The 55,728-nt window shown below is 61.9% G+C and carries 55 protein-coding genes, 3 tRNA genes and 1 pseudogene (1 of these 59 cut by a window edge); 28 read left to right on the top strand and 31 right to left on the bottom strand.

The features are described 5' to 3' along the window. A protein-coding gene (gene dnaE, locus A3AY_RS0112205) for a DNA polymerase III subunit alpha (RefSeq protein WP_018325950.1) crosses the window boundary here: on the top strand, window positions 1-3,147 show its 3' portion. 345 nt of this gene lie to the left of the window's left edge; 3,147 of the gene's 3,492 nt are visible here — the last part of the coding sequence; its start codon lies beyond the left edge, outside the window; its stop codon occupies window positions 3,145-3,147. Between the two features lie 19 nt (window positions 3,148-3,166). On the opposite strand, the gene A3AY_RS0112200 is transcribed toward dnaE, so the two are convergent. Both A3AY_RS0112200 and A3AY_RS0112195 read right to left on the bottom strand, forming a co-directional pair. Next, entirely contained in the window at window positions 3,167-4,390 is a 1,224-nt protein-coding gene (locus tag A3AY_RS0112200; RefSeq protein ID WP_026203371.1) for a L,D-transpeptidase family protein, read from the bottom strand. 98 nt (window positions 4,391-4,488) lie between these two features. Continuing rightward, window positions 4,489-5,778, bottom strand: a complete 1,290-nt coding sequence (locus A3AY_RS0112195; protein ID WP_018325948.1) for a DNA polymerase IV — start codon at window positions 5,776-5,778, stop codon at window positions 4,489-4,491. A 134-nt stretch (window positions 5,779-5,912) separates the two neighbouring features. Here A3AY_RS0112195 and A3AY_RS0112190 point away from each other — a divergent pair, with 134 nt between their 5' ends. Then, window positions 5,913-6,440: a GNAT family N-acetyltransferase gene (locus A3AY_RS0112190; protein WP_051108346.1), complete on the top strand. Its 528-nt coding sequence runs from the start codon at window positions 5,913-5,915 to the stop codon at window positions 6,438-6,440. Window positions 6,441-6,457: 17 nt separating this feature from the next. Here the strand turns inward: A3AY_RS0112190 and A3AY_RS0112185 are convergent, their stop codons facing one another. Both A3AY_RS0112185 and A3AY_RS0112180 read right to left on the bottom strand, forming a co-directional pair. Continuing rightward, window positions 6,458-7,099 (bottom strand): hypothetical protein, encoded by a 642-nt coding sequence (locus A3AY_RS0112185; RefSeq protein WP_018325946.1) that lies wholly within the window; start codon window positions 7,097-7,099, stop codon window positions 6,458-6,460. Window positions 7,100-7,101: 2 nt separating this feature from the next. After that, the gene (locus A3AY_RS0112180) at window positions 7,102-7,368 is read right to left on the bottom strand and encodes a DUF3572 domain-containing protein (protein WP_018325945.1); all 267 of its coding nucleotides are present in this window, start codon (window positions 7,366-7,368) and stop codon (window positions 7,102-7,104) included. A 167-nt stretch (window positions 7,369-7,535) separates the two neighbouring features. On the opposite strand from A3AY_RS0112180, the gene A3AY_RS0112175 reads away from it, so the two are divergent. The 3 genes from A3AY_RS0112175 to A3AY_RS40120 all read left to right on the top strand — a co-directional run bounded on the left by A3AY_RS0112175 (window position 7,536) and on the right by A3AY_RS40120 (window position 9,549). Continuing rightward, the gene (locus A3AY_RS0112175) at window positions 7,536-7,907 is read left to right on the top strand and encodes a response regulator (protein WP_003547430.1); all 372 of its coding nucleotides are present in this window, start codon (window positions 7,536-7,538) and stop codon (window positions 7,905-7,907) included. Between the two features lie 84 nt (window positions 7,908-7,991). Further along, entirely contained in the window at window positions 7,992-9,359 is a 1,368-nt protein-coding gene (locus A3AY_RS0112170) for a PleD family two-component system response regulator (RefSeq protein ID WP_018325944.1), read from the top strand. Further along, on the top strand, window positions 9,343-9,549 hold the full coding sequence (locus A3AY_RS40120) for a hypothetical protein (RefSeq protein WP_154663285.1): 207 nt from the start codon (window positions 9,343-9,345) through the stop codon (window positions 9,547-9,549). The genes A3AY_RS0112170 and A3AY_RS40120 overlap by 17 nt, the downstream gene beginning before the upstream one ends. Window positions 9,550-10,071: 522 nt before the next feature. Here A3AY_RS40120 and rpmG read toward each other — a convergent pair. The 6 genes from rpmG to topA all read right to left on the bottom strand — a co-directional run bounded on the left by rpmG (window position 10,072) and on the right by topA (window position 17,801). After that, window positions 10,072-10,239, bottom strand: coding sequence for a 50S ribosomal protein L33 (gene rpmG, locus A3AY_RS0112165; RefSeq protein ID WP_018325943.1), 168 nt, complete (start codon window positions 10,237-10,239; stop codon window positions 10,072-10,074). A 91-nt stretch (window positions 10,240-10,330) separates the two neighbouring features. Then, complete coding sequence (locus A3AY_RS0112160; RefSeq protein WP_026203370.1) at window positions 10,331-11,515, bottom strand: MFS transporter; 1,185 nt, start codon at window positions 11,513-11,515, stop codon at window positions 10,331-10,333. A 13-nt stretch (window positions 11,516-11,528) separates the two neighbouring features. Next, entirely contained in the window at window positions 11,529-12,239 is a 711-nt protein-coding gene (locus A3AY_RS0112155; protein WP_018325941.1) for an NUDIX hydrolase, read from the bottom strand. Further along, window positions 12,236-12,697 carry a DUF983 domain-containing protein gene (locus A3AY_RS0112150; RefSeq protein ID WP_018325940.1) on the bottom strand — a complete coding sequence of 154 codons (462 nt, stop codon included), beginning with the start codon at window positions 12,695-12,697 and terminating at the stop codon, window positions 12,236-12,238. Before A3AY_RS0112150 ends, A3AY_RS0112155 begins: the two co-directional genes overlap by 4 nt. Window positions 12,698-12,741: 44 nt before the next feature. Beyond that, on the bottom strand, window positions 12,742-15,117 hold the full coding sequence (rnr, locus tag A3AY_RS0112145) for a ribonuclease R (RefSeq protein WP_026203369.1): 2,376 nt from the start codon (window positions 15,115-15,117) through the stop codon (window positions 12,742-12,744). 2 nt (window positions 15,118-15,119) lie between these two features. Further along, complete coding sequence (gene topA, locus A3AY_RS0112140; protein WP_018325938.1) at window positions 15,120-17,801, bottom strand: type I DNA topoisomerase; 2,682 nt, start codon at window positions 17,799-17,801, stop codon at window positions 15,120-15,122. Window positions 17,802-18,147: 346 nt separating this feature from the next. On the opposite strand from topA, the gene A3AY_RS0112130 reads away from it, so the two are divergent. Beyond that, window positions 18,148-18,405, top strand: coding sequence for a hypothetical protein (locus tag A3AY_RS0112130; protein ID WP_018325936.1), 258 nt, complete (start codon window positions 18,148-18,150; stop codon window positions 18,403-18,405). Here the strand turns inward: A3AY_RS0112130 and dprA are convergent. From dprA to A3AY_RS0112110, 4 genes are all read right to left on the bottom strand, one after another. Then, window positions 18,334-19,485 (bottom strand): DNA-processing protein DprA, encoded by a 1,152-nt coding sequence (gene dprA, locus A3AY_RS0112125; RefSeq protein ID WP_018325935.1) that lies wholly within the window; start codon window positions 19,483-19,485, stop codon window positions 18,334-18,336. The genes A3AY_RS0112130 and dprA overlap by 72 nt on opposite strands. A 6-nt stretch (window positions 19,486-19,491) precedes the next feature. Beyond that, window positions 19,492-20,106 carry a glycerol-3-phosphate 1-O-acyltransferase PlsY gene (gene plsY, locus A3AY_RS0112120; protein ID WP_018325934.1) on the bottom strand — a complete coding sequence of 205 codons (615 nt, stop codon included), beginning with the start codon at window positions 20,104-20,106 and terminating at the stop codon, window positions 19,492-19,494. Window positions 20,107-20,271: 165 nt separating this feature from the next. After that, window positions 20,272-21,561 carry a dihydroorotase gene (locus A3AY_RS0112115; protein WP_018325933.1) on the bottom strand — a complete coding sequence of 430 codons (1,290 nt, stop codon included), beginning with the start codon at window positions 21,559-21,561 and terminating at the stop codon, window positions 20,272-20,274. Further along, entirely contained in the window at window positions 21,558-22,499 is a 942-nt protein-coding gene (locus tag A3AY_RS0112110; RefSeq protein WP_018325932.1) for an aspartate carbamoyltransferase catalytic subunit, read from the bottom strand. The genes A3AY_RS0112115 and A3AY_RS0112110 overlap by 4 nt, the downstream gene beginning before the upstream one ends. Window positions 22,500-22,699: 200 nt before the next feature. On the opposite strand from A3AY_RS0112110, the gene A3AY_RS0112105 reads away from it, so the two are divergent. Continuing rightward, the gene (locus tag A3AY_RS0112105; protein ID WP_018325931.1) at window positions 22,700-24,349 is read left to right on the top strand and encodes an acyl-CoA dehydrogenase family protein; all 1,650 of its coding nucleotides are present in this window, start codon (window positions 22,700-22,702) and stop codon (window positions 24,347-24,349) included. On the opposite strand, the gene A3AY_RS0112100 is transcribed toward A3AY_RS0112105, so the two are convergent. Continuing rightward, on the bottom strand, window positions 24,331-25,266 hold the full coding sequence (locus A3AY_RS0112100) for an AEC family transporter (protein ID WP_018325930.1): 936 nt from the start codon (window positions 25,264-25,266) through the stop codon (window positions 24,331-24,333). The two genes, A3AY_RS0112105 and A3AY_RS0112100, sit on opposite strands and share 19 nt — an antisense overlap. Window positions 25,267-25,432: 166 nt before the next feature. Here A3AY_RS0112100 and A3AY_RS39130 point away from each other — a divergent pair, with 166 nt between their 5' ends. Next, a complete protein-coding gene (locus A3AY_RS39130; RefSeq protein WP_154663284.1) occupies window positions 25,433-25,588 on the top strand; it encodes a hypothetical protein in 156 nt (51 codons plus the stop codon). Beyond that, entirely contained in the window at window positions 25,585-25,929 is a 345-nt protein-coding gene (locus A3AY_RS0112090; protein ID WP_018325928.1) for a DUF6105 family protein, read from the top strand. The genes A3AY_RS39130 and A3AY_RS0112090 overlap by 4 nt, the downstream gene beginning before the upstream one ends. Here the strand turns inward: A3AY_RS0112090 and ruvX are convergent. Continuing rightward, window positions 25,866-26,360: a Holliday junction resolvase RuvX gene (gene ruvX / locus A3AY_RS0112085; protein WP_018325927.1), complete on the bottom strand. Its 495-nt coding sequence runs from the start codon at window positions 26,358-26,360 to the stop codon at window positions 25,866-25,868. The genes A3AY_RS0112090 and ruvX overlap by 64 nt on opposite strands. Before the next feature lie 82 nt (window positions 26,361-26,442). Here ruvX and A3AY_RS0112080 point away from each other — a divergent pair, with 82 nt between their 5' ends. The 5 genes from A3AY_RS0112080 (at window position 26,443) to A3AY_RS0112060 (ending at window position 30,129) form a co-directional block, all read left to right on the top strand. After that, on the top strand, window positions 26,443-27,147 hold the full coding sequence (locus tag A3AY_RS0112080; protein ID WP_018325926.1) for a metal-dependent hydrolase: 705 nt from the start codon (window positions 26,443-26,445) through the stop codon (window positions 27,145-27,147). A gap of 115 nt (window positions 27,148-27,262) precedes the next feature. Beyond that, window positions 27,263-27,550, top strand: a complete 288-nt coding sequence (gene gatC / locus A3AY_RS0112075) for an Asp-tRNA(Asn)/Glu-tRNA(Gln) amidotransferase subunit GatC (protein ID WP_018325925.1) — start codon at window positions 27,263-27,265, stop codon at window positions 27,548-27,550. 44 nt (window positions 27,551-27,594) lie between these two features. After that, a complete protein-coding gene (gene gatA / locus A3AY_RS0112070; protein ID WP_018325924.1) occupies window positions 27,595-29,076 on the top strand; it encodes an Asp-tRNA(Asn)/Glu-tRNA(Gln) amidotransferase subunit GatA in 1,482 nt (493 codons plus the stop codon). Between the two features lie 23 nt (window positions 29,077-29,099). Then, window positions 29,100-29,588 carry a GNAT family N-acetyltransferase gene (locus tag A3AY_RS0112065; protein WP_018325923.1) on the top strand — a complete coding sequence of 163 codons (489 nt, stop codon included), beginning with the start codon at window positions 29,100-29,102 and terminating at the stop codon, window positions 29,586-29,588. Between the two features lie 31 nt (window positions 29,589-29,619). Continuing rightward, a complete protein-coding gene (locus tag A3AY_RS0112060; protein WP_018325922.1) occupies window positions 29,620-30,129 on the top strand; it encodes a GNAT family N-acetyltransferase in 510 nt (169 codons plus the stop codon). Window positions 30,130-30,204: 75 nt separating this feature from the next. Here A3AY_RS0112060 and A3AY_RS35155 read toward each other — a convergent pair. Both A3AY_RS35155 and A3AY_RS0112050 read right to left on the bottom strand, forming a co-directional pair. After that, a pseudogene (locus A3AY_RS35155) lies at window positions 30,205-30,461 on the bottom strand (YjhX family toxin). A gap of 248 nt (window positions 30,462-30,709) precedes the next feature. Continuing rightward, window positions 30,710-31,027 (bottom strand): DUF1294 domain-containing protein, encoded by a 318-nt coding sequence (locus A3AY_RS0112050; protein ID WP_018325921.1) that lies wholly within the window; start codon window positions 31,025-31,027, stop codon window positions 30,710-30,712. Window positions 31,028-31,174: 147 nt separating this feature from the next. Between A3AY_RS0112050 and gatB the strand changes: the two genes are divergently transcribed. From gatB to A3AY_RS0112030, 4 genes are all read left to right on the top strand, one after another. Further along, entirely contained in the window at window positions 31,175-32,677 is a 1,503-nt protein-coding gene (gatB, locus tag A3AY_RS0112045; protein WP_018325920.1) for an Asp-tRNA(Asn)/Glu-tRNA(Gln) amidotransferase subunit GatB, read from the top strand. Between the two features lie 3 nt (window positions 32,678-32,680). Next, window positions 32,681-33,178, top strand: a complete 498-nt coding sequence (locus A3AY_RS0112040) for a GNAT family N-acetyltransferase (protein WP_018325919.1) — start codon at window positions 32,681-32,683, stop codon at window positions 33,176-33,178. A gap of 152 nt (window positions 33,179-33,330) precedes the next feature. Beyond that, window positions 33,331-33,726, top strand: coding sequence for an NADH:ubiquinone oxidoreductase subunit NDUFA12 (locus A3AY_RS0112035; RefSeq protein WP_026203367.1), 396 nt, complete (start codon window positions 33,331-33,333; stop codon window positions 33,724-33,726). A 126-nt stretch (window positions 33,727-33,852) separates the two neighbouring features. Then, a complete protein-coding gene (locus A3AY_RS0112030) occupies window positions 33,853-34,305 on the top strand; it encodes a DUF2155 domain-containing protein (RefSeq protein WP_018325917.1) in 453 nt (150 codons plus the stop codon). 15 nt (window positions 34,306-34,320) lie between these two features. Here the strand turns inward: A3AY_RS0112030 and aat are convergent, their stop codons facing one another. The 5 genes from aat to A3AY_RS0112005 all read right to left on the bottom strand — a co-directional run bounded on the left by aat (window position 34,321) and on the right by A3AY_RS0112005 (window position 38,126). Continuing rightward, entirely contained in the window at window positions 34,321-34,935 is a 615-nt protein-coding gene (aat, locus tag A3AY_RS0112025; protein WP_018325916.1) for a leucyl/phenylalanyl-tRNA--protein transferase, read from the bottom strand. 8 nt (window positions 34,936-34,943) lie between these two features. Next, window positions 34,944-36,287, bottom strand: a complete 1,344-nt coding sequence (gene accC / locus A3AY_RS0112020; RefSeq protein WP_018325915.1) for an acetyl-CoA carboxylase biotin carboxylase subunit — start codon at window positions 36,285-36,287, stop codon at window positions 34,944-34,946. A 10-nt stretch (window positions 36,288-36,297) separates the two neighbouring features. Beyond that, window positions 36,298-36,765: an acetyl-CoA carboxylase biotin carboxyl carrier protein gene (accB, locus tag A3AY_RS0112015; protein ID WP_018325914.1), complete on the bottom strand. Its 468-nt coding sequence runs from the start codon at window positions 36,763-36,765 to the stop codon at window positions 36,298-36,300. Between the two features lie 22 nt (window positions 36,766-36,787). Then, window positions 36,788-37,234, bottom strand: coding sequence for a type II 3-dehydroquinate dehydratase (aroQ, locus tag A3AY_RS0112010; protein WP_018325913.1), 447 nt, complete (start codon window positions 37,232-37,234; stop codon window positions 36,788-36,790). Between the two features lie 124 nt (window positions 37,235-37,358). After that, the gene (locus tag A3AY_RS0112005) at window positions 37,359-38,126 is read right to left on the bottom strand and encodes a DsbA family protein (protein WP_018325912.1); all 768 of its coding nucleotides are present in this window, start codon (window positions 38,124-38,126) and stop codon (window positions 37,359-37,361) included. Window positions 38,127-38,396: 270 nt separating this feature from the next. On the opposite strand from A3AY_RS0112005, the gene A3AY_RS0112000 reads away from it, so the two are divergent. Then, window positions 38,397-39,509, top strand: coding sequence for a pyridoxal phosphate-dependent aminotransferase (locus A3AY_RS0112000; protein WP_051108345.1), 1,113 nt, complete (start codon window positions 38,397-38,399; stop codon window positions 39,507-39,509). A gap of 152 nt (window positions 39,510-39,661) precedes the next feature. Here the strand turns inward: A3AY_RS0112000 and A3AY_RS0111995 are convergent, their stop codons facing one another. Further along, window positions 39,662-39,877: a hypothetical protein gene (locus A3AY_RS0111995; RefSeq protein WP_018325910.1), complete on the bottom strand. Its 216-nt coding sequence runs from the start codon at window positions 39,875-39,877 to the stop codon at window positions 39,662-39,664. Window positions 39,878-40,038: 161 nt separating this feature from the next. After that, entirely contained in the window at window positions 40,039-42,885 is a 2,847-nt protein-coding gene (locus tag A3AY_RS0111990; protein ID WP_018325909.1) for an Rne/Rng family ribonuclease, read from the bottom strand. Between the two features lie 800 nt (window positions 42,886-43,685). Here A3AY_RS0111990 and A3AY_RS0111980 point away from each other — a divergent pair. From A3AY_RS0111980 to prfB, 3 genes are all read left to right on the top strand, one after another. Further along, entirely contained in the window at window positions 43,686-44,885 is a 1,200-nt protein-coding gene (locus A3AY_RS0111980) for an N-acetylmuramoyl-L-alanine amidase (RefSeq protein ID WP_018325907.1), read from the top strand. A 334-nt stretch (window positions 44,886-45,219) separates the two neighbouring features. Next, on the top strand, window positions 45,220-47,673 hold the full coding sequence (locus A3AY_RS0111975) for a penicillin-binding protein 1A (RefSeq protein ID WP_018325906.1): 2,454 nt from the start codon (window positions 45,220-45,222) through the stop codon (window positions 47,671-47,673). Between the two features lie 99 nt (window positions 47,674-47,772). Continuing rightward, window positions 47,773-48,904 (top strand): peptide chain release factor 2 gene (prfB, locus tag A3AY_RS0111970; RefSeq protein WP_112851946.1). Its coding sequence is split into 2 segments (ribosomal slippage): window positions 47,773-47,841 and window positions 47,843-48,904, totalling 1,131 coding nucleotides; the frame shifts between segments, so codons are not numbered across the junction. A gap of 66 nt (window positions 48,905-48,970) precedes the next feature. Here the strand turns inward: prfB and A3AY_RS0111965 are convergent. From A3AY_RS0111965 to A3AY_RS0111945, 5 genes are all read right to left on the bottom strand, one after another. Beyond that, complete coding sequence (locus A3AY_RS0111965; RefSeq protein ID WP_018325904.1) at window positions 48,971-49,507, bottom strand: hypothetical protein; 537 nt, start codon at window positions 49,505-49,507, stop codon at window positions 48,971-48,973. 148 nt (window positions 49,508-49,655) lie between these two features. Continuing rightward, window positions 49,656-50,429, bottom strand: a complete 774-nt coding sequence (locus tag A3AY_RS0111960) for an NAD kinase (protein WP_018325903.1) — start codon at window positions 50,427-50,429, stop codon at window positions 49,656-49,658. 149 nt (window positions 50,430-50,578) lie between these two features. Then, window positions 50,579-50,654: transfer RNA gene (locus A3AY_RS0111955), tRNA-Thr, on the bottom strand. Between the two features lie 133 nt (window positions 50,655-50,787). After that, complete coding sequence (locus A3AY_RS0111950; RefSeq protein ID WP_018325902.1) at window positions 50,788-51,516, bottom strand: YoaK family protein; 729 nt, start codon at window positions 51,514-51,516, stop codon at window positions 50,788-50,790. A 94-nt stretch (window positions 51,517-51,610) separates the two neighbouring features. After that, window positions 51,611-52,552 (bottom strand): LysR family transcriptional regulator, encoded by a 942-nt coding sequence (locus A3AY_RS0111945; protein WP_018325901.1) that lies wholly within the window; start codon window positions 52,550-52,552, stop codon window positions 51,611-51,613. A gap of 145 nt (window positions 52,553-52,697) precedes the next feature. Between A3AY_RS0111945 and A3AY_RS0111940 the strand changes: the two genes are divergently transcribed. The 3 genes from A3AY_RS0111940 to A3AY_RS0111930 all read left to right on the top strand — a co-directional run bounded on the left by A3AY_RS0111940 (window position 52,698) and on the right by A3AY_RS0111930 (window position 54,086). Beyond that, a complete protein-coding gene (locus A3AY_RS0111940; RefSeq protein WP_018325900.1) occupies window positions 52,698-53,324 on the top strand; it encodes an FMN-dependent NADH-azoreductase in 627 nt (208 codons plus the stop codon). A 195-nt stretch (window positions 53,325-53,519) separates the two neighbouring features. Further along, complete coding sequence (locus A3AY_RS0111935) at window positions 53,520-53,732, top strand: alkylphosphonate utilization protein (protein WP_018325899.1); 213 nt, start codon at window positions 53,520-53,522, stop codon at window positions 53,730-53,732. A 75-nt stretch (window positions 53,733-53,807) separates the two neighbouring features. Further along, window positions 53,808-54,086: a hypothetical protein gene (locus A3AY_RS0111930; protein ID WP_018325898.1), complete on the top strand. Its 279-nt coding sequence runs from the start codon at window positions 53,808-53,810 to the stop codon at window positions 54,084-54,086. A gap of 6 nt (window positions 54,087-54,092) precedes the next feature. On the opposite strand, the gene A3AY_RS0111925 is transcribed toward A3AY_RS0111930, so the two are convergent. Continuing rightward, a complete protein-coding gene (locus A3AY_RS0111925; RefSeq protein WP_018325897.1) occupies window positions 54,093-54,974 on the bottom strand; it encodes a TrmH family RNA methyltransferase in 882 nt (293 codons plus the stop codon). Window positions 54,975-55,189: 215 nt separating this feature from the next. On the opposite strand from A3AY_RS0111925, the gene A3AY_RS0111920 reads away from it, so the two are divergent. From A3AY_RS0111920 to A3AY_RS40115, 3 genes are all read left to right on the top strand, one after another. Beyond that, window positions 55,190-55,274, top strand: a tRNA-Tyr gene (locus A3AY_RS0111920). Window positions 55,275-55,298: 24 nt separating this feature from the next. After that, window positions 55,299-55,372 (top strand) — tRNA-Gly (locus tag A3AY_RS0111915). A gap of 261 nt (window positions 55,373-55,633) precedes the next feature. After that, window positions 55,634-55,728 (top strand): GTP-binding protein (locus tag A3AY_RS40115; protein ID WP_018010120.1); only part of this gene is annotated, 95 nt, incomplete at its 3' end.

Raw genomic sequence — 55,728 nt, 5'->3', positions numbered from 1 at the left:
TACGTCCGTCTCGTCGATATCGTCAGCCGCGCCTATCTCGGTGGCGAGGGCAACCAGTCGGTCCGCATTGCACTGTCCTGGCTGCAGGAGGGCGGAACGGAAGGTCTGATTGCGCTGACCGGCGCGTCGGGCGGGCCGGTCGACATGGCCTTGAAGTCGGGACATGCGGCGCTTGCCGAAACGCGCCTGAAATCACTGGCGGCGGTGTTCGGCAACCGGCTTTACGTCGAACTGCAGCGGCACGGCAAATATGATCGCCGCCACGAGGGCCGGGTCATCGATCTCGCCTACAAGCTCGAACTGCCGCTGGTCGCGACCAATGAGCCGTTCTTTCCGTCGCCGGCCGAATTCGAAGCGCATGACGCGCTGATGGCGGTGGCGCACAATGCGATGGTGTCGGACGACAGCCGCTTCCGCCTGACGCCGGATCACTATCTGAAAAGCCGCAAGGACATGGCGGCGCTGTTTGCCGACCTGCCGGAAGCGCTGGAAAACACCATCGAAATCGCCAGGCGCTGCTCGTTTGTGCTCAAGACGCGCGGGCCGATCCTGCCGCGCTTCACCGGCGCCTCCGACGATCCGGCGGAAGCCGAGCGCGCCGAGGCGCTCGAACTGCGCCGTCAGGCAGTCGAGGGCCTGGAAGACCGGCTGCAGAAGCTGGGCATGTCGCCCGGCTACACCGAGACGGACTATCGCGAGCGGCTCGATTTCGAGCTCAGCGTCATCGAGAAGATGAAGTTTCCGGGCTACTTCCTGATCGTTGCCGACTTCATCAAATGGGCAAAGCTTCAGGACATCCCGGTCGGCCCGGGCCGCGGCTCGGGCGCGGGGTCGCTGGTCGCCTATGCGTTGACCATCACCGACGTCGATCCGCTGCGGTTCTCGCTGCTGTTCGAGCGCTTCCTCAATCCGGACCGCGTCTCGATGCCCGACTTCGACATCGACTTCTGCCAGGACCGCCGTGAAGAGGTGATCCGCTACGTCCAGCGCAAGTACGGCCGCGAGCAGGTGGCGCAGATCATCACCTTCGGATCGCTGCAGGCGCGCGCTGCCCTGCGCGACGTCGGCCGCGTGCTCGAAATGCCCTATGGCCAGGTCGACAAGATCTGCAAGCTGGTGCCGAACAATCCGGCCAATCCGACGCCCCTGTCGAAGGCGATCGAGGAGGAGCCGCGCTTCCAGGAAGAGGTCGACAAGGAGCCGGTGATCGGTCGCCTTCTGGACATCGCCCAGAAGATCGAGGGCCTTTACCGCCACGCCTCGACCCACGCCGCCGGCATCGTCATCGGCGATCGGCCGTTGTCGCAGCTCGTGCCGATGTATCGCGATCCGCGTTCGGACATGCCGGTCACCCAGTTCAACATGAAGTGGGTCGAGCAGGCGGGGCTGGTGAAGTTCGACTTCCTTGGCCTGAAGACGCTGACGGTGCTCAAGGTCGCCGTCGATTTCATCGCCAAGCGCGGCATCGACGTCAAGCTCGAAGCGCTGCCGCTCGACGACCAGATTACCTACGAGATGCTGTCGAAGGGCGACACGGTCGGCGTGTTCCAGGTGGAAAGTGCCGGCATGCGCAAGGCGCTGATCGGCATGCGGCCGGACTGCATCGAGGACATCATTGCGCTGGTGGCGCTGTATCGTCCCGGTCCGATGGAGAATATCCCGGTCTACAACGCCCGCAAGCATGGCGAAGAGGAGATCGAATCGATCCACCCGAAGATCGACTATCTGCTTAAGGAAACGCAGGGCGTTATTGTCTATCAGGAACAGGTGATGCAGATCGCCCAGGTCCTGTCCGGCTATTCGCTCGGCGAAGCAGACCTTCTGCGCCGCGCCATGGGTAAGAAGATCAAGGAGGAGATGGACAAGCAACGTGCCCGTTTCGTCGACGGCGCCGTCGCCAATGGCGTCTCCAAGGCGCAGTCCGACATGATCTTCGATCTGCTCGCCAAGTTCGCCAATTACGGCTTCAACAAGTCGCACGCGGCCGCCTACGCCATCGTTTCCTACCAGACCGCCTATCTGAAGGCGCATTATCCGGTCGAGTTCCTCGCAGCCTCGATGACGCTCGATATGTCGAACACCGACAAGATCAACGATTTCCGCCAGGACGCGGCCCGGCTCGGCATCGAAGTCATCCCGCCGTCGGTGCAGACCTCGTTCAGGCGCTTCGAGACCGGCGACAACCGCATCTACTACTCGCTGGCCGCCATCAAGGGCGTCGGCGAGGCGGCGGTCGACCATATCGTCGAAGTGCGTGGCGACGAGCCCTTTGCCAGCCTTGAGGATTTCTGCCTCCGGATCGATCCGAAGCTGCTCAACCGCCGCGTCTTCGAAAGCCTGATCTGCGCCGGCGCCTTCGATTGTTTCGGCTATGACCGCGCTGAGCTCGTGGGCGGGCTCGACCGCGTTCTCGGCTTTGCGCAGATCGCGCAGGCCAACAAGGTCAGCGGCCAGAGCGACATGTTCGGGGCAGGGGCGGCCACCGGGCCGGAAAAGATCAGCCTGCCGGCCTATGCGCCATGGCTGGCATCGGAGAAGCTGCACCGCGAATTCCAGGTACTCGGCTTCTACCTCTCCGCCCATCCGCTCGACACCTACAACGACCTGCTCGCCAAGATCCGCGTTCAGACCTTCGCCGATTTTGCCGCCTCGGTGAAAAAGGGCGCAACCGCCGGCCGGCTTGCCGGCACGGTGACCTCGAAGCAGGAACGCAAGACCCGCACCGGCAACAAGATGGGCATCATCGCCTTTTCCGATTCGACCGGCCAGTTCGAGGCGGTGCTGTTTTCGGAGGCGCTCAACCAGTATCGAGACCTGCTTGAACCCGGCAAATCGCTGGTGATGACCGTGCAAGCCGAGGAGCGGCCCGAAGGCATCGGTTTGCGCATCCAGACGCTGCAATCGCTCGAGGAGCGTTCGCTGCAGCTGCAGAAGGCGCTACGCGTCTATGTCCGCGATTCCGGCCCCTTGCGTTCGGTCGCCACGCATCTGAACACCAGGGGTGACGGGCTCGTTTCCTTCATCGTCATCAAGGACAACGGCCAGCGCGAGATCGAGGTGGAGCTCAGCGAGAAATACCGCATCTCGGCCGAGATCGCCGCGGCGCTGAGAACGGCCCCCGGCGTGATCGACGTCGAACTGGTGTAGCGGCAAGCCGCAGTTCGGCTCAGGATTTCGGGGCGCGCGTGATCGTCACGAAGTCGGTGCCGTCGCCGGTTTCCTGCCCGATGCCCATGTCGGAGATGGTCAGCGACGATCCTTCGGTCAGCAAGTCGTTGATCCGCCGGCGTGCATCCTCCGGGATGGCGATGCGGCTCATGGTGCGCTGGATGGCGTTGAACGCCATCGCATCCTCTTCCACGGTGATGCCCAGTCGTTTCTTCATCGGGCCGGGCACGGCGTTGTCGAGCGTCATGGCGAACCACTCGCCCTTGCCGGTCGAAGCATCGATGTTCTGGAACTGCAGGAAATGCGTGCCGAGCGCGATTTCGGGCTGCGCGATCACCACCGGCGTCGCAAACAGTGGCGTGAAATCGCGGCGCACGAGAAGCTGGCCGTTCGGCGGCTTGCCCTTGCCGGCCTTGGCATAGAGCGCTTCGACGAAAGTGGGCGTCATCTTGCCGTCGACGGCAAGGTTTTCCGCTGTCTGGAAGGCTTTGATGGCTTCGACGGTCAGAGGGCCGGCATAGCCGTCCGGGATACCGACAGCATAGCCGCGTCCGTTGAGCAGTGCCTGGACATCGAGCGTGATCTCGCGCTCGCCGCGACGGGTGATCAGCATGCGGATCGGTGGCTCATCGCCATTCGCGAGGGGCGCCGCCTTGAGCGGGCTCGGCTCGACCGTCGCGACCTCGACGGCTTTTGAATGGACCTGCGAGACGCTGGGTCGCAGGGGTACGTCCGAGAGCAGTGCGGGTTCTGACGCTGTCGGCTGAAAAAGAAAGGGATCGGCGATGGCGGCAGGGGTCAACTGGCGGTCGGAGATCAGCACATGCGCGCCGCGGCCGGTCATCTTGAACAGGTGCCTGGCGAAATCCTCCGGCATCCGCACGCAGCCGTGGGATGCGGGATAGGCCGGAACGTGGTTCGACGCATGCAGGGCAATGCCCGACCAGGTCAACCGCTGCATGAAGGGCATCGGTGCGTTCGAATAGATGTTCGACTTGTGGAAGCGCCGCTTTTCCAGAATGGAGAAGATGCCGGTCGGCGTCGAATGGCCGGCCTTGCCCGTCGAGACGTTGGAGGTGGCGATCACCGTGTCGCCGTCATAGACGACCAGCGATTGCTGATCCTTGGAGACGACGATCTGCAACGGAGCCGGGTTATCGGCCGCAAGTGCAGTGCTGGCGGAGAGGGCAAGGACAAGGCCGATGCCAAATGCGAGACGCAAAACCATGAACACATCCGGACGCAGGAAACGAAGGATGAGCCTAGCCTGAGAGATTTAAGGAAACTTTGCTGTTCCGCTTGGAACACGCGCTGATTGCGCTACCGCTCGCGCCGGCCCTTGCCGAAGGTATAGCCGGTCTCGACCGTCGCCTTGCCGAACTTGTCGCGCAGCGCGTTGATCGCCGCTTCCGCCGCGGCCCGCCGGGTGGCCTGGGCATCCACCAGGTCCGGCGGGTCGGCGAGGTCCGTATCGGAAAGATCAGTGACGCCGATACCGATCAGGCGGAATCTCGTGCCGTCGGTTTCCCTGTCGAGAAGCTGCATGCCGGTGCGGAAGATGCGGTCGGCGAGCCGGGTCGGGCTGTCGAGGCGGCGGTTGCGCGTCCGGGTCTTGAAGTCGGCGGTCTTCAGCTTCAAGACGACGGTCTGGCCGGCGATATCGGCCTTCCTCAACCGGTGCGCCACCTGCTCGCTCAGCCCGCGCAGATGCGCAACCAGGTCGTCATAGTCGCAGAGATCGTCGTTGAAGGTGGTTTCGGAGGAAACGCTTTTGGCTTCGCCGTTTATTTCCACGGTGCGTTCGTCCTGGCCGCGCGATAGGCGATAGAGGCGCTGGCCCATCGTGCCGTAGCGCTTCATCAGCTCGGTTTCTTCCATCGTCTGCAGCTGGCCTATGGTGCGGATGCCGTCGCGCTCCAGCGTCGCGGCAAAGGCCTTGCCGACACCCCAGATCAACGTGACTGGTTTCTCCTTGAGGAAATCCAAGGCCTCGGCAGCGCCGATGACCGAAAAGCCGCGCGGCTTCTGCAGGTCGGAGGCGACCTTGGCGAGGAACTTGCAATAGGAGAGGCCGACCGAGACGGTGATGCCGATCTCCTGCTCGACGCGGCGGGCGAACCTGGCAAGCGTCCGGGCAGGGGGATCGTGATGCAGCCGCTCCGTGCCCTTGAGCTCCAGGAAGGCCTCGTCGATGGACAGCGGCTGCACGAGGGGCGTGAGTTCCTGCATCAGCGTGCGGACCTGCCGGCCGACCCGGACATATTTCTCCATGTCCGGTTTGATGACGACCGCCTGCGGGCAGGCCTCCAGCGCCTTGAACATCGGCATGGCGGAGCGCACGCCGTGGATGCGGGCGATATAGCAGGCGGTAGAGACGACACCGCGCTTGCCGCCGCCAATGATCACCGGCTTGTCGGCGAGATCCGGATTGTCGCGTTTCTCGACGGACGCATAGAATGCGTCGCAATCGATATGCGCAAGCGTCAGCTGGTGGAGTTCTGCATGGTAGATGAGCCGCGGGCTGCCGCAGGCAGAACAACGTCGTGCGCCCGTCGCCTGGTGCAAGCAGTCGCGGCAAAAACCCGGGATGGCGGCTTCGTTTGCGGTCATGATGAGAACAAATGTTGAACGATTTCAGGTTACGCCGTAAACTGCCGAGTCTCAAGACGAAAGGGAAGGGGAACGTGACGCCGGAGGATGTTGAAGCACGGCCGCTGACGCCGGATCGTTGGGATGATTTTGCGATGCTTTTCGGACCGCAGGGCGCCTGCTACGGCTGCTGGTGCACCTATTTTCGGGTTTCCGCGAAAGAGCGCCAGGCAATGAATGCGGATGCCAGGCGGATATTCATGCACGATCGCGTGGCTCAAGGGCCGCCGCCCGGCCTTCTCGGCTATCGCGGCGGGCAGGCGATCGCCTGGGTGCAGGTCGGCCCCCGCGCGGACCTGCCGCAATGGAACTCGCCGAAAACGGTATCGCGGCCGCTGGCGCCCGAGGACGCGACGGATCCCGCAGTCTGGGCTGTCAGCTGCTTCTACATGCCGCGCGCCGCGCGCGGGAAGGGGATGAGCCATAGAATGCTGGCGCAAGCCATCGCCTTTGCCAGGGACAATGCGGCACGCGTTCTCGAGGCCTGTCCGATCGACAGGACCAAGCAGTCGAAATCGATCGGGCTTTATGTCGGTTCGACACGCGTTTTCGAGGCCGCCGGTTTTGCCGAGGTGGCCAGACGCAAGGATGGACGCCCGCTGATGCGGTTGGAGCTGCGCTGATGGAAACGACGCGGACGCTAGCGGGAAATGTGGGCGCGGACGATCCGCGCGACGTCGGCCCAGTCACCGGCTTTGCTGATGCCTTCTCCCGGATCCGGCGCAAGCGCCCGAAAATCGGCATTGACCATCAGGTTGACGAGAAGGCAGTCCGGGGCGTGTTCGCGAACGGAATGAAGATTACGCCAGATATCGTCGATGAACGCGAAGGGCACCCCGCGCCCGGCCTGCAGTCGCTTGACGATGGGACCCTTGGCTTCTTCGCTGGCAAGCAGCGGATAGTTGAGCCTGAAACGGTCAAGCAGAGCGCGGCGAACCGTGGCGTGGCGAGGAGGCATGGCCGTCAGGAAAACGATGTCCGCCTCGCCCGCGAGTTCGGCCAGCGTCTCGACCGCAAGCTCCGCCGGCATCTGCCACTCCGCCTGCCGCAAGAAGAACTCCTCCTGCAGGGCGGAGACCAGATCTTCGGCGAGCGCTTCGCCGCTGTCCAGGTGCACGATGTTGCCATGCAGGCGGAACGATCGCGGCAGCAGGTCGTGGCCGCGCGAGCGCAGGAAATCGCGGAACGGTGTCAGGAACTCGAGCACCACCTCGTCGATATCGCAAACAATCAACGGCCGGTTCGTCAGCCGGACATGGTTGAGGTCGAGCAGTTCGGCCATCGTCAGAAGTCTCCGGACGGACCGGACAGCACCATATGTGCCCGCACCACGTCTTCGGGCCGGGTGCTGGTCGCCGCGCAGAAGGCAAGCAGCGTCGGTTCATGGCCCATCAGGAAATCGACGACCCCCGCCAGGAAGCCGGGATCGGCCGCGGCATGGCGCAAAGAGGACGGATCGGTGCCTGTCAACGCCAGGAAACGGCCCAGCAGTTCCGGCTCGTTTGCCAGCCACGAAAGGATGGCGATGGCTGTTTCTTCCGCGGCTGTCAAAGGCGTCTTTCCTATGTCTCGTTCAGGTGATTTTTCCACCGAATATTACCTGTTTTTCAACCAAATAGCTCTAGCATCAGGTTTCCGGGAACAGGTGAAATCGTCCGCGCGCAACTTATCTGGATGCGCCGGGCTTGCAAGCCGGAGCCGCAAAACAAGGGATCGAAATGCCCAAGCAGGTGATGATAGTTGAAGATAACGAGCTGAATATGAAGCTCTTTCGTGACCTGATCGAGGCGTCCGGTTACACGACCATCCAGACCCGCAACGGTATGGAAGCCCTTGATCTTGCGCGAAAACATCGCCCGGACCTGATCTTGATGGACATCCAGCTTCCGGAGGTTTCCGGGCTCGAGGTGACCAAGTGGCTGAAGGAAGATGACGAATTGCATGTCATCCCCGTCATTGCCGTCACGGCCTTTGCCATGAAGGGCGACGAGGAGCGAATCAGGCAGGGCGGCTGCGAGGCCTATGTCTCCAAGCCGATTTCGGTGCCGAAATTTATTGAAACGATCAAAACCTATTTGGGTGACGCCTGATGCGCGCCGGGCGGCGTCCGCAGGCCGCCTTCAACGAGATTTGCGCTTGATGCAACGTCAGGCGCCATTGGCAGGAAAGATTGCATGACCGCGCGTATTCTCGTCGTCGATGACATACCGGCCAACGTCAAGCTCCTGGAAGCGCGGCTCCTGGCCGAGTATTTCGACGTGCTGACGGCCTCCGACGGTTATCAAGCGCTGGCAATCTGCGACGCGCAGCCGGTCGATCTCATCCTGCTCGACATCATGATGCCCGGTATCGACGGCTTCGAAGTCTGCGAGCGCCTGAAAGCGAATACCCGCACGGCCCATATTCCCGTCGTCATGGTGACGGCGCTCGACCAGCCGTCCGACCGGGTGCGCGGCCTGAAGGCCGGTGCCGACGATTTCCTCACCAAACCGGTCAACGACCTGCAACTGATGTCGCGGGTCAAGAGCCTCGTGCGGTTGAAGAATGTCAGCGATGAGCTGCGTCTGCGCGCCGAAACGGCGCACAGCGTCGGCCTGGCCGACCTGACGTCTGCCGATCGACCCGACGAAGTCGGCAAGGTACTGTTGGTCGATGGCCGCGGCAGCTCGCAGGAGCGGCTGGTTCGCGCGCTCAAGCCCGTCGCCGAAGTGGCGGCGATGTCCGATCCGCAGGCCGCACTGTTCGAGGCAGCCGAAAACAGCTTCGATCTCGTCATCGTCAATTCGAATTTCGACAACTATGACCCCCTGCGGCTCTGCTCCCAGCTCCGTTCGCTGGAGCGCACGCGCTATATTCCGCTCCTGCTGATTGCCGAGCAGGGGCATGAGGAAATGGTCGTGCGCGCGCTCGATCTCGGTGTTACCGATTATCTGATGCGTCCGGTCGATCCAAACGAGCTCGTCGCGCGCAGCCTGACACAGATCCGCCGCAAGCATTGCAACGACCGACTTCGGACCAGCGTCAAACAGACAATCGAACTTGCGGTGACCGACGGGCTGACCGGGCTGCATAATCGCCGCTATCTCGACAGCCACCTGAAGCTGCTGGTCGATCGCGCCATTGCACGCGGCCGCCCCCTGTCGATCTGCATCACCGATATCGACCGGTTCAAGAGCGTCAACGATACCTATGGGCACGACGCCGGCGACGAGGTGCTGCGCGAATTTGCCCACCGGGTTCGCTCGACAGTGCGCGGCGCCGATCTTGCCTGCCGGTTTGGCGGCGAAGAGTTCGTCCTGGTCATGCCCGACACACCCGCAGACGCGGCTGCCGCCATTGCCGAACGGCTGCGCACGATCGTCGAGGACAGGCCGTTTTCCTTGCAGAACACCGATACAGTTCTATCGGTAACGGCGTCCCTTGGAATAGCGACGCTCAATCCGGGGGGCGACACGCCGGAGGCTCTGCTGAAGCGCGCTGACACCGCGCTCTATCAGGCCAAAAATAACGGCAGGAACCAGGTGGTTGCCGCTGCAGCCTGAACCAAACTGGCACAAAATTTCCGCATATGGCGCAGTTTTCCACAGAAAAACAGATTTAGCTCAACTGGCTTACCGAGCTAAGCGCCAAACGCGTCGGCGCCGCAAGATGCATGTCATGATTGCCATCAAAAGCCAGGCGATGCGGGGATGGGCGGATCGGTCAATCGTCAGTTTCAAAAAATTAAAATAAATGAATTCAATAGATTAAGGTATTTGAAACCGGTGGCGGACTTTTTCCGTATTGCTATTCGCTCATTTTATGAAAATATAATATTACTTTTACAAAGCAGCGCACCGAGGGCAGATACAGTTCGAAATCTGCGCGAGTCCTCTATAAGGCCATGGTAAAATTAACCATGTCTGCGCGCGCCCTTGGGCTTTGGTTAAGAATTCATTGATTTTTTTTTATTTTCAGTCAATTCTCATCGGTAAGGGAGGATGAACTCCCATCGAGTACCCCATGATGTCAGGTCCGCCGCATCTCCTGGGTCGTGGGGTTTGTCGACTGATCTGTGACCAACGCGGTTCCTCGTGCCGCGGTTTCGATCAGTCGACACCCATTCAAACGCCGTCCCTGTCCGGGGACGGCGTTTTGATTCGCGGCAGCGGTATGTGAGGTGGACGCTGGGTCGACTCGCTCCCAGCACAAGCGCAACAAAAAAGCGCCAGGCTTTTCAGCCGGCGCCTTTGCATTCCCGAAGGAAAACCGATCTTACTTGATCTTGGTTTCCTTGAATTCGACGTGCTTGCGTACGACCGGGTCGTACTTCGTAAAGGACATCTTGTCCGTCTTGGTGCGGCTGTTCTTCGAGGTTACGTAGAAGAAACCCGTGTCGGCCGTCGACAGCAGCTTGATCTTGATTTTTGCAGCTTTCGCCATGGTCGTCCTGCCTTTATAAAAAACAAAGCCGCGGACATCCAATGAGGGTCCCGGCAAACTTGGCGCGAAACTACAAATCGCGCCCGAAAAGTCAAGTCCGTTTTGGGTTGAAAACGATCCTGGCCACGGAAAGTATCACATAAAGCCCGAAGAATGCGGCGATCGACCAGGCAAAACCGTCATTGCCGGCGATGTCCATGGCAGCCCCGATTGCCTGCGGACCGGCCACCGTGCCGACCGCATAGGAGAAGATGAAGGCGGCATTGGCGGCCGCGAGGTCGGCGCCGTGCAGGCGCGAGCCGAGATGGCTCAAGCCCACGGTGTAAAGGCCCGAGACGCTGCCGCCCCAAAACAGAAGCACGACCGCCATCAGCCACCAGTTGCCCTGCAGCAGCGGCAGACACAGTGCACCGGCCAATCCGACGACGGTCATCATTGCCAGAAGATTGCGCCTGTCCTTCATGTGGTCCGACAGCATGCCGAGCGGGATTTGGAAAATCACATTGCCAATGCCCATGACGGTCAGAAGCAGTGCCGCCTGCGCTTCGGTGAAGCCGGTGCGCGTTCCGTAGATGGGAAACAGCGACAGCCCGCCTGATTCGACCGCGCCGAAAATGAACACTGCGGCGGTCGCGGTCGGCACCAGGAAGACGTAGCGCATGAAATGCAACTCGGGCTTCTCGTCGAGTACCGGGCTTTCATTGCGGGCAAGAAAGATCGGTATGGCCGACAGCAGAATCACCCCGGCTCCGAAGGCAAAGGGGAGGATGCCCTCGCTGCCGAGGATGGAGAAGAGCAGGGGGCCCATCGCAAACCCCAGCGACAGGACGGTGCCGTAGATGCCGAGGACAAGCCCCCGACGGCTTGGGGGGGCAGTGGCGTTGATCCAGAATTCCGACAGGACGAACAATACGGTGATGGCGCCGTGAAAAACGACGCGCAGGGGAAACCAGAGCCAGAAATTTTCGATGTAGTAGAAGCCGAGTGCGCTGATCGCTGCAAAGAGGATGGCGAGCAGCATCGTGTTGGCGACACCGTAATTGTGGGCGGTCTTTGCCGTGACGGCGGCCGCCGCCATCGAGGCAAGCCCGGCCATCGCCGAGTTCAGGCCGATGAGCGTCGAGGAGATGCCGCGTTTTTCCATGATAATGCTGAGCAGCGGCAGGCCGAGGCCGATCGCGATCCCCACGGCCGTGATGGAGGCGATGGCGGCGATCAGCGACGGCCAGTGTATCTCCTCAACCGGCGCTGGCGTGCCGGACGGCGGCTGTTTCATGCGATGAAATTCCTTAGAGAAGGTCGCGGACGAATCGTCCATGACGCGTGTAGTAGAACGGCACTGGCCTTCCAAAGGGCAGAGAAGCATCGGATTGGAGACTGGCCCTCAAATCGCCAAGGATGATCCCGGTGATGTCGGGCATGCGCACGGCCGAAACGTCGTTCACATCAATCCATCTCAAATCTTCGAGCTCCCGGCTGTCGTGGATGTCCATCGGATCCACACCCGCTTCGTCCGTAAAAAGGGCGAAAAAATGCGTGTCGAACCGGCGCGGAAATCCCGGAGGGGTAATCGCCCGAGCCATATAGCGCAAGTTTGTCAGATCGGGAAGGAAAGGTAACGTTATGTTTCCGCCGTCTTTGCGGCCAATGGCGATGCCTGCCTCTTCATGGAGCTCGCGAAGGGCGGCAAGCGCGATGGCACGCAGCCGGCTTTCCGAGGCGCGGTGCCCGTGGCAGGTCCTCAGGCGCTCGAGTACGGCGGGCTGCATATCGCCGGCCCAAGGCAGTCTATGGTCCGATGCGTCCCTGCGCCCGCCGGGAAACACATGCAGATCCGGCATGAAGACATGCGCCTTGTGGCGCCTGCCGACGAGCACGCGCACGTGAGCCTGTGAACGATCGAGCAGCATGATCGATGCGGCGTCGCGCGGCCGTGGCGAACGCGATCCAGGTGCATTGGCAGGCGGGGTTTTCGCCGGCCCGTCGCCCGTACCCGTCACGCAGTGCGGTCCGTGACGGGAAGAACGTCTTCGGGCGAATCCTCATGGCTGCCGAAGCCATGCATGCGCAGGGCCCACTGCAGGCCGATGACGCCACCCTTGACGGGCTGCATCAGCCCGATCGAACCGAGAATGGTGACGGGCACCCAGATAGCCAGATGGCCCCAGTTGGAGAGCGGAAGGATCATCTCGGTCGCCATGAAACCGGCCAGCACGACATGGCCTATGATCGTCACAACGATGTAGGGTGGAAAATCGTCGGCCCGGTGTTGATCGAGTTGCTCGCCGCAGGCTTCGCAGGCATGCACGGCCTTCAGGAATCGGCCGAACAGCCTACCGCTGCCGCAGGCCGGGCATGTGTTCAAAAACCCGCGCCTGATCGATCGGCCGACGGGACGTTCGGCATCGCTCGTCTGCTCGAAGCGGACGGGTTGCGGAGTGCTGCCAGTTGCCTGCATGTCCATTTCCTCAATTTGGGGACGCAGGCCTTGCCCTCACGTCCTTATCGACTGCCGCGCGCCGGTCGCGTTCCCGGCATCTTGCGAGCGCCGCTGCGGTCCCGGCGGCCGGATTTGTGGAAGGAGCGGGTCGCCGTCGGCATCTTGCGTCCTTCGCTGAGCATTTCGAAGCGGAGCGCGCCGGCAAGCGGCACGGCTTCCACCAGTTTGACGCGGACCGGATCGCCGAGGCGGTAGCCGAGCCCGGTTTTTTCACCGGATAGGGCCTGATGCGCCTCGTCATAAATGAAATAGTCGCGACCCAGCGTAGATATAGGCACGAAACCATCAGCGCCATAGGCCGGGAGGGTGACAAATAGTCCCGATTTGGTCACCCCCGATATGCGCCCGTCGAATTCCTCGTTGACCCGGCCGCTGAGGTGATGCGCAATCAGCCGGTCGACCGTGTCGCGCTCGGCCGCCATGGCGCGGCGCTCGAAGGTCGAGATCTCCGCTGCGATATCGTTGAGCGCTGCTTCTTCGGCCGGCGTGATGCCGCCTTCGCCGAGCCCGAGCGTGCCGACCAGCGCCCGATGCACGATCAGGTCCGCATAGCGGCGGATGGGCGAGGTGAAATGCGCGTATTTCATCAGGTTGAGGCCGAAATGGCCAATATTCTCGGGGCTGTAGATCGCCTGGCTTTGTGAGCGCAGCACCATCTCGTTGACCATGGTCTCGTAGGGCTGGCCTTCGGCTTTCGACAGGATGCCATTGAAATGGTTGGAGCGCAGGTTGCCGCCCTTGACCAGGGAGAGGTCCAAGGTGGCCAGAAACTCGCGCAGGCTTTCCTGCTTGGCAAGAGACGGCGCGTCGTGGACGCGGTAGACCAGTGGCTGGCGCTTGATCTCCAGCGTTTCGGCGGCGGCGACGTTCGCCTGGATCATCATCTCCTCGATCAGCTTGTGCGCATCGAGGCGGTCGGGCACGAAAACCCGGTCGACGGTGCCGTCCGGCTTGAGGATGATCTTGCGCTCGGGCATGTTGAGCTCGAGCGGCTGGCGGCGGTCGCGGCCGCGTGTCAGTATGCGGTAAGCATCCCAGAGCGGCTTCAGGATCGGTTCGAGCAGCGGTCCGGTCTGGTCGTCCGGGTTGCCGTCGATCGCTGCCTGCGCCTGTTGATAGGAGAGCTTTGCCGCACTCTTCATCATGATGCGGTGGAAGGTGTGGCCGGCCTTGCGGCCTTCCTTTGAAAAGCGCATGCGCACGGCAAGCGCCGGCCGGTCGACACCTTGCTTCAGCGAGCAGAGCTCGTTCGATATCCGCTCGGGCAGCATGGGCACGACGCGGTCGGGGAAATAGACCGAATTGCCACGCTTCAGGGCTTCCTGGTCGAGTGCCGATTTCGGCCGCACGTACCAGGAGACGTCGGCGATTGCGACGGTGACGATGACGCCGCCCGGGTTTTCGGGCGAGGGATCAGGCTCGGCATGCACCGCGTCGTCATGGTCCTTGGCGTCCGCCGGGTCGATGGTGATCAGCGGCAGCGAGCGCCAGTCCTCCCGGTGCGACATGGTGGCCGGACCGGCGGCCTCCGCTTCGCGGATAACGCTGTCGGGAAAAATATAGGGAATGCCGTGGGCGTGGATCGCGATCATCGAGATCGCCTTTTCCGTCGCAACCGAGCCGATGATGGACTTCACCTGGGCGCGGGGCAGGCCGAATCGGCCGAGGCGGGCGATTTCGACCTCGACCAGATCGCCGTCCTGCGCCTGTCCCTCATGACCGGCATCGACCTGCAGTTCCTCACCACGCTTCTCGATCGGCATGATGCGACCGCCGCCGTCGGGCGATGCGCGGAAGACGCCGAGGGCGGCGTTGTTGTTGCGCTTGCGGTCGAGAACCTTGACGATGCGTGCCGTGTAGGCTGGTCCGGCGCGATCCTTGGACGGAAAAATCTTTGCAAGCACCCGGTCGCCGAGCCCGCCGACCGGCGTCTTGCCCTTGGCTTTGCCGACGCTCGATTGGCGGATGGCGACAGCCGGTGCAACGCCCGCATCCTCCGGCCATTCGGCGGGTCGGCCGATCAGTTCGCCGTCCTTGTCGCGGGTAGTAATGTCGAGCACGGTAACCGGGGGCAGGGCGCCGGGACGCACCAGCGACTTGCGCTTCTTTTCAAGCATGCCCTCTTCTTCGAGTTCGCGAAGGAGGGCCTTGAGCTCGACGCGCGTTTCGCCCTTCAGGCCGAAGGCCTTGGAAATCTCGCGCTTCGAGGCCTTGTCCGGATTGTCGGCGATGAACCGCATGAGGATATCGCGGGGCGGCACGGCGCCGTGGATGATCACGGTGTCGTCCGCAGGAGCAGGCATCTTCTTGCCCGCGCGTCCGAGCCGGACTGCAGGTTTGCCGGGTCGTTCGGGTCGATCGCGCGGTGTCCTGGTCACGTTCAGGCCTTCTTGGCTTTGGCGGCCGTTTTCGGCTTGGCGGCCGCCTTGGGTTTGGCCACGGCTTTCGGCTTGGCGGTCTTGGCCGTCGTGCCTTCAGCCTTTGCTGCCTTTGGCTTTGCCGTTTTGGTTGCCTTCGCCTTGGTTGTCTTGATACCCCCCTTGGCGATGCGCTCGGCGATCAGGAGAAGCGCTTCCTCCAGCGTCACTGATGCGGGATCCTTGCCCTTAGGCAGCGTCGCGTTGACCTTGCCCCAGTTGACATAAGGGCCGTATTTGCCGTCGCGCACGGTGATGGCGCCGCCATCGGGATGGTCGCCGATCTCCTTCAGAGCCGCTGCTGCCGTGCGCCCGCGGCCGCCCGGTCCCTTCGACTGCTTGTCGGCGAGAACCGAGACGGCACGGTTGAGGCCGATCGAGAAGACGTCCTCGATCGTATCGACATTCGCATAGGTGCCGTCATGCAGGATGAATGGCCCATAGCGGCCAAGACCGGAGGAGATCATCTTTCCGGTCTCCGGATGGGCGCCGATGTCGCGCGGCAAGGAGAGAAGCGCCAGCGCCTTTTCGTGATCGACGGTCGCCGGCGTCCAGCCCTTGGGCAGGCTCGAGCGCTTGGCTTCCTTGCCGTCGCCACGCTGGACATACGGCCCGAAACGGCCGGACCGCAGCGTGATTTCCTCACCCGTATGCGGATCCTTGCCGAGTGCCAGCGGTTCGTTCGAGACGGCAGCCTCGTCGCCACCATTGCTATCGGAGGAGAGCTGGCGCGTGAAGTTGCACTCCGGATAATTCGAGCAGCCGACGAAAGCGCCGTATTTGCCGAGCTTCAGCGACAGCTTGCCGGTGCCGCAGACCTGGCAGATGCGCGGATCGCTGCCGTCCTCGCGCTTCGGGAAGACCAGCGGCGCCAGTTCCTCGTTCAGGGCGTCCAGAACATTGGTGACGCGAAGTTCCTTGGTGTCCTCGATCTGGGCGAAAAAGTCCTTCCAGAAATCGCGCAGGACATCCTTCCAGTTCAGCTCGCCGGCGGAAATCTGGTCGAGCTTTTCTTCCAGCGACGCGGTGAAATCATACTCGACGTAGCGCGAGAAGAAGCTCTCCAAAAAGGCCGTCACCAGGCGGCCCTTGGCTTCCGGGATGAGCTTGCGCTTGTCGATGGTCACGTATTCGCGGTCGCGCAGCGTCGCGAGCGTCGCGGCATAGGTGGAGGGACGGCCGATGCCGAGCTCTTCCATCTTCTTGATCAGCGAGGCTTCCGAATAGCGCGGCGGCGGCTCGGTGAAGTGCTGGGTCGAATTGATCTTCTGCTTGGCGAGGTTTTCGCGCGCATTGATTTCCGGGAGACGGCCATCCTCATCCCCGTCATCGCTCTGTTCACCGTCTTCCTTGGCGTCGGTATAGGCGGCAATAAAGCCGTCGAAGCGGATGACGGAGCCGACGGCCCGAAGACCGGCCTTCCGGCCGTTGTTGTCCGCGAGGATCTCGACCGTGGTGCGCTCGATCTCGGCCGACGCCATCTGGCTGGCGATGCCGCGTTTCCAGATCAGGTCATAGAGACGCAACTGGTCGGCATCAAGGAAACGCTTTACCTGGTCGGGTGTACGGTTGAAGTCGGTGGGACGCACCGCCTCGTGCGCTTCCTGGGCGTTCTTCGCCTTGGTCGAATAGAGCCTTGCCTTTTCCGGCACGTAGCGGCTGCCGAACTGGCTGCCGATCGCGCTGCGGGCTGCATCGATCGCTTCTGCGGCCATCTGCACGCCGTCGGTACGCATATACGTGATCAGACCGACGGTCTCGCCGCCGAGATCGACACCTTCATAGAGCTTCTGCGCCACCTGCATGGTGCGGGACGCGGAGAAGCCGAGCTTGGAGGATGCGGCCTGCTGCAAGGTCGAGGTGGTGAAGGGCGGCGAAGGGTTGCGCTTGACGGGCTTCGCCTCGGTGCTTTCGACCACGTAAGCCGCGCCTTCGAGCAGGGCCTTGAGCTTGCCGGCATCCTCGCCATTGGTAATGGAGCGGGGCTGCAGCCGCTTGCCTTCGGCCGATACCAGCCGTGCCTCGAATTCATCGCCCCGCGGCGTCTTCAGGAGCGCCGAGAGGTTCCAGTATTCTTCCGAAATGAAGCGCTCGATTTCGGATTCCCGATCGCAGACGAGGCGAAGGGCGACGGACTGGACGCGGCCGGCGGAACGGGCGCCCGGCAACTTGCGCCAGAGAACCGGCGACAGGTTGAAGCCGACGAGGTAATCGAGCGCACGGCGGGCGAGATACGCATCGACCAGCGGCACATCGATATCGCGCGGATTGGCCATGGCATCGAGCACCGCCTTCTTGGTGATGGCGTTGAAGACGACGCGGCTCACCGGCTTGTCGCCGATCAGCTTCTTCTTTTTCAGAAGATCGAGCACATGCCAGGAAATTGCTTCTCCCTCGCGATCCGGGTCGGTTGCCAGGATGAGGCCGTCCGAGTTCTTCAAGGCATCGCCGATGTCCTTGACCCGCTTGGCAGACGCACTGTCCACTTCCCACAGCATGGCGAAATCGTCATCCGGCAGAACGGAGCCATCCTTGGCCGGCAAGTCGCGGACGTGGCCAAACGAGGCGAGCACCTTGTAGCCAGGTCCGAGATACTTGTTGATGGTCTTCGCCTTTGCAGGCGATTCCACGACGACGACATTCATGGTCATTTTCTTAGAGCAACCGTTCAATGCTGTGCCTGCCGGGGAGAAGGCGGCACATTGGGAAATACCGAAGTCCCGACATGGACAGGGATTCGCCCGCGGTCAAGTGCCGGGTTGAAAATAGGCGATACAACGTCATGCAACCTAAAGACGATTTAATGCATATTGCAATTAGAGATAAATGCGTTATCGTCACTTCCGGCGAAGACGTCCTAGGCTGCAATGAGGGCGTGAGGAGCTCTCCGCTTCATGATACGGCGGTCGTTGGCACGCAAGGGACGGCGAAGGGCGCTCGCACCAAATGTGCCTGTTTGCGGGCGGAATAGATGCACAGCAGGAAAAATCGATGATTCCGAAATCGCCCGGCGCGGGTACGGCAGGCGCTCAAACACATGACAAGATCACTTATATCCGGCAGATGCTGGGCGAGCTGCGCGGCGTTGCTGCCAGTGAGGGTGCAGACATGTTGTGTTACCTGATCGAGATGGCCTGCGTCGAGGCCGGCGACATTCTGTCGGGCAAGCGGCAGCTGTCATTCGCCAATGGCGAAAGAAACAAGGCCGCCGGGATGCCGGTGAAGCCGCCCGGCAAGATCCAGTTCTAGCAGGACCAGATAGACGGCCGATGCGGAAAGGCCGGTGTGGCGGATGATGTCGTCAACCTCGACGGGCGTCGGGCCAAGCGCATCGGTAATCCGCAGACGATCGTTCTCATCGGGCGGCGGCGTCATCGGCCCGGGTTCGTATTCGCCGGGTTCTTCGGCCTGCGGCGGCGTGAACAGGTCGATGCGGCTGACGGGCGCCAGCGCTTGCAGGATATCCTGCGCCTCCGTCGTCACGATCGCCCCGTCCTTCAGCAGGCCGTTGGTGCCGTGACAGCGCGGATCGAGGGGCGAGCCTGGCACGGCAAAGACGAGCCGGCCGAAATCGGCGGCATAGCGCGCGGTGATCAGCGAACCGGAACGCGAGGCCGCCTCGATGACGGCAAGCCCGAGGCTGACGCCGGCGATCAGGCGGTTGCGGCGCGGGAAATCACGGGCGCGCGGTTCCCAGCCGAACGGCATTTCGCTGATCGCCAGGCCATTGCCTTCGGTGATCTCGTCCAGCAGGCCGATATTTTCGGGCGGGTAGGGCTGGTCGAGACCGCCGGCGAGCGCTGCGATCGTGCCTGTGTCGAGGCTGGCACGATGGGCCGCCGTATCGATGCCGCGCGCGAGCCCCGATATGATGGCGTAGCCTGCACGGCCGACGTCTCGCGCGATCATCGCGGCAAATTTGGTGCCGCTGATCGAGGCGTTGCGCGAGCCGACGATGCCGAGTGAGGGAACGGTGCCGATGGCCGGATTGCCCTTGACGGCGAGGAGGGGCGGTGCGCCGTCGATCTGGCGCATGGCCGGCGGATAGTCGGGCTCGCCGATGCCAAGGAAACGCGCGCCGAAACGATGGGCGCTGGCAAGCTCCTTTTCCGCTTCGGCCACGGTGGCGACGCGGATCGCACGCGTGGAACCGCCGCGGCGCGACAGTTCAGGCAGCATCTCAAGCGCCGTTTCGGCCGAGCCGAAGTGGTTGATGAGGTCGCGAAACGTCGCGGGGCCGACATTGTCGCTGCGGATCAGCCTCAGCCAGGCAATCCGTTGTCGTTCCGTCAGCGCAATCCCGTTTCGTCCCGCGCCGGCGTTCGACATGCAGCCCTATCCCTTCTGTCCGATCTTACTTTCCGTTCCGGCCAGCAACCGCTGAATATTTGCCCTGTGCTTGATCCAGGTGATGATGCTCATCACCACGAAGAGCAGGCCGATTTTCCCGTATCCCGAAACCAACAGTACAACCGGAACGACACATGTTGCAACCAGCGCCGAAAGGGAGGAGTAACGCGTCAGCTTCGCCATGGCGAGCCAGACGGCGGCGAAGACGAGCACGATGATCGGTGCCAGCCCGAGCAGCACGCCGATATAGGTGGCAATGCCCTTGCCGCCCTTGAAGCCTAGCCAGACGGGATAGAGATGGCCAAGGAATGCGGCAAAGCCGGCGGCGATGCCGGCCTCGATACCCCAGCGTGAGGCAATTGCCGCTGCGGCAGTTCCCTTCAGGGCGTCGAGCAGAAGCGTCGCCGCAGCCAGTTTCTTGTTGCCGGTGCGCAGCACATTGGTCGCGCCGATATTGCCGGAACCGATCGTGCGGACATCACCAAGGCCGGCCATGCGGGTGAGGATGAGGCCAAAGGGGATGGAGCCCAGCAGATAGCCGAAGATGAGGCTGATGAGCGTCGGCGCAGGCCCGAGCGGCCAAGAAAATATTTCGGACACGTACTGCCTCCCCAATCCCGTCCGGACGGACGTTTGCCCCTCACCACCCTGACCCTCTTCCCGCAAGCGGGGCGAGGGGACGCGGAGTTTGCCGCTTGTCCCTTCTCCCCGTTTACAGCGAGAAGGTGCCCGATAGGGCGGATGAGGGGCAACCCGCACGCTCACTTAAAGCGAATGCACCAGTTTTCCCGCAACATAGGTTTGAACCGCCCGGCCGGTAAAGCGGGCATTTTCGAAGGGTGTGTTTTTCGAACGGGAGACGATGGCGTCCTTGGAGACGATCCAGGGCTCGTCGAGATCGATCAGCGTGATATCGGCCTTGGCGCCCGGCTTCAGCGTTCCGGCGTCGAGGCCGAAGATCTGGGCGGGCCGCGTGGACAGGGCATCGATCAGGCGCATCAACGGCACGTCGCCGCTATGATAGAGGCGCAGGGCAGCAGCCAGCATGGTTTCCAGCCCGATCGCGCCGTCGGCGGCATCGGCGAAGGGGAGGCGCTTGGTATCGACGTCCTGCGGATCGTGCGATGAAACGATGATATCGATGGTGCCGTCGGCAAGCGCCTGGACCATCGCCACCCGGTCGTCTTCGCCGCGCAGGGGCGGCGAGAGCTTGAAGAAGGTGCGGTATTCGCCGATGTCGTTCTCGTTCAGCGTCAGGTGATTGATCGAGATGCCGCAGGTGACGTTCGCCCCGCGCTTGCGCGCCGTCGCAATTGCCTCGGCGGATTCGGGCAGGGAAATCTTGGCGGCGTGATAGGCGGCGCGGGTGAGGCCAGCGATGCGCAGATCGCGCTCGAGCGGGATGATCTCGGCCTCGCGCGGCACGCCGGAGAGGCCGAGCCAGCTTGCGAGCAGGCCCTCATTCATGACGCCGCCGGCGCCCAAGTATTTGTCGCGGGTCTCGAGCGCGATGACGGCGCCGAATTCGCGGGCATAGGTCATGGCGCGACGCAGGACGAGCGTGTCGTGCACCGGCTCGCGGCCATTGGTGAAGCAGACGGCGCCGGCTTCGCGCAGCAGGCCGAATTCGGTCATTTCCTCGCCGTCGAGATGCTTGGTGAGCGCCGCTGCGGGATAAACATGGACGACCGCCTTGTCGCGCGCGGTCTTTTGCACGAATTCGACCAGGGCGATATCGTCGATGACAGGATCGGTATCCGGCATGGTGATGATCGAGGTGACACCGCCGGCGGCGGCCGCCCGTGATGCGGATTCGATCGTTTCGCGATACTCGCCGCCGGGTTCGCCGACGAAGACGCGGGCATCGACAAGGCCGGGGACCGCGACGAGGCCGCTGCAATCGCGCACGTCAGCTCCCTTCGGAGCGCTCTGGTTCTCCGCTGATTTTCCAGCAGCACGGATGATGCCGTTTTCGACGATGATCGCGCCGGTCTCGTCGAGGCCCCGCGAAGGGTCGATGATGCGGAGGTTTTTCAGGACGAGGGAATTGGTCATGCGCGCGGCCCCTGGTTCTGCGAGAGAAGAAGCGTTTCCATCACGGCCATGCGCACGGCGACCCCCATTTCGACCTGCTGCTCGATGACGCTCTGTGGTCCATCGGCAACCTCGGAGGCGATCTCGACGCCGCGGTTCATCGGGCCCGGATGCATGACGAGCGCATCGTCCTTGGCGGCCTTCAGCTTTTCGGCATCGAGCCCGTAGTAGCGGAAATACTCGCGCACCGAGGGCACGAAGGAGCCTGCCATGCGCTCGCGCTGCAGACGCAGCATCATCACCACATCGGCGTCCTTCAGCCCTTCTTCCATAGAGTGATAGACCTCGGCGCCCATATCGGCGATCCCCGAAGGCAGCAGCGTGGCAGGTGCCACGACGCGAACGCGCGCGCCCATCTGGTTCAGAAGCAGGATGTTGGAGCGAGCGACGCGCGAATGCAGCACGTCGCCACAGATGGCGACGATGATGCGCGACAGCTTGCCCTTGGCACGGCGGATCGTCAGCGCGTCGAGCAGTGCCTGGGTCGGATGCTCATGCTGGCCGTCGCCGGCGTTGACGACGGAGCAGGAGACCTTTTGCGCAAGGAGCGCTGCGGCACCGGCCGAGGAATGGCGCACGACCAGCACGTCAGGATGCATCGCGTTCAGCGTCATCGCCGTATCGATCAGCGTCTCGCCCTTCTTCACCGACGAATTGCTGACCGACATGTTCATCACGTCGGCGCCGAGGCGTTTGCCGGCAAGCTCGAAGGAGGATTGCGTCCGGGTCGAGGCTTCGAAAAAGAGGTTGATCTGCGTCAGGCCACGCAGCGTCGACGTCTTCTTTTCTCTCTGGCGGGAAATCTTGACGGCTTCGTCGGCCCGGTCGAGCAGGAGCGTGATGTCCTGTTCCGTCAGGCCCTTGATGCCGAGCAGGTGGCGATGCGGAAAGAAATCCATGGGGAGCCGCCTCTTATATTGAAGTTGCGTGGGTCTATAATGACTGTAGGGCGAACCGGCAAGGCGCGGGCTGTGCAAACAGCGGCCGTTCCCATGCTTTTGTGGCCGTTTGCGCGCTTCCCGTAAATTGTTGCGGGAAGCCGCGTTTATCCCGTCCCGGTGCTGTTCCTAAGCACAGGGACTTGGGTTAGAAACGCGACATGACTCTGAACCGAAATGAACAGAAACTCGCCGAACTGAACCAGCCGAAGCCCTGGTCGGGGATCAATGCCTTCAGGTCCGATCCGCTCGTGGTCGACATCGCCGCGTCGATGCCGCGGCCCCTGCGCGACGACTTCGAGGCGCTCGGCCGCTATGTGACATCGCCGGAGGCGCAGGACCTGGCGCGTATGGCCAACGAGGGCGTGCCGAAGCTGCGCACCCATGGCCCGCGCGGCGAACGTCTCGACGTCGTTGAATTCCACCCCGCCTGGCACGCGCTGATGCGCCGGTCGATGACATCAGGCCTGCACGCCTCGGCCTGGGAAAACATCGCGGACGAGCACGGGCGCTCGCACAAGGCGCGCGCCATCCGCTTCTATCTGACGGCGCAGCTCGAATGCGGCCATCTCTGCCCGCTGACCATGACCAGCGCCTCCGTGGCGGCGATATCCGCGTCGCCGGCCGTCCAGAAGGAATGGGCGCCAAAAATCCTGTCGCGGAAATATGATTCGTCCAACCGCCCCTGGATGCAGAAGTCGTCGGTGACCATCGGCATGGGCATGACGGAAAAGCAGGGGGGCACGGATGTGCGCGCCAATACCTCGACGGCCGAGCGGGTCGGTGAGGGCATCTATCGCTTGAACGGCCATAAATGGTTCATGTCGGCGCCGATGAGCGATGCGTTCGTGATGCTGGCGCAGACACGTGACGGCCTGGGCTGCTTCCTTGTGCCGCGTCTGCTGGAGGATGGATCCGCGAACGGCTTGCGCTTCCAGCGGCTGAAGGACAAGCTCGGTAACCGGTCGAACGCCTCGTCGGAGGTCGAATTCTCCGATACGTTCGGCTTCGTGCTCGGCACGCCCGATGCGGGCATCCGCACGATACTCGACATGGTGACGCTGACGCGGCTCGACTGTGCCTTGGCGTCGGCCGGCATGATGCGAGCCTCGCTGGCTGAGGCCGTGCATCACGTGCGTGGGCGCAAGGTGTCCGGCAAGGCGTTGGTCGCGCAGCCGATGATGACACGGGTTCTGGCCGACATGGCGCTCGACGTCGCCGCGGCAAGCGCACTTTCCTTCCGGCTCGCCGAAGCCTTCGACAAGGCGCGCGACAGTGCCGAGGACGCCGCCTATGCGCGGATCATGACGCCGGTTGCCAAATATTGGAGCTGCAAGATCGCGCCGGCGCTGATCTACGAGGCGATGGAATGTTTGGGCGGCAGCGGCTACGTCGAGGAACGCCCGATCGCCCGGCATTATCGCGAGGCGCCGGTCAATGCGATCTGGGAAGGCTCGGGCAATGTCATGGCGCTCGACGTGCTCAGGGTGTTGACGCGCGGCAAGGATCTGTTCGAACTGCTGTTCCAGGTGATCAGCCGCGATCTCGGTCCGTCTGCCAAGAAGACGGTCGATGTGCTCAGGGCCGCGATGTCGCTTTGCGAGCGCGACGAGGGCGCGGCGCGCATGCTGGTCGAGCAGCTGGCGCTTGCCGCTGCAGCTGCCGAACTTTACCGGCTCGGGGCAGGGCGCATTGCCGATGCCTTCCTCGAATCCAGGCTCGCTGCGGGCTGGCGCTCGACCTATGGGATGCTCGATTCGCGCTTCGATTCCGCCTATATCGTCGATCTGCTTTATCCGGCTGCGACATAGCCGGTCACGGTCAGCACCAGCGGGATGGTGAAGAACGAGACGACCGTCTGCACGGTGGCGACAGCCGCATAGAGCGGCGCGTCGCCGCCCATCTGCTTGGCGAGCAGATAGCCGTTCATTGCCGTCGGCACACTGGCTCCAAGCGCGATCACCAGCAGGCTGTCGCCGCGAATGCCGAGAACATAGGCCGTGCCGACCATGAAGACCGGCATGACGATCAATTTTAGAAATACGGCGAGAAGGGCGACAAGGCTCGGCCGCAGCGCGTCCGAAACCTTGAGGCCTGCACCGACCATGACGAGGCCAAGGCTGAGGGACGCGCCGGCCAGCATCTCGATGGCGTTCAGCACCGGTCCGTAGACCGCAATCCCCAGAATATTCAGCACGATGCCGAGCGCCGAGGCGACGATCAGCGGATTGGTGGCGATCTTGAAGGCGAAGAACCTAAGCCCCTTCGGCCCCCCGTTGAAACCGATGAGAACGCCGACATTGTAGAGATTGATCGGGATGATCACCAGCGTCATCACCAGCGCGGTCAGGCTGAGGCCGAGCGGCCCGTAGAGCTTCTGCGCGATGGCGAGCGCCATGAAGCCGTTCCAGCGTGTCGCCGTCTGGAAGATTGAGGTGAAGGCGGCGGCTGATACGTGGCGGGCACGAAGCATCGGCCAGAGCAACAGCAGCGCGGCCGACATCAGCGTGACGCTGCCGATCGTCGCCAGCGCCGTTGCATCCGTCTTCATTCCGGCGAAATCGGCGGTTGCCAGCGTCGAAAACAGTAGGGCGGGGAACAGGACGTAGTAGCCGAGCTGCTCCAGCCCCTCCCAGAGCGTCAGGTCGATCAGCGGCGAGTGTTTCAGCCAGACGCCCAGCGAGACGAGCAGGAAAATCGGCAGGATGCTTTCGAAGATGATTGTCATTGGGGGCCTGAAGGAGGGAGAAATGCATCGATAGACCCTTGTCCACAGGAGGGCAACCGCGGCACGCGGAAATTAACCTTAACGGATGGTTTACGTTGCGTGGGAGGGGTTAAGGGGCAAGAGTGGTTTGCGAAGACAAACTTAGATTCCGGAATGGAGCGGTTCGGTGAGAACTGGCTTGACGATCATCATGATGATGTTTTTTGCGAGCCTCGCGCTCGATCTGACGATACCCGCCGTCATTCTGGTCGGCGCCATGGCGCTCGATTGGGCATCCTTGCAGCTCAAGCGCCGCATGATGATCGAGAGGAGAGCGGCATGAAGTGGTTCCTGATCCTCTGGGCCTGCCCCGTCATCCTGCTCACCGGCTGGTACGGCCTTTCCTATTACGACATGAGCTTCGGCATCTTCATGCTGACCCGTCAGGGGCATGATCTCGTCTTTGCCGTCTATGGCCACGCGCTCGGCCTTCCGCCGGAAACCATCCCGCCGCTCGTCGCCCGCGCCATCGCGTTCGACAGTCTGATCGTGTTTGCGATCATCGCTTTGCGCAAACGCCGCCAGATTCGCGCCTGGTACAACAGCCGCTTTCCGGCAGTTCAATCCGCCGAATCCGGGGCCGCGTCCTTCGCCAACGACGTCAATCTGTCGAGCGCGCCCTGAAGGATGAAGGAGGCGGCGGCCGAATCGATCCGGTCGGCCCGCTTCTTTCGGGAAACGTCCATCTCGATCAACACCCGTTCCGCCGCAACCGTCGAAAGCCGCTCGTCCCAATAGACAAAGGGGATGTCGGTCTTCTGCGCCATGTTGCGCACGAAGGCCCTGGTCGCCTGGGCGCGCGGACCTTCGGAACCATCCATGTTGATCGGCAGGCCGATGACGAAGGCGGCGATCTTTTCCTTGGCCGCCATGACGAGCAGCGCTTCGGCGTCGATGCCGAACTTCACCCGCTTGATCACCTCGCGTGGCGTCGCAAAGCGACGGCCGAGATCGGAGACCGAAATGCCGATGGTCTTGGTGCCGAGGTCGAGGCCGCCGATCGCCTGGCCGGGCAGGAGGGCGGATGCGAGTTCGTCGATCGTGAGAACAGCCATGTGTTTTGCCGATTCGGTCTTTAAGGATCTAGTCGGCTGATCCATATCTGCATCCAGCCGACAAATCACCAAGGAGTATTTCATGAAGATCAAATGGCTCGGGCATTCCGCCTTTCATCTGGAGACCGCCAAGGCAAGAATCCTGATCGATCCGTTCTTCACCGGTAATCCGTCCTTCGACGAATCGACGCGTAAGGATTCCGCCGCTGGACTGACCCACATCCTCCTGACCCACGGCCATGGCGACCACGTCGGCGATACGATCGCGCTTGCCAAGGAAACCGGTGCAACCGTCGTCGCCAACGCCGATCTTGCGGCCTGGCTCGGTTCGCGCGGCGTCAAGGCGCTCGAAATGGGCAATACCGGCGGTACCATCCACCTCGATGGCTTCTCGACCACTTTCGTCAACGCGCTGCATTCGTCGGCGCAGATCACCGAGGACGGGGTGTCGCATTCGCTTGGCAACTCCAACGGGCTGGTGTTGCATTTCGAAGATGAGCCGACGCTCTACCACATGGGTGACACCGACATCTTTTCAGACATGGCGCTCATCAACGAATTGCACCAGCCTGAAATCGGCCTCGTGCCGATCGGCGATCGCTTCACCATGGGCGGTGCCGTCGCCGCGCTCGCCTGCCAGCGCTTCTTCAAGTTCGGCACGGCCATCCCCTGCCACTACGGCTCGTTCGGCATCATCGACCAGACGGCCGATACGTTCGTTGCGGCCATGGACGGTGGCAAGGCGAAGGTCGAGGTTCCTGCCGTCGGCGGCATCGTCTCGTTCTGACCTCTTCCACCCTGCGGAAATGCTCGACGAGGTACGCAACGGGGCGATTCCCCCGTTGCGTGGCCGGTGCTTGGTCATTATAGCGGGTAGGAAATTTCGCACTCGGAGAATATCCATGTCAGTTGATCTCGCCACCGTGAAGCGCGTCGCGCGCCTTGCCCGCATTGCCGTCAGCGAAGAGGATGCTGAGCGCATGACCGGCGAGCTGAACGGTATACTCGGTTTTGTCGAGCAGCTCTCCGAGGTGAACGTCGATGGCGTCGAACCGATGACCTCGGTGATGCCGATGGAGATGAAGATGCGTGCGGACGTGGTGACCGACGGCAACAAGGCCGAGGATATCGTTGCCAATGCGCCGAACGAGGACCGGAATTTCTTCCTCGTCCCGAAAGTCGTCGAATAAGCTTGTCGCCGCCGCCCGAACGCCCCCGATTTTGAAAGCCTGCCATGACCGACCTGACCCGCCTGACCATTGCTGAAGCGCGCACCAAACTCGCCGCCAAGGACATTACCGCTGTCGAACTGACGGAAGCCTATATCGGCGCGATCGAGGCGGCCAATGGCGCGCTCAATGCCTATGTCACGGTAACGCCGGACAAGGCGCGCGAGATGGCCAGGGCGTCGGATGCCCGCATCGCTGCCGGCAAGGCTGGTGCGCTCGAAGGCATCCCGCTCGGCATCAAGGACCTGTTCGGCACCGAAGGCATCCACACGCAGGCCTGCAGCCATATCCTCGACGGCTTCAAGCCGCGCTATGAATCCACCGTTACCCAGAACCTCTGGAACGACGGCGCCGTCATGCTCGGCAAGCTCAACATGGACGAATTCGCCATGGGCTCGTCTAACGAGTCATCCTACTACGGTCCGGTGATAAACCCGTGGAAGGCCAAGGGCTCGAACCTCGATCTGGTTCCCGGCGGCTCGTCGGGCGGTTCGGCCGCGGCTGTCGCGGCATTCCTCTGCGCCGGCGCGACTGCGACCGATACCGGCGGCTCGATCCGCCAGCCGGCCGCCTTCACCGGTACCGTCGGCATCAAGCCGACCTATGGCCGGTGCTCGCGCTGGGGCATTGTCGCTTTCGCGTCGTCGCTCGATCAGGCCGGTCCGATCGCCCGCGACGTGCGCGATGCGGCGATCTTGCTCAAGTCGATGGCAAGCGTCGATCCGAAGGACACGACTTCGGTCGATCTGCCGGTGCCGGACTACGAAGCCTCGCTCGGCCAGTCGCTCAAGGGCATGAAGATCGGCATTCCGAAGGAATACCGGGTCGACGGCATGCCGGAGGAGATCGAGACGCTCTGGCAGCAGGGTATCGCCTGGCTGAAGGACGCCGGTGCCGAGATCGTCGATATCAGCCTGCCGCATACCAAATACGCGCTGCCGGCTTATTACATCGTCGCCCCTGCCGAGGCCTCGTCCAACCTTGCCCGCTACGACGGTGTTCGCTACGGCCTGCGCGTCGACGGCAAGGATATCGCCGACATGTACGAGAAGACCCGCGCCGCCGGTTTCGGCCAGGAGGTCAAGCGCCGGATCATGATCGGCACCTACGTGCTGTCGGCCGGCTACTACGACGCCTACTATCTGCAGGCCCAGAAGGTCCGCACGCTGATCAAGCGCGACTTCGAACTGGCCTTCCACGCCGGCGTCGATGCGATCCTGACGCCCGCGACGCCATCCTCCGCCTTCGGCATCGCCGACGAGGATCTGGCCTCCGATCCGGTGAAGATGTACCTGAACGACATCTTCACGGTGACGGTGAACATGGCCGGCCTTCCGGGCATTGCCGTCCCCGCCGGCCTCGATCACAAGGGCCTGCCGCTCGGTCTGCAATTGATCGGCAAGCCGTTCGAGGAAGAAACCCTGTTCAAGACGGCGCATGTCATCGAGCAGGCGGCCGGTAAATTCTCGCCCGCCAAGTGGTGGTAAAATCCGGTTTCCGTCTTCGTGACATGGCTGTCTCGGATGCCGAGGCGGTTGCGCGGATAGGATTTGAGGCGTGGAAGTCGAACCGCGTCCACCAGAGCTGGTACGCTGAGGATATCGAAACGCGCGTTGAAGAAAGCTTCTTGACGTTTGCCAGAAGGCCGGATGCGGAAGTTGTCGTCGCCTTCACGGCAGGCGAAATTGTCGGTTGGGGAGCCCGCGACAGTCGCGAGCACCCCGGCGACTGGGCACGTGGCTGGGACTACATCTCGGATATCTGGGTTGCGCCGCACTGGCAGGGCAAGGGCGTCGGCTCGGCGCTGATTGGCGAGTTTCTCGTCAGGATGCGCCTTGAAACTTTGGGCGTCGCGAGCATCGAAGCCGATGCAGCCAACGAGGCGGCTCTGTCTCTTTACAAAAGACGGGGTTTTACGGAGATCTGGCGAGGCACGGATTTTTCTCCGTCGCTGGGATTGAATCAGGCCAAGGTACGTCTGGAAAAAGCGTTGCCGTGATGCTCTATTTGCGGCGGAAAGGACACGTCGCATGATGATCGTCCGCCTTGCGCGCGAAGATGAAGTTCCAGCCCTTGCGGCGATCGGCCTCGAAGCCTGGGAGAAGGCCGTCTCGGGCGTTGCCGATGCACCAGCGATGCGCCACGTGGCGGAAGTGGCGTTTCTCTCCTTTCTGCGATCGAAGTGGTTTTCGGTCAGCGTCATCGAGCTCGACGGCGAAGCCGCCGGCTGGGCAGCGCGTGAAGACAATGACGGCCATGTCTCCGATCTCTGGATAAGGCCCGCGGCGCAACGCGCCGGCCTTGGCTCCATCCTGCTTGCCGAACTGGAGCGCCGAATCCTCGTCGAAGGGTTCGAGGCGGCAGTCATCAGGACCCATTCGCAAAATGCCCCCGCAATCAGCTTCTTCCGCAAGCACGGATATTCGATCAGCTGGCTTTCGACGACCTATGCGCCAAAACTCGACAGGGACATCGAGTCGGTCGGGATGAGCAAATCGCTGGAAGAGCCTGCTGCTCAATCGGGCCAGCAGTGGTTTTGAGCTGGACGGCGGCGTATCATCGCCGTGTTTTGAGATCCGACGAGAACGGCAATTCGCTCTCGCCGGTATGTCCTGTCACCGGTTGTTCAACTGCGCGCGCACGAGTACGAGGCCGCGTTGGGTGATCCGGTAGGGCTTGCCGCCCGATGATGAGATTGCCTTCTTTCGCTTCAGCTTGCGAAACATTTTCAGGCCGAAACCCGGGTAAAGCCAACCGTCGCGGGTGAAGCATCGGGCTTCTTCGATCGACTTGCGTCCGAGCGGATGATTTCGATGCGGCCGCCCTGGGCCATGAGGTGAAGTATACGCTGTTCGTCGCGTGAAATGTCCATTGATGATGAGATCCGAAAGGCGTTCGTTGAACGCATGAAAACGGGTCTGGCGTTCAGTCGAACGCCAGGGCTTCGTTTTCCGGCCCGTGCACGCAAAGAAATTTGCGGGCAGGGCCCTCAGGCAATCTCAAACAGGGAGAACATCAAAACTCCATAAGGACGGCCGCATTTTTAAGCGAAAGACGCCAACGTCGTCAAGAATGCGCGGCTTCGATGCCAAAAGGTTTCCCGCTTGCCGTGGCTGGTGGTCAGTGAGCGAAGGAGAGTGCGGCAAGCGCTATCGGTGCCCACAGCGGTGCGGAAAACCATACGGCGAGGGCAACAGCGTGCATCGCGCAGATGAGCATCAGCTGCGTCCGAAAAGGCTCCTTGCGCGTCTTGTGACGCAAGAACCGCTGGGCCAAGACGGCGCCCGGGCTGCCGCCGATCAGCGCGAGCCAGAGCAGCCGGCTTTCAGGCACGCGCCATTGCCCCTTGCGCGCGGCGTCCTTGTCCCACCAGAAGGCGCCGAAGGTAAGGGCATTGATCAAAAGGATGAGGAGGACTGCGGTCAGGTTTTCTGTCATGGCCTCATTCTGGCAGGCATATCTGAACGGACTACGAACGCTTCTGCGGGACCGGAATACGCTACGCCCGATGTGACAAGCCTTGCACCCCCCAGTCAATTGTTCTACCCAGAGAAACACGATTTTAAGCTTACAGAAGAGCCTTCCATGACCCTTGTCGATGTCCGCATTTCCGATCCGAAACGCTATATTCCGGGCGCCACCGGCGATTGGGAAATCATCGTCGGCATGGAAGTCCATGCCCAGGTGACCAGCAATTCGAAGCTTTTCTCGGGTGCGTCGACGACTTTCGGCAATGCGCCGAACTCCAACGTTTCGCTGGTTGATGCCGCCATGCCCGGCATGCTGCCGGTGATCAACGAGGAATGCGTCCGCCAGGCGGTGCGCACCGGTCTTGGCCTCAAGGCGAAGATCAACAAGCGCTCGATCTTCGACCGCAAGAACTATTTCTATCCGGACCTGCCGCAGGGCTATCAGATTTCCCAGTTCAAGGACCCGATCGTCGGCGAGGGCAAGATCATCATTTCCGTCGGCCCGGACCGCCAGGGCCAGTTCGAGGATGTCGAGGTCGGCATCGAGCGGCTGCATCTCGAGCAGGATGCCGGCAAGTCGATGCACGACCAGAACCCGACTATGTCCTATGTCGACCTCAACCGCTCCGGCGTGGCGCTGATGGAAATCGTTTCCAAGCCCGACATGCGCTCCTCCGACGAGGCCAAGGCCTACATGACCAAGCTGCGCTCGATCGTGCGCTATCTCGGCACCTGCGACGGCAACATGGACGAGGGCTCGATGCGCGCCGACGTCAACGTCTCGGTGCGCCGCCCGGGCGAGGGGTTCGGCACGCGCTGCGAGATCAAGAACGTCAACTCGATCCGCTTCATCGGCCAGGCGATCGAATACGAAGCCCGCCGCCAGATCGCCATCCTCGAGGACGGCGGCACGATCGATCAGGAAACCCGCCTGTTCGATCCGAACAAGGGCGAGACCCGCTCCATGCGCTCCAAGGAAGACGCGCATGACTACCGCTATTTCCCCGATCCGGACCTTCTGCCGCTGGAGTTCGACGACGCCTTCATCGAGGACCTGAAGGCGCATCTGCCGGAACTGCCGGATGATAAGAAAGAGCGTTTCGTGCGCGAACTCGGCCTGTCGGTCTACGACGCCTCCGTGCTGGTTTCGGAAAAGGCGATCGCCGACTATTTCGAGGCAGTTGCCGCCAGCCGTGACGGCAAGATTGCCGCCAACTGGGTGATCAACGACCTGCTAGGCGCCTTGAACAAAGCCGGCAAAGGCATTGAAGAGACACCGGTTTCTCCCGCTCAGCTCGGGGCGATCCTTGACCTCATCAAATCGGAAGTGATCTCCGGCAAGATCGCCAAGGACCTGTTCGAAATCGTCTGGAATGAGGGCGGCGATCCGGCCGAACTGGTCGAATCCCGCGGCATGAAGCAGGTGACCGACACCGGCGCGATCGAGAAAGCCGTGGACGAGATCATTGCCGCCAACCCCGACCAGGTCGCCAAGGTGCAGGCGAAGCCCTCGCTTGCCGGCTGGTTCGTCGGACAGGTTATGAAGGCAACCGGCGGCAAGGCCAATCCGCAGGCCGTGCAGGCCCTCGTCAAGGCCAAGCTCGGGCTTGAGGACTAAGCGGTGTTCTTTGTCCGCACCGCGTCGGAGCGCGATCTTGCCAAGGTGAGCGCGCTTCTGGGCGAAACATGGCACGCGACCTATGACGCGCTTTATGGTGCGGAAAAGGTCGCTGAACTGACGGCGAAGTGGCATTCTGTGCCGGCGCTGAAGGCGCGGCTTGCCCGCAAGAATGCGGAATTCCTGGTGGCGGACAACGGCAAGGACATCGGCGGCATGGCGTATGCCGCGATGTCCGAAACCTTGAAGAAGGGCGCCGTCCTGCATCAGCTCTATGTTCTGCCGAAGTTCCAGCGGCAGGGCATCGGCCGCGATATGTTCGCCGAGCTCGAAACCTGCTTTCCCGATGCCGAGTTCATGCAGCTCGAAGTGGAGCCGGAAAATCACGCGGCCGTGGCCTTCTATGAAGCGCATGGTTTCGTGAAAATCGGCGAGACGGCCAATTGCGGCGACGGCCAGTCGGGCATCCCGGCGATCATCATGGAAAAGCCGCTCGGCTGACAGCGCGCAGATGTTGTTCTGTGTCGATGTGAGGCGTCGTTTTTCGCTGCGGCAACGGAATCACTGGACATCGAGCAGGCTGCGCGGCATAAGCGGATCAGCACTCTAGGATATCCCGCGCCGTTGTTTTGGCGCGGTCAAGGACGGACATCATGAAGTCTCTGCTGCAGATTTTTACCTGGTGGAATGGACAGACGATCGGCACGCGTTTTCATACCTGGCGCTTCGGCAAGCGGGTCGGTGAAGATGCGGCAGGTAACGTCTATTATGAGGGCGGCAAGGATTCCGAAGGTCGCACCCGCCGCTGGGTGATCTATAACGGCTATGCCGAGGCTTCCGCCATTCCCCCGGGCTGGCATGGCTGGATGCATCACCGCACCGATGTTTCGCCTGCCGACGAAAACTACAAGCCGCGTGAATGGCAGAAGCCGCATCGCGTGAACGCCACCGGTACGGCCGACGCCTATCGTCCCCAGGGCTCGATCAGCCATAACGGCGAGCGTCCGCGGGTAACCGGCGATTATGACGCCTGGACGCCCCGGTCCTGAGCCGAATCTGAAGGCGGGACTTTCCTGGCTTTCGATTGCACCCGAGGCACCATGCCTCGGCCACATTTCATGTTTAGCGCCTGATACCCGGTACTTTGATCGGGATCGCGCGGGAGACGGGCGTAAATGGTAGTTTCAAATCAGCGAATTCAGATGCGCCGCGCCGTTGTGGCCGCTGCCCTGTTCGCGATTGCCGGTACCGCGCTTTTCTCCATGACGGCGGTTTCGAAGGCTGCGCGCATCACCAATCCGGTCGCGGTCTTTTCCGGCATCGACAAGATCACCGGCCGCATTACCACCTTCGATGTCTATATCGGCGAGACCGTTCAATTCGGCGCCCTGCAGGTGACGCCGCGCGTCTGCTACAGCCGCGACGATACCGAGGCACCGAAGACCGATACCTTCGTCGAGGTCGACGAGATCACCCTCGACCGCAAGATCCGCCGCATCTTCACCGGCTGGATGTTTGCCGACAGCCCCGGCCTGAATGCCGTCGAGCACCCGGTCTATGACGTCTGGCTGGACAGTTGCAAGGCAAAGTCAGACCTGCCGCCGCCGGACACGGCAGCCAAGCAGTAGGGAACGTCCCGATTTTCAGAATTTCAGATGCGGTGAGGCGATGGCGCGCGCCAGCATCTTTTCGTAGCGCGCCTTGGGCACGTCGATGGCGCCGAAGCTTTTCAGGTGTTCGGTGGTGAATTGCGTGTCGAGCAGCGTGAAGCCGCGCGTGCGCAGGCGCTCGACCAGATGGACGAGGCAGATCTTCGAGGCGTCCGTGCGGCGCGAGAACATGCTTTCGCCGAAGAAGGCCGAGCCCAGCGAGACCCCATAGAGCCCTCCGACCAGTTCCTCACCCTCCCATGCTTCCACCGTGTGGGCATGTCCCATGCCATGCAGGGTGGCGTAGAGCGAGCGGATTTTGGCGTTGATCCAGGTTGTTGGCCGGTCCGGGGCAGGGGCGGCGCAACCTTCTATCACTTCTTCGAAGGCCGTGTCGTAGCGGATATCGAAGGGCGCGCGCCTCATCGTCTTTGCGAGGCTCTTGGAAATGTGGAAATTGTCGAGCGGGATGATGCCGCGCAGTTCCGGCTCCACCCAGAAAAGTTCCGGATCGTCGGCCGAATCGGCCATCGGGAAAAGGCCGATGGAATAGGCCCGCAACAGCAAATCCGGGGTGATCTCCGGCTGCCTGCTGCGGGTCCCTTTCATTCAAAACCTCATTCGGACGGCTGGGCCAGATAATGCTCCAGCCAGTGGATGTCGTAATCGCCGTTGGCGATGTCCTGATTGTTGATCAGGTCCTGGAACAGCGGCAGCGTCGTCTTGATGCCGTCGATGACGAATTCGTCAAGCACGCGGCGCAGGCGCATCATGCACTCGACGCGGGTTCGCCCATGCACAATCAGCTTGCCGATCAGGCTATCGTAGTATGGCGGGATCCGGTAGCCCTGATAGGCGCCGGAATCGACGCGCACGCCAAGACCGCCGGGCGCATGGAAATGCGTGATCGTGCCGGGCGAGGGCACGAAGGTGCGCGGATCCTCGGCATTGATCCGGCATTCGATGGCATGGCCGGAGAAGACCACTTCGTCCTGTGTCACCGACAGGCCGGCGCCGGAAGCGACGCGGATCTGTTCGTGCACGAGATCGATGCCGGTGATCGCCTCGGTGATCGGATGCTCGACCTGCAGGCGGGTGTTCATTTCGATGAAATAGAATTCGCCGTTCTCGTAGAGGAACTCGATCGTGCCGGCGCCGCGGTATTTCAGCTTGCGCATCGCCGCGGCGCAGACTTCGCCGATCTTCATCCGCTGCTCGACATTGAGCGCGGGGGAGTTGGCCTCTTCCCAGACCTTCTGGTGGCGGCGCTGTAGCGAGCAGTCGCGTTCACCGAGGTGGATGGCGTTGCCTTCGCCATCGCCGACCACCTGGATCTCGATATGGCGCGGCTTGCCGAGGTATTTTTCCATGTAGACGGCGTCGTTGCCGAACGCAGCCAGAGCCTCGGAACGCGCAGTGGAAACCGCTTCGGACAGATCGTCCTCGCTGCGCGCCACCTTCATGCCGCGTCCGCCGCCGCCGGCCGTCGCCTTGATCAGTACGGGGAAGCCGATTTCGCGGGCGATTGCCAGCGCGTTTTCGGGCTTCACCTCGCCTGCGGAGCCGGGCACGACCGGAATGCCGAGCGACTTGGCCGTTTCCTTTGCGGTGATCTTGTCGCCCATGATGCGGATGTGATCGGCGGTCGGGCCGATGAAGGTGATGCCATGGGCGTCGAGGATATCGGCGAACTTGGCATTTTCAGACAGGAAGCCGTAGCCGGGATGCACCGCATCGGCGCCGGTGATCTCGCAGGCAGCGACGATCTGGTGGATGTTCAGATAGCTGTCGCGCGAGGGTGGCGGTCCGATGCAGACGCTCTCGTCGGCGAGGCGGACATGCATGGCATCGGCGTCTGCGGTGGAGTGGACCGCGACCGTCGCAATGCCAAGCTCCTTGCAGGCGCGCAGGACGCGAAGGGCGATTTCGCCGCGATTGGCAATGAGGATCTTGGAAATCATCTGTGATGGCCTATTCGATGATGATCAGCGCTTCGCCGTATTCAACCGGCGCGCCGTCTTCAACGAGGATTTCGACCACGCGGCCGGAGCGCGGCGCCGGGATCTGGTTCATGGTTTTCATGGCTTCGATGATCAGGATCGTCTGGCCTTCCTTGACGGTAGCGCCGGCTTCGACGAAGGGCCGCGAACCCGGAGCGGGCGACAGATAGGCGGTGCCCACCATCGGCGCGGTCACGGCGTTCTTCGAGGCCCTTGCGCTTTCTGCAGCAGTCACCTGGGCGGCAGCGGCTGAAGCAGCCTGAGCCGGTGCTGCCATGGCCGGAACCGGAGCGGAGACGTATTGCGGTGCCCCGGCGCGCGATACGCGGATACGCAGGTCTTCCTGTTCCACCTCGATTTCGGTGAGATCGGTTTCGTTCAGGATGTTGGCGAGATCGCGGATCAGCGTCTGGTCGATGCCGGGTTTCTTGTCAGCCATGGATGAGAGCCTCGTGTTCTTTTTATTTCGTCTGTTGCGTGAGTGTCTTTAGCGCATTGAGCGCGAGAATGTAACTGTTTGCGCCGAAGCCGCAAATCACGCCCTTTGCTGCCGGCGCGAGCATCGACTTGTGCCGGAATTCTTCGCGAGCGTGGACGTTGGAAAGGTGCACTTCGATGACCGGGATGCCGATCGCCTTCGCGGCGTCGTGGAGCGCGATCGACGTGTGGGTATAGGCGCCCGCATTGACGACAATGCCCTGCGCGACGTTTCCCGCCTCGTGGAACCAGTCGACGAGGTCGCCTTCGTGATTGCTCTGGCGGCAGACGACATCAAGGCCAAGCGTCTTGCCGTGTTCGACGCACATCGCTTCGATATCGGCCAGTGTCTGTCCCCCGTAAATACCGGGCTCACGTTTGCCGAGCGCGTTGAGGTTGGGGCCGTTCAGCACGAAAATTGTCGATGGCATTGAGTCAGGGTCCGATAATCGAGCGTTACCTATAGACGGATGGTTCCGCGAGGAAAAGCCCTACGGCCCCGCATGGCTTTTGTCCACAAGCGATGACGTGCGATCCTGCCGGCAAAATCGGCTTTCAGCAGATGGTCTTGCCGCAGGCGCGGACATTCGCGACCTTGGCTTCCAGTTCCTCGGCGCCAACCGCGCCGAAAACGGCCTCCCGGCCGACGACATAGGAAGGCGTGCCGGTGATCCCAAGGCTGTTGGCAAGCGAATAGGCTTCCTTGACGGCTTCGTCCTGTGTGTTCTCGTCCATCTTCTTGCGAAGGTCGGCTTCAGTAACGCCGAGGTTGCCTGCAACGGCGATTGCGGTTTCCTCCGTCGCGCGCTCTTCGCCGCCGAGCAGCGCACGGTGGAAGTCGCCGTATTTCTCCGGCGCAAGGTCGCGGAAGGCGGCACTGACCTTATGCGCGGCCATCGAATCCGGTCCGAGGATCGGCAGTTCCTTCAACACGAAGCGGACGTTCTTGTCTTTTTCGAGAATGGTATCCATGTCGGAAAGGGCGCGTTTGCAATAGCCGCAATTGTAGTCGTAGAATTCGACGATGGTCACGTCGCCGTTCGGATTACCGAGCGTCACGTCATACTTCGACTGGAAGATCGCCTTTTCATTGTCGCTGATGGCAGCTTCGGCCTGCTGCAACTGCGCGTCGGCCTGCTTCTTCTTCAGTGCCTGCTGAGCCTCCAGGAGGATTTCCGGATTGGCGACGAGGTATTCCTTGATGAACTCGCCGATCTCCTGCTTTTGCTTGTCATCCAGCGCCTGCGCACCTTGTGGCAGCACAGCCGTCGCCGAAAGCAGGATAAGCGTTGCGGCGGTAATCTTCCGAGCGTTGAATGCCATGTCTTCCTCGTTGCCTTTTCTTATGTGTTCGGTCTGTCGTTCAATTGCCAAGGCGGGGTCAACAGGCTTGTTTGAAAGACAACAGAATATTCGTGGGCAAGCATAAGGGTGCGCGGCGCCAAACGAAACTGCAAAATCGAGGCTAATGCGGGCCTCGCGCACTTGTGAAGCCCATTGCGATCAGGCAAATGGCTGCGGAAGTCAAAAAACATCGAGGATGTGCTGTTGAAGCCGCTGTCTACCCGCAGTTCCGTCGAACCGTTTCACGCCATGGACGTTCTGGCCGAGGCAACGAAGCGCCGCGAGGCCGGATATCCGGTTATTTCAATGGCGGTTGGGCAACCGAGCCATCCGGCACCGAAGGCCGCATTGGAGGCAGCGCGTGCGGCGCTCGTGCATGGGCGGCTGGGTTACACGGATGCGCTTGGAACGTCGTCGCTGCGGATCGCGATCGCCAGGCACTATCGCACGCGCTATGGCGTCGACGTCGATCCGCAGCGGGTGGCGGTGACGACGGGGTCGTCGGCCGGCTTCAACCTGGCGTTTCTCGCCCTGTTCGACCCCGGCGACTGCGTGGCCATCGCCCGGCCCGGCTACCCGGCCTACCGCAACATCCTGGCGGCGCTCGGCCTGACGGTCGTTGAAGTCGAGGCGGATGCCGAAAGCGGGTTCACGCTGACGCCGCAGAGTCTCGAGGCAGCGGCGGCGAAAGCCGGAAAACCGCTGAACGGCGTTCTCCTGGCAAGCCCCGCCAATCCGACCGGCACCGTCACCGGCAAGGCAGGACTGAAGGCACTGGCCGATTATTGCCATGAGCGCGGGATCGCCTTCATTTCGGACGAAATCTATCATGGCCTGACCTTTGCAGGCGAGGAGACGACGGCGCTCAGCGTCACCGATGAGGCGGTGATCATCAATTCCTTTTCGAAATATTATTGCATGACCGGCTGGCGGATCGGCTGGATGGTGTTGCCGCAAACGCAGGTGCGTGCCTTCGAACGCATCGCCCAGAGCCTCTATATCTCGCCGCCGGAACTGTCGCAGATCGCCGCCGAGGCCGCCCTTGGCGCCGAGGCCGAGCTTGACGTCTACAAGGCATCCTATGCCGCGAACCGCGAACTCCTGCTGAAGCGTCTGCCCGAGATCGGCTTCTCCATCGCCTCGCCGATGGACGGCGCCTTCTACGCCTACGCCGATGTCAGCCGGTTCACCAATGACAGCATGGATTTTGCCAGGAAGATGCTTGCCGAAATCAACGTCGCGGCAACGCCCGGGCTGGACTTCGACCCGCTGGAAGGGCACCGCGCCATGCGGTTCTCCTATGCGGGCGCCGAGGCCGACATGGCAGAGGCGATGGACCGCATCGGCCGCTGGCTGGCGTGATTACCGAACGATATCAGCTGATTGCCGGATTTTCCGGATTGAGAAAGCGATGAGGCTGAACCAAACTGTGAAGCTTTGAGCCGCCGGCGGTGGAGCCCGGAGGCGATGCGCGCCCAAAGGACGCGCAGTGGTTTGATATCCTCCGGTAGGCTTCAGCGGCAAATGCGGACTTTCCGGATGATCGGGTTGCCCCGTTCGTCAACTGAGCGGATTTTCCGGACCACACAGATCGGCTCATAGGCCGTGTCATAGCTCTTATAGTAATAGTCATTGAAGCGTTGGCGACCGTAGCTGTCGGCGTGGATTGGTGCCGCGAGGGAAATCGCCGGGACGGCGGCAACGGCCGCGGCGATAGCGAAGCATCGCATGTTTGTCTCCTCCGATTGGCGTCGGACGAGCCCATCTCGTCCACGGCGGGACAATCCCATGCGCGTGGTATTTTCGCTGTTCCTTATGAAACAGGGGCGGACACTAAAAAACCGGCCAATCGCTTGGCCGGTTTTTTCAGTTCTGGTTATTCAGATTTTGCTCAGAAGAAGCCGCGCTTCTGCCACCAGCCGCCCTTCTTGGGCTTCGGCGCCTCGTCGCCGTCCGCAGTGGCGGTCGACGACTTGACCACCGGTTCGCTGGCGATCGAGTCGATGTCGCGGTTGGCGCGGGCCGGCTTCGTCTCTTCAAGGGAAGCCGCCGCCTTTTCGACGACCGGTTCTTCAGCGACCACCGCGTCCTGTGGCTGTGCCTCTATGGCTGCCTGAGCCTCCGCATCGGCGGTCTCAACCGGCGCTTCCTCAACAGCGGCAGCGACGGCTTTCTTGCTGCGGCTGCGCTTCGGCTTGGCCGGTTTTGCCTCTTCTTCGACGATGGCAGGTGCTTCGGGCACCACCTCTTCGGTTGCGGCCGATACCGTCGCCTCGGTCTCGGTGGACGGCGATCCGTCGGATACCGTCGCCAACTCCTCCTCGCTCACGGTCTCGGCACTGGCGACAATGCTTTCGCCCTCAGCCTCATCCGGCCGGTTGCGTCGGCCGCCACGCTTGCCGCGGCGGCGACGCTTGCGCTTCTGGCGTTCTTCCTCGCTCAACCCGGCATTCTGGGCGTCATCGGCAACTGCCTGAGCGGCATCGTCGTCGCCTTCGTCCTCGTCGCCATCCTCATCCGACATGTCGTCGGAGCGGGCGTCGGCTTCCGCGGACGTCTGTTCACCGTTCGGGCCGGTGCCGCGACCGCCACGACGCCGGCGGCGACGCTTGCGCTTGCGGTTGCCCTGGTCGTCGTCCTGTGCGGCCGGCGCGCGCTCGGCGCGCTCAGCCTTGGCCTCGACCACGACGTCTTCTTCGTCCTCGATATCCTCTTCGATGACGATATCGTCGTCTTCCTCGGGCTCGGGTTCGAACTGGATGATCTGCTCGATCTTGACCGGATTCTCGACGGCTTCGCCACGATCGATGGCAAAATGCTGTGCGCCGACATGGGCATCAGCCTCGACGATGATCTGGACGCCGAAGCGCTCTTCATAATCAACGATCGTGCCGCGCTTGTGATTGAGCAGGTAGAGCGCGATCTCCGGCGTCGTGCGCACGGTGATGTTGTGCGTGGTGTTCTTCAACAGATATTCTTCGACCCCACGCAGGACATGCAGGGCGACGGAAGACTGCGAACGCACGTGGCCGGTGCCATTGCAATGGGGGCAGGTCTGCATCGTCGATTCGAGAACAGACGCGCGGATGCGCTGGCGCGACATTTCGAGCAGGCCGAAATGCGAGATGCGGCCGACCTGGATGCGGGCCCGGTCGTTCTTCAGATGATCCTTCAGACGCTTCTCGACGGCGCGGTTGTTGCGCTTTTCTTCCATGTCGATGAAGTCGACGACCACGAGGCCGGCAAGGTCGCGCAGGCGCAGCTGCCGCGCGACTTCCTCGGCGGCTTCGAGGTTGGTCTGGAGCGCGGTGTCCTCGATCGAGTGCTCGCGGGTCGAGCGGCCGGAGTTGACGTCGATCGCCACCAGCGCTTCGGTCTGGTTGATGATGATGTAGCCGCCGGACTTCAGCGTCACCTGCGGCACGAGCATGCGGTCGAGCTGGGCTTCGATGCCCGAACGCGAGAAGATCGGGTGCACGTCGCGGTAGGGCTGAACCACCTTGGCATGGCTCGGCATCAGCATCTTCATGAAGCTCTTGGCTTCCTTGTAGCCTTCCTCGCCGGCAACGATGATCTCGCTGATGTCCTTGTTGTAAAGGTCGCGGATCGAACGCTTGATCAGGCTGCCTTCTTCATAGACGAGGCAGGGGGCGGTCGAGGACAGAGTCAGCGTGCGGACGTTTTCCCACAGGCGCATCAGATATTCAAAGTCCCGCTTGACCTCGACCTTGGTGCGGTTGGCACCGGCGGTGCGCAGGATGACGCCCATGCCCTGCGGCACGTCGAGTGCGCGGGCGATTTCCTTCAGGCGCTTGCGGTCCGGCAGGTTGGTGATCTTGCGGGAAATGCCGCCGCCGCGTGCCGTGTTCGGCATCAGCACCGAATAGCGGCCGGCAAGCGACAGATAGGTGGTCAGCGCCGCACCCTTGTTGCCGCGTTCTTCCTTGGCCACCTGCACCAGCAGGATCTGCCGGCGCTTGATGACTTCCTGGATGCGATACTGCTTGCGCGGCTTGCGAACCTGGCGGTCCGGCACTTCTTCCATGGCGTCTTCGGCACCAACGGATTCGATGACTTCCTTTTCTTCCGGGTGACCATCGTCGTCGTCGTCTTCATCGGCGTTGCGACGGCGGCCGCGCGTCTCTTCCGAGATGCTGTCGGTATCGACCATTGCGGCCATTTCGCCGCTCGAGCTTTCCTCGCCGTCGGCGCTTTCCGCGGAAGCTTCTGCCGCTTCCGCCGCAGCCTTCTTCGTGCGGCGAGGGCGCTTGGCCTTGGTCTTCGGCTTTTCTTCTGATTGCGGCGCAACTTCGACGGCTTCTGCCACGACATCGATGGTCTCGGCTGCCTCGACGGCGGCTTCTTCCGTTGCAGCTACAGTTTCCTCGTCGGAATCAGGCCCGAGATCCGTGCCGGTCTCGACATGCTCGATGTCATCGTCGCGGCGCGCTTCCTCGGCCTCGGCCTTCAGCAGTGCCTGACGGTCGGCGAGGGGGATCTGGTAGTAGTCGGGGTGGATTTCCGCGAAGGCCAGGAAGCCGTGGCGGTTGCCGCCGTAATCGACGAAGGCCGCCTGCAGCGACGGCTCCACGCGTGTAACTTTCGCGAGGTAGATGTTGCCGCGGATCTGTTTCTTGTGTTCGGATTCGAAGTCGAACTCTTCTATGCGGTTTCCGCGTACGACAACGACGCGCGTCTCTTCAGCGTGAGACGCATCGATAAGCATTTTCTCTGCCATGTAAGTGGTGCTCCTCGGCGCAACCGAGAAACGGCAGGAAGATCGCGCCCGGGAGGACACGTTCCATACAGCTCAGGTTTTTCGCCGGATGTGAATGTTCCTGCATGGTCGGGGAGATGGTCCAACAGCCAGACGGCAGCCGGAACGGTGTCGTTCCGGGGCCTGTTTACTTCTGACCGATACTGCTGAGACAACGTCAATGACCAAACAAGAATGCCAATGTTAGGCCCTGGAGGCCCGATGAATGTGCCCGCTCGCGGGCCTTCGGTGATCGTCACCATAAACGCACCGGCCACCGCCGGAATTTTCACGATTCAGTATGCAAGAGAGAAGGTGGAGCGACGGCGGATGAAGCGCGACTGCTTGTCCGAGACATGATCCACGTCGAACCGGGTCTTACCGGTTCCGATCACGCTCTGGCGCCGGGGCTTCAAAAACCCGTTGGCTGCCGGTCGTCGATTCTATCCCGTCAACACTTTCTCCCTGTGAAGCTTTTATGTTTTCTATGTCACAATGGCAAGGGAAAAGCCCGAACCGCCATAATATTGATTGATTCGCTTGTGCGGGTATGCACTGCCAGGATGCGGTTTTGGCACCTTCGGGGCATGTTTTTCGATGCAGTGACCGGGGTCCGGCGGTGTTTGCTGTGTTCGGCAAGCTTTGGTTAACCATATGGCGTCATGGATGATGGGAATGGCAACCGGCGATCTGCATGGCCAGTTTCTGGACCAGGAGGCCGTGTCCGTGGTGCGCCGATCGCGCATCCGGCGAGGCGTTGGCAACAAGGAAAAGCGGGTTTGATGCTCTCGGCGATGATGCGGCATTGTTTGCTCTTGCTTTTCGTCCTGTGTTCGGCACCGGGCGCACAAGCAGCCGATGCGCCGTTGCTCGCTTATGGCGCCCGGATCGCGGGTGACGACGCCCGTACCCGAGTGGTCATCGATTTCGACAAGAAGCCGGTTTTCTTCGTTCACTACGTCGCCAACCCGGCGCGTGTCATCGTCGATCTGCCTGAGACATCGTTTGGATTGAAGCCGGAGGATCTCGCGGCCCGCGGCCTGTTCTCGGAAATCCGTTACGGTGCCATGGGGGCCGGCAGTTCGCGTGTCGTGCTGACGGCAAAGAAGCCGGTGGCCATCACCGTTGCGGACGTGAAGGCCGACGAGGGGGGCAGGGGCTTCCGGTTGGTCCTCGATGCGGAGCGTGTGACCGAGGAGCGTTTTTCGCGGCTTATTGAAGAGCAGAAATGGACGGGCACGGTCACGGCCACCAAAACGGACCGTGTCGTCGAGCCGCCTGCTGCAGGAGAATTTGTGATCGCCGTCGACGCGGGGCATGGCGGCATCGACACCGGCGCGATCGGGACCGACACCAAGATGGAGGAGAAGAGCGTGACGCTCGCCTTCGCGGGCGAACTCGTGGCAACGCTCAACAAGGAAGCGGGTGTCAAGGCGTTCCTGACGCGGGAAAAGGACGAATTCCTGTCCTTGCCGGAACGGGTGCAGATCGCTCGCCAGCACGGCGCCAACCTGTTCATCTCCGTGCATGCCGATACGCTCAAGCAGCACGACATCCGCGGCGCGACCGTCTACACCATCTCTGACAAGGCATCCGACCATCTTGCCGCCAATCTTGCCGAGCGCGAAAATCTGTCCGACGAGATCGCCGGGATGACGTTGACGAGTGAACCCGCCGAGGTCGCCGACATTCTTATCGATCTGACGCGCCGCGAGACGCAGGCGTTCTCCGTCAATCTTGCGCGCTCCGTGGTCTCGTCGTTCGAGGGGCAGATCAACCTCATCAACAATCCCCACCGCCATGCCGGCTTCCGCGTCCTGCAAGCGCCGGACGTGCCGTCCATCCTGCTTGAGCTCGGCTTTTTGTCCAACAAGCAGGACGAGAAATTGCTGGTCGATCCGGTCTGGCGCAAGAAAGTCGCGGGCCTTCTGGCCGGTGCGGTGCGCGCCTATCGGGGCGGGTCGGTGGCAAACGGCGGTTGATCTCTTCCCTTTTTTCAAACCAATGACGTTTGATGTGATTTGTGTCGCTCAAGTAACAGCGATATCGTTTTCAAGGGGATGCGGCGTGCTTAATATGCCGAGAGCCCTATTTTGCTCACAATCCGGTCGCTATCCGGAAATCTGATTGACGTGATCGGTGACCTGAAAGAGGTAGCCGGTCGTAAAAATGAAACGCGGGAGACTGCCGGATTTCCGGCGTTCTTTGCGGTTTAATTCGTTCGGCGTGATTGCATTCGGACAAGGTGCAGGCTAGGCCCACCATGCTCGCGTGCTCCGCACAGAGAAACGACAACAGGGTACCGGTATCTGGCTGATGATCAGACTGATTGGATATTTCTTCGGCATTGGCGCATTTCTGGTGCTCGGCGTGGCCGCGGCTGCCGCCATCTATCTCGGCCACATCACCAAGGACTTGCCGGATTATGAGGTTCTCAACAGCTATGCGCCGCCGGTAACGACGCGCGTCCACGCCGGCAATGGCGCGCTGATGGCCGAGTATGCCCGCGAGCGTCGCCTCTATCTGCCGATCCAGGCCATTCCCGACCGCGTCAAGGCCGCTTTCATTTCGGCGGAAGACAAGAATTTCTATCAGCATCCCGGCGTCGATATCACAGGTCTTGCGCGCGCCATCGCCGTCAACCTGCAGAACTTCGGTTCCGGCCGCCGCCCCGTTGGCGCCTCGACGATCACCCAGCAGGTCGCCAAGAACTTCCTTCTTTCCGCGGACCAGACGATCGACCGCAAGGTCAAGGAAGCGATCCTGTCCTTCCGCATCGAGCAGGCTTACAGCAAGGACCGCATTCTCGAGCTCTACCTCAACGAAATTTTCTTCGGCCTGAACTCCTACGGTATCGCCGGCGCGGCGCTCACCTATTTCGACAAGTCGGTGACGGAACTGACGATCGCCGAGACCGCCTATCTGGCGGCGCTGCCGAAGGGTCCCTCAAACTATCATCCGTTCCGCCGTGAAAAGGCGGCGCTCGAGCGTCGTGACTGGGTCATCGACCGAATGGTCGAGAACGGCTACGTCACCAAGGCCGACGGCGAGGAGGCCAAGAAGCAGCCGCTGGGCGTCAGCGTCCGGCGTGGCGGATCGCACCTCTTCGCCTCCGAATATTTCGCCGAGGAGGTTCGCCGCCAGATCATCCAGCGTTATGGCGATAATGCCCTTTATGAAGGTGGCCTTTCCGTTCGCACCTCGCTTGATCCGCGTCTGCAGGTCGAAGCCCGCAAGGCGCTGCAGAACGCGCTGGTCTCCTATGACGAGCGACGCGGTTTCCATGGCGCGCTGAAGACGATCGAAATCGGCGGCGACTGGGGCGAGCCGCTTGGCAAGCTTGAAGCGCTTTCCGATGTGCCGGAATGGAAGCTTGCCGTCGTGCTCGCCGTCGATGAGAGCGGTGCCGCAATCGGCATCCAGCCGGAGAAGGACGGCGCGGGCAAGATCGGCACCGATCGGGTGACCGGACGCATCTCGGAAGCGAACATGCGCTGGGCCTATCGTTCCTCGACGGGTGACCGCAAGACGGCGAAGTCTCCCGAAGGCGTTGTCGGCCCGGGCGATGTCGTCTATGTCGAGGCGACGGACGTGGACGGCGAATACCGCCTGCGCCAGCCCCCCAAGGTGCAGGGTGGCCTGGTTGCCATGGACCCGCAGACAGGCCGCGTTCTCGCCATGGCCGGCGGCTTTTCCTATGGGCAGTCGGAATTCAATCGAGCGACCCAGGCGATGCGTCAGCCCGGATCGTCCTTCAAGCCCTTCGTCTACGCGGCAGCGCTCGACAATGGCTATACGCCGGCATCCGTCATCCTCGACGCACCGTTCGAGCTCGTCACCGGCGGCCAGGTCTGGCGCCCGGAAAACTATGGCGGCGGCTCGGCCGGCCCCTCGACGCTGCGCCTCGGCATCGAGAAGTCGCGTAACCTGATGACGGTGCGGCTTGCCAATGACATGGGCATGAACCTTGTTGCCGAGTATGCCGAGCGGTTCGGCATCTACGACAAGATGATGCCGGTGCTGGCAATGTCGCTCGGTTCGGGCGAGACGACGGTGCTGCGGATGGTTTCGGCCTATGCCGTGCTCGCCAATGGCGGCAAGCAGATCAAGCCGTCGATGATCGACCGCATCCAGGACCGCTACGGCAAGACGATCTTCCGCCATGAGGAGCGCACCTGCGACAACTGCAATGCCGCCGACTGGGAGAACCAGGAAGAGCCGGTTCTCACCGACAATCGCGAGCAGGTTCTCGATCCGATGACCGCCTATCAGATCACTTCGATGATGGAAGGCGTGATCACCCGCGGCACCGCCGCCGGCAAGATCAAGCTCGACCGTCCGGTGGCCGGCAAGACCGGCACGACCAATGACGAGAAGGATGCCTGGTTCGTCGGCTACACGCCGGACATGGTCGCCGGCCTCTATCTCGGCTTCGACAATCCGGCGCCGCTCGGACGCGGTGCGACGGGCGGCGGGCTTGCGGCGCCCGTGTTCAACGATTTCATGCAGGTAGCGATGCAGGGCACGCGCCCCGTCAAGTTCGTGCCGCCGGAGGGAATGAACCTTATTCCCGTCAACCGTAAGACCGGCATGGCGGCGGCCGAAGGCGACCCGGACACGATCATCGAAGCCTTCAAGCCCGGGACTGGCCCGGCCGAGAGCTTCTCGGTGATCGATGGCGGCGCCGAGTATATTCCGCCGGAGGAAATCCTGAAGGCTTCGCCACAGGCAAACGACGCCATCAATCGCGGCTCAAGCGGACTGTTTTAACGCCTCTAATCTGCCTTTACCGACGCCCGCCGTCTTTACAGGAGCGGCGGGCGTCGTTATTCACGGCGCACATTTCATTCCAGCGCAAGAAGCAGGACAATGCGGACCGAAATCGAGAATATCGTCGACGAAATCAAGCAGGCCATAAGCCTGCTGAGGAGGCATCTTTGACTGGGACCAGGCGGTAAGACGACTGGACTGGTTGAACAACAAGGCCGAGGATCCGAACCTCTGGAACGATGCGGCCGAAGCGCAGAAGCTGATGCGCGAGCGCCAGCAACTCGATGACGGCATCAACGGCGTTCGTTCTTTCGAAAGGCAGATGCAGGATGCCATCGACCTCATCGAACTCGGCGAGGAAGAGGGCGATGCCGATATCGTCAAGGAGGCGGAAGAGGCGTTGAAGGCTCTTCGGTCCGAAGCGGCCCGCCGCCAAGTCGAAGCCATGCTGTCGGGCGAGGCGGACAGCAACGACACCTATCTCGAAGTACATTCCGGCGCCGGCGGCACCGAAAGCCAGGACTGGGCAAACATGCTGCTACGCATGTATACCCGCTGGGCCGAACGGCAGGGATTCAAGGTCGAACTGCTGGAAATCCATGACGGTGAAGAAGCCGGCATCAAGTCGGCAACCCTGCTCGTCAAGGGCCACAATGCCTATGGCTGGCTGAAGACCGAATCGGGCGTGCATCGCCTGGTGCGCATCTCGCCCTACGACAGCAATGCCCGCCGTCATACCTCGTTCTCGTCCATCTGGGTCTACCCGGTGGTCGACGATTCGATCCAGATCGACATCAACGAGAGCGATTGCCGCATCGACACCTACCGTTCTTCCGGCGCCGGCGGCCAGCACGTCAACACCACGGATTCGGCCGTGCGTATCACGCACATGCCTTCCGGCATCGTCGTCCAGTGCCAGCAGGAACGGTCGCAGCACAAGAACAAGGCCAAGGCCTGGGACATGCTGCGCGCGCGCCTCTACGAATCGGAACTGAAGAAGCGGGAAGACGCGGCCAACGCCGAAGCCGCGTCGAAGACCGATATCGGCTGGGGCCACCAGATCCGCTCCTACGTCCTACAGCCCTACCAGTTGGTGAAGGACCTGCGCACGGGCGTCGCGAGTACTGCGCCGGATGACGTGCTCGATGGCGATCTCAATGAGTTCATGGAAGCGGCGCTGGCCCACAGGGTGAGCGGCGGTGCCGACGCGGTCGTCGACGACCTCGCGTGAGAAAAGAACAGAGACACACGAAAGCCGGGCCTCAAAGACCCGGCTTTTTGCTTTTGAACGTGTGAGTCAGTTGGTTTCGCGCTCGACCTTGATGTCGCCGATGTCGTCGATCAGCACGGTCCAGGTTTCCGGCTCCGGTGCTGCCGGATCGGTCTTCAGGTAGACGGTGGCAAACAGCCCCGGCTGCCGGGCGACGCCGTCTGAGGTTTCCGGCCGGATATCCGTCACATAGGCCTTCATGGAGGAAAATTCCTCCAGTTCGGCGGAGGACACCACCTTCGGTCCTGCGGCGTCCAGCGCGACCTGTTGCAGGAAGACATGCGTGTTTCCTTCGGGCTGGCGCACGGCAACCAGCTTGTAGTATCCGCGCTGCGCCGTCGCCGATGGGCCGGCTGCCGGAGTGCTTTCTGTCTTGGCGGCGTTCGGATCGGCCACGCTGAGCGGATCACCGCTCTCTTCCCAATAGCCCGTGCTGGTGACGAAAATTATATTGTCGGGCATGAGCGCGGTGTCGTCGGCACGGGCAGCTGACCCTGCGGCCAGCAGCAAGGCGATGCAGCAGGCGGAAAGCATGGCTATGCTGACGTTTCGAAACTGGAGCATCGTCTTTAGCCCTTGGTGCGCTCATGTGACAGCGGGATGCGCGGATGCCGGCATGCCCGGCGGATCCTAAGGCACATGAATTCCCGCATCACCTTCGGTCGGAATCGGTTCCAATTCAAGTGATTGCTGGGATGTGTTGTCATCTGCGCTAGTTGGAGAATTGTTCGGCAAGGATCCGATCAGACCAGGAATAATCGGGGTCCGAAAGGATATGTGCCGTCATCTTTTCGGATTCGGCAATGCGCACCGTGACGACGGACTTGACCTCGACATGATCGGCCACGGCGTTGACCGGGCGTTTGTCCGGTTCGAGAATGGCGATATCGACGGTCACCTTGTTGGGCAGAAGCGCGCCGCGCCAGCGGCGAGGCCGGAAGGGGCTGACCGGGGTGAGTGCCAAAAGCGGCGCCTCGAGCGGCAGAATCGGGCCGTGGGCGGAGAGATTGTAGGCGGTGGACCCCGCCGGCGTCGACAGCAGCACGCCGTCGCAGATCAGTTCCTCGAGCCTGACGCGACCATCGACGACAACCCGCAGCTTAGCGGCCTGGTACGACTGGCGAAAGAGGTAGACCTCGTTGATGGCGAGCGCTCCGAAGCGCTTGCCATCCGTATCGACAGTCTGCATTTCCAGCGGCCGGAAGGTGTTTTCGACGGCCGCAGCGAGGCGCTCGTGCAGGTTTTCCGTGCTGTAACGGTTCATCAGAAAGCCGATGGAGCCGCGATTCATGCCGTAAACCAGCTTGCCGGAATTCATCGTTTTGTGCAGCGTATGCAGCATGAAGCCATCGCCGCCGAGCGCCACGATGACATCTGCCTCCTCGGGATCATGCTGGCCGTAAAGGGCGATCAACTCCTCTGCAGCCTTCTGCGCCTCGAGCGTGGCGGAGGCGGCGAAAGCGATGGTTTTGAACGTGCGAGCCATGGAATGCCTGTATGTTTTACGAATGGGCGTCAGCGGACTGAACGCCCCGAAGAAGTCCTGCGCGTCCGTTCTTCAACTGGCAGCAGGTATCACCGCCGCCGATACCATCGGTATCATGCATAAAAGATCAACGTGGGAAAGGAAAAGAATGGTGCCCCCACCAGGACTCGAACCCGGGACCCCCTGATTACAAATCAGGTGCTCTACCAACTGAGCTATAAGGGCAGCATGTGGGGCAGGGAGTTAGCATATTCTGATCGTGTGTAAAGGGAAAATGCGATTGTCCCGCCGCTTTTCAGATCTGACGGGCGCGGCGATCGCGGCGGCGCTCCTGCGTTGCCCGCCTCGCGTGGCGCGGTCACGGATGTGGTTTCGGCCGGGTTGTCAGGGGCGCTGGGTGGGTGCGATGAGCGTGGCGCTGCTGGAGCCGCGGCGGAATGAAGAAGACGACGATGGCGATCACCGCCGACAAGGTGCAGGTCAGCCAGAGCACGCCGGCGCCCAGCGCCCGTTCGAGAAAGGCGCCGCAGATGCCGCCGGCGGCCATGCCGAGCCAGGGAACGATCTGCATGGCCCAGTCGCGCCGGGGTGCGCCGACAACCCAGCTGCCGATGCCGCGGCCGAAGCGCGACAGACCGCCGGTCACGTAGGTCAGCCCGATGGGCAGGCCCTCGATGTGCTCGACCGCGGCATTGACGAGCCCCATGGCAAGCACGATCGCGTAGAACTGAAACGTTGCGAGGGCAGGGCTGGTGGCCCCGGCCGCAAGGCCGAGGATCAGCGTAACCCCGAAGAGGACGCGAAACGTGCGCCGGCTGGCGTTGTGGGCAACAATGATGCCGAGCGCGTTGCCGACGACGAACGTAAGGAGTGCGCCGAGCAGGATGACGGCATATCGCGTTTGTCCCTCCGCGAGGGCCACGGCGGCACGCGTGGTGTTGCCGCTCATGAAGGAAACGAAGCTGCCCGCGACGAGGAGCCCGGCGGCGTCCGTCATGCCTGCGAGAAACGAGATGCCGGCAACGAGTGTGGTGCCGATAGCGGTCCTGCGCGTGCGGATGATGCGCCGCCGCCGTTCGATCGTCATGATAAGTTGCTCCCTGCCGCCGCCGATTCGCTGATGGCGTCAGATTGCGCGTTTCGGAAACATTCGAACAGAGGCCGCCGAAGTGCTGCCTGTATTATTCTGCCGCGGCGAGCATCGCCGGCGCGGGATCGATTTCCGTGCATCGCGACATGGCGCGAGGCAGGTTTTCCACAAGGAAGTCAATCAGCGCGCGGACGCCGGGCAGCAGGCCGTGGCGCGAGGTGAAGACCAGATGCACGATCGCGTCGTTTGACGACCATTCCGGCAGCACGGGCAAGAGCACGCCGGTGCGGAAGCCGCGCCCGCAAAGATGATCCGGCAGAAGCGCGATGCCGACCCCTTCTATCGCCGCGCGCTCCAAAATGGCGAAATCGCTGCAGCCGATGATCGGCTGGTGCGCGATTTCGCGCTTCATGCCATCGGTATGAAGTTGCCAGGTGTCGGAGCCGTGCTGTTCGTTCATCGAAAGCGTCGGCATCTTTCCGAGCGTGTCGATCGTGACGTTGCCGAGGCGGGCCATCAGTGCCGGGCTGGCCGCGAGGAACTGGCGCGCCTGTCCGAGCTTGCGGACGATCAGATGGTTATCGGTATCGAGCTGATCGCGCGCCCGCAATGCGATATCGATCCGTTCTTCGACGAGGTCGACGCGCCGGTTGGTCGTGGTGATCAGCAGCCGTACCTCGGGATAGCGCCTGTGGAAGGCAGGCAGGATATGCGCGAGCATCGGCGTGAAGCCGATAGGCGAGGCAAGCCGGACGATGCCGGATGGCTCGCTTCTGGCCGCAGCGACCACCGCTTCCGCGGCTTCGACGCCGGACAGGATCGTCTCGCAGCGCTCGTAGAAGGCCTGGCCGATCTCGGTCACGCGCAGCTTGCGCGTCGAACGTTCGAGAAGGCGAACGTCAAGCTGCTGCTCCAGGCGCGCGACATGTTTGCTGAGCTTAGATTTCGGGATGCTGAGGGCCCGCGACGCGGCGGAGAAGCCCTTGTGTTTTACCACGGCGGCAAACAGCGCGAGATCGTTCAGGTCCTGCATTCCACACCTTCCAGACAGTCAAAGTCGAGACCAGATTGTCTCTATCAGGAAACAGTCTGTCAAAAAAGGGCGGGCTTATCGGCTGATTGTTTTAAATTCATATGTGATGCACCCAAAACGCCAACCAGAACACAAGGTGCAATCGATGAACATTCTCCATATCGACTCCGGTATCCTCGGAGATCATTCCGTATCCCGCCGCCTGACGGCATCGATCGTTGCGCGGATCAAGGCGGAGCGCCCGGGCGACACCGTTACCTATCGCGACCTTGCGGCCGATCCGCTGGCGCATCTGAACGGCTCGCACCTGATGGCCGCTTCGGCCAATCCGGAAGGGCTCGATGCCACGCTGGTTTCCGAACTTGATGCGGCGCGTGCCTCGCTTGCTGAATTCCTCGCTGCAGACGTCATCGTCGTCGGCGCGCCGATGTACAATTTCACCATCCCGAGCCAGCTGAAGACCTGGATCGACCGCATTCTCGTTGCCGGAACCACCTTCCGCTACACCGAATCCGGTGTCGAAGGCCTGGCCAAGGGCAAGAAGGTGATCGTTGCTTCGACACGTGGCGGCCACTATTCGGGCGCTTCTCCGGTCAGCGCCATGGACCATCAGGAAACCTACCTGAGCACGGTGTTCGGCTTCATCGGCATCACCGATGTCGAATTCGTTCGTGCCGAAGGCCTCGCCATCAGCCCGGATGCGAAGGAAGCAGCGATCGCCGGCGCCGAGAAGGCAATCGCCGACCGCGGTCATTTCGACATCGCCGCCTGATCGAGCCGAGATCGAAAATTCTTGAAAAGCCGGGCACGACGAGGTGTCCGGCTTTTTCTGTGCGGCGATGGCCAGGACAACCGTTTTCGCGTCGTGAGCTGTCGAACCTCTCGCGGTCGACTGGACAGGCGCGGTCCAAGGCGATAGAGCGCGATTACAGGCTTGCGCCGACATCATCATGAATTGGAATCGAAAATGGACGTCAGGGACAGCAACGGTACGATCCTCAACGAGGGCGACAACGTCACGCTCATCAAGGATCTGAAGGTCAAGGGCACATCGGAGACCCTGAAGCGTGGCACGATGATCAAGGGCATCCACCTCACCGACAATCCGGACGAGGTCGAGTGCCGCCACGCCAAGATCAAGGGTCTGGTGTTGCGCACCGAATTCCTGAAAAAGGCCTGACCGACGCGGGCAGCGCCGGCGTGGCGCATGCCTGCTTTGCTTTGAAAACAAGCCTTTTTGTACTATGCTGCGCTTATGAAAAGCGTTCCGGCTCTTTTGTTGGTCGTTCTCGTTTCGGTGTTTGCCGGAATGTTTTCCACGGTGTCTTTTGCATCGCCCCCCGACGCGCGCTGCACCTGCCGAAATCGCGACGGCTCGAAACTCGAACTCGGCCAGACCGTCTGCATCCGGATCGGCGACATGGCCTATCTGGCGCGTTGCGAAATGGAACTGAACGTCACCACATGGCGCAAGATCCGGGATGGCTGTCCCGAAGCCCGATTGTCGCTCGGCGAGCCGAGCCTCACACGGTAACCCTGATCAGACCTTGGCCAGGTAGCTGCGCGCCGCATACATGGCGATTGCCGCTGCATTCGAGACATTCAGCGACTTGATGGCGCCGGGCATGTCGAGCCGGGCAAGCGCGTTGACGGTCTGGCGGGTCTTCTGCCGCAATCCCTTGCCTTCGGCGCCGAGCACGAGCGCGATCTTGTTGCCGGACAGCGTCTCTTCGAGCGGGGCCGGCCCTTCCGAATCAAGGCCAATCGAAACGAAGCCGAGCTTGTGCAGTTCTTCCAGCGCATCGGCGAGATTGGTGATCTGGATATAGGGGATCATTTCAAGCGCGCCGGAGGCGGATTTCGCCATGACACCCGATTCCGTCGGGCTGTGGCGCATGGTGGTGATCAGCGCACCGGCATTGAAGGCGACGGCGGAGCGCATGATGGCGCCGACATTATGCGGATCGGTGACCTGGTCGAGCACGAGGATCAGCGGGCTGTCCTTCAGCGCCGACAGGCGGCGAACGGGCAGGGGCACGGTCTCCAGCATCGCGCCCTGATGGATGGCATCGGGTCCGAGCAACCTGTCGAGATCCTGCGGCGAGACGATCTCGACCGGGAAGCCGAGCGATTCGACGGGCCCGGTTTCAAGCCGGACAAGTGCGTTCTGCGTCACGGACAGCTTGGTGATCCTGCGTTCAGGATTGTCGAGCGCGGCGCGAACGGTGTGGATGCCGTAAAGCAGCACCTGGTCGGGCGCCAGTTGCGGCGCCTTCCAGTCGGCCTGTGCTGTTTTCTTGCGGCGATCCTGGGCGGGCGTCGGGATCTCGCCGCGTTCGCGCCGGGCATCGCGATGGGCGCGGCGCAGAGTGGCGTAGTGGGTGTCTTTGGCGCTCTTGTCGCCGGGAATATCTTTGCTCATGCCTGCCTTATACTGGTGATAGGGGGAACGGGGAACCGTTTTTCGCGAAATCGATGGCGCGCAATCTTTATGGCGAATTTCGCAACTTTTTCTGATCGATCGTGTTGACAGGATCAAACGGGGCGGTCATATACCCGGCGCAGATCGAAGGGGCGCCTTGCTCCGGCAACGCGCTTCGATCCGAAATGCCTGGTCGCTTGATCCCGACAGAATATGGAGGGATGCCCGAGTGGTTAAAGGGGACGGACTGTAAATCCGTTGGCTCAGCCTACGTTGGTTCAAATCCAACTCCCTCCACCATTCTGTCAGACGGATCAAGACCCCGCGGGTATAGCTCAATGGTAGAGCAGCAGCCTTCCAAGCTGAATACGCGGGTTCGATTCCCGCTACCCGCTCCAGCAAACGGCCCCGGTAACCAGCGTTTAAAGTCTTTCTTTAATAATTGCGCACAAGCCGTTGAATTAGGCTGGCTTCCGCCTTTGGCGGCTGTTGCGTTGGAATTGCGCGCGGCAATCACCATATAAGCGTCATCAAAAGGCCAAGGTGTTGGAAGCGGGCAAGATAATTAAGTCTTGCGCAATCCTTCCGAAACCCTTAAACGCCTCCCCAAACCGGCGCCGCCGGATGATGCATTCTCATTGATCACAGGAAACGTACCCATGGCAAAGAGCAAATTTGAGCGCAACAAGCCGCACGTTAACATTGGCACGATCGGCCACGTTGACCATGGCAAGACGTCGCTGACGGCAGCGAT

The sequence above is a fragment of the Rhizobium giardinii bv. giardinii H152 genome (assembly GCF_000379605.1).
Lineage (GTDB): Bacteria > Pseudomonadota > Alphaproteobacteria > Rhizobiales > Rhizobiaceae > Pararhizobium > Pararhizobium giardinii.
This window is presented reverse-complemented; position numbering and strand designations above follow the sequence as displayed.

Bases quoted from the DNA above. Each gene is read 5' to 3' on its own strand.
- A3AY_RS0112195 (WP_018325948.1), bottom strand. From the start codon at position 5,778: ATGACCGCAAACGAAGCCGCCATCCCGGGTTTTTGCCGCGACTGCTTG.
- A3AY_RS0112190 (WP_051108346.1), top strand. From the start codon at position 5,913: ATGCTTTTCGGACCGCAGGGCGCCTGCTACGGCTGCTGGTGCACCTAT.
- A3AY_RS0112185 (WP_018325946.1), bottom strand. From the start codon at position 7,099: ATGGCCGAACTGCTCGACCTCAACCATGTCCGGCTGACGAACCGGCCG.
- A3AY_RS0112175 (WP_003547430.1), top strand. From the start codon at position 7,536: ATGCCCAAGCAGGTGATGATAGTTGAAGATAACGAGCTGAATATGAAG.
- A3AY_RS0112170 (WP_018325944.1), top strand. From the start codon at position 7,992: ATGACCGCGCGTATTCTCGTCGTCGATGACATACCGGCCAACGTCAAG.
- rpmG (WP_018325943.1), bottom strand. From the start codon at position 10,239: ATGGCGAAAGCTGCAAAAATCAAGATCAAGCTGCTGTCGACGGCCGAC.
- A3AY_RS0112160 (WP_026203370.1), bottom strand. From the start codon at position 11,515: ATGAAACAGCCGCCGTCCGGCACGCCAGCGCCGGTTGAGGAGATACAC.
- A3AY_RS0112150 (WP_018325940.1), bottom strand. From the start codon at position 12,697: ATGCAGGCAACTGGCAGCACTCCGCAACCCGTCCGCTTCGAGCAGACG.
- topA (WP_018325938.1), bottom strand. From the start codon at position 17,801: ATGAATGTCGTCGTCGTGGAATCGCCTGCAAAGGCGAAGACCATCAAC.
- A3AY_RS0112130 (WP_018325936.1), top strand. From the start codon at position 18,148: ATGATTCCGAAATCGCCCGGCGCGGGTACGGCAGGCGCTCAAACACAT.
- dprA (WP_018325935.1), bottom strand. From the start codon at position 19,485: ATGTCGAACGCCGGCGCGGGACGAAACGGGATTGCGCTGACGGAACGA.
- A3AY_RS0112115 (WP_018325933.1), bottom strand. From the start codon at position 21,561: ATGACCAATTCCCTCGTCCTGAAAAACCTCCGCATCATCGACCCTTCG.
- A3AY_RS0112110 (WP_018325932.1), bottom strand. From the start codon at position 22,499: ATGGATTTCTTTCCGCATCGCCACCTGCTCGGCATCAAGGGCCTGACG.
- A3AY_RS0112105 (WP_018325931.1), top strand. From the start codon at position 22,700: ATGACTCTGAACCGAAATGAACAGAAACTCGCCGAACTGAACCAGCCG.
- A3AY_RS0112100 (WP_018325930.1), bottom strand. From the start codon at position 25,266: ATGACAATCATCTTCGAAAGCATCCTGCCGATTTTCCTGCTCGTCTCG.
- A3AY_RS0112090 (WP_018325928.1), top strand. From the start codon at position 25,585: ATGAAGTGGTTCCTGATCCTCTGGGCCTGCCCCGTCATCCTGCTCACC.
- ruvX (WP_018325927.1), bottom strand. From the start codon at position 26,360: ATGGCTGTTCTCACGATCGACGAACTCGCATCCGCCCTCCTGCCCGGC.
- A3AY_RS0112080 (WP_018325926.1), top strand. From the start codon at position 26,443: ATGAAGATCAAATGGCTCGGGCATTCCGCCTTTCATCTGGAGACCGCC.
- gatC (WP_018325925.1), top strand. From the start codon at position 27,263: ATGTCAGTTGATCTCGCCACCGTGAAGCGCGTCGCGCGCCTTGCCCGC.
- gatA (WP_018325924.1), top strand. From the start codon at position 27,595: ATGACCGACCTGACCCGCCTGACCATTGCTGAAGCGCGCACCAAACTC.
- A3AY_RS0112065 (WP_018325923.1), top strand. From the start codon at position 29,100: ATGGCTGTCTCGGATGCCGAGGCGGTTGCGCGGATAGGATTTGAGGCG.
- A3AY_RS0112060 (WP_018325922.1), top strand. From the start codon at position 29,620: ATGATGATCGTCCGCCTTGCGCGCGAAGATGAAGTTCCAGCCCTTGCG.
- A3AY_RS0112050 (WP_018325921.1), bottom strand. From the start codon at position 31,027: ATGACAGAAAACCTGACCGCAGTCCTCCTCATCCTTTTGATCAATGCC.
- gatB (WP_018325920.1), top strand. From the start codon at position 31,175: ATGACCCTTGTCGATGTCCGCATTTCCGATCCGAAACGCTATATTCCG.
- A3AY_RS0112035 (WP_026203367.1), top strand. From the start codon at position 33,331: ATGAAGTCTCTGCTGCAGATTTTTACCTGGTGGAATGGACAGACGATC.
- A3AY_RS0112030 (WP_018325917.1), top strand. From the start codon at position 33,853: ATGGTAGTTTCAAATCAGCGAATTCAGATGCGCCGCGCCGTTGTGGCC.
- aat (WP_018325916.1), bottom strand. From the start codon at position 34,935: ATGAAAGGGACCCGCAGCAGGCAGCCGGAGATCACCCCGGATTTGCTG.
- accC (WP_018325915.1), bottom strand. From the start codon at position 36,287: ATGATTTCCAAGATCCTCATTGCCAATCGCGGCGAAATCGCCCTTCGC.
- accB (WP_018325914.1), bottom strand. From the start codon at position 36,765: ATGGCTGACAAGAAACCCGGCATCGACCAGACGCTGATCCGCGATCTC.
- aroQ (WP_018325913.1), bottom strand. From the start codon at position 37,234: ATGCCATCGACAATTTTCGTGCTGAACGGCCCCAACCTCAACGCGCTC.
- A3AY_RS0112005 (WP_018325912.1), bottom strand. From the start codon at position 38,126: ATGGCATTCAACGCTCGGAAGATTACCGCCGCAACGCTTATCCTGCTT.
- A3AY_RS0112000 (WP_051108345.1), top strand. From the start codon at position 38,397: ATGGACGTTCTGGCCGAGGCAACGAAGCGCCGCGAGGCCGGATATCCG.
- A3AY_RS0111995 (WP_018325910.1), bottom strand. From the start codon at position 39,877: ATGCGATGCTTCGCTATCGCCGCGGCCGTTGCCGCCGTCCCGGCGATT.
- A3AY_RS0111990 (WP_018325909.1), bottom strand. From the start codon at position 42,885: ATGGCAGAGAAAATGCTTATCGATGCGTCTCACGCTGAAGAGACGCGC.
- A3AY_RS0111980 (WP_018325907.1), top strand. From the start codon at position 43,686: ATGCTCTCGGCGATGATGCGGCATTGTTTGCTCTTGCTTTTCGTCCTG.
- A3AY_RS0111975 (WP_018325906.1), top strand. From the start codon at position 45,220: ATGATCAGACTGATTGGATATTTCTTCGGCATTGGCGCATTTCTGGTG.
- A3AY_RS0111965 (WP_018325904.1), bottom strand. From the start codon at position 49,507: ATGCTCCAGTTTCGAAACGTCAGCATAGCCATGCTTTCCGCCTGCTGC.
- A3AY_RS0111960 (WP_018325903.1), bottom strand. From the start codon at position 50,429: ATGGCTCGCACGTTCAAAACCATCGCTTTCGCCGCCTCCGCCACGCTC.
- A3AY_RS0111950 (WP_018325902.1), bottom strand. From the start codon at position 51,516: ATGACGATCGAACGGCGGCGGCGCATCATCCGCACGCGCAGGACCGCT.
- A3AY_RS0111945 (WP_018325901.1), bottom strand. From the start codon at position 52,552: ATGCAGGACCTGAACGATCTCGCGCTGTTTGCCGCCGTGGTAAAACAC.
- A3AY_RS0111940 (WP_018325900.1), top strand. From the start codon at position 52,698: ATGAACATTCTCCATATCGACTCCGGTATCCTCGGAGATCATTCCGTA.
- A3AY_RS0111935 (WP_018325899.1), top strand. From the start codon at position 53,520: ATGGACGTCAGGGACAGCAACGGTACGATCCTCAACGAGGGCGACAAC.
- A3AY_RS0111930 (WP_018325898.1), top strand. From the start codon at position 53,808: ATGAAAAGCGTTCCGGCTCTTTTGTTGGTCGTTCTCGTTTCGGTGTTT.
- A3AY_RS0111925 (WP_018325897.1), bottom strand. From the start codon at position 54,974: ATGAGCAAAGATATTCCCGGCGACAAGAGCGCCAAAGACACCCACTAC.